Source organism: Isoptericola cucumis, assembly GCF_014635665.1.
In the GTDB taxonomy this organism is placed as follows: Bacteria; Actinomycetota; Actinomycetes; order Actinomycetales; family Cellulomonadaceae; genus Isoptericola; species Isoptericola cucumis.
This window is the reverse complement of the sequence record NZ_BMDG01000005.1, coordinates 284,226-340,827: the sequence shown is the minus strand read 5'-3', so window position 1 is coordinate 340,827 and position 56,602 is coordinate 284,226. Positions and strand designations below refer to the sequence as shown.

The following is a 56,602-nucleotide window of genomic DNA, read 5'->3' as shown; positions in this document are numbered from 1 at the left end:
CCTGAGCCAGGATCAAACTCTCCGTAAAAGAGAGAAAACACCACGAACCCCCAAAGAGCCCGCAGCATTCAACAATACCTGGCCAGACCAAAACAAACTAGCTAGTTCATTCAGTCCGATCCAAAGGAACCAAAAGGTTCAAAAATACTTGGCATTGACTATCAAGCACACTGTTGAGTTCTCAAACAACCGACACACACCATCAGCACCAGAACCTCAGTCCCAGCCCTCCGGGGCAACCCCTCAACCTTACCAGCGTCAGTCGCGGTGTCAACTCGCCGGTTTCCCGAACTTGTTGGCCTCGTGGCCGACCCGTGGTCCCGAACCGGAGGCGCACTCGTCGCACCCGGTGAAGAGGATTCGGTGGACCGCCCGTGGGACCGACCACCGGTACCCGGCCTGCTGGCCGTCTCCTCGGTGTCCGTTCCTCCCTGCCGGGCGAACGACGAGAACATTACACACACGTTCGCGGCACCGACAAATCCGCAGGTCAGCCGGCATTTCTTGCCGATCGGCGGGGACGGCCGGCGCGGTTCCCCCGGGGACGCCGAGGGGCGACAGGCTCTGCTGCCTGCCGCCCCTCGACCCGGACCGTCACGGGCCGGCCCTGCGCTCCGTCCGCTCAGTCCACGGTCGCGACGGCGAGGGTCTTCTTCCCCCGCCGCAGCACGGCGAACCGGCCGTGCAGGAGATCGGTCGCGTCGAGCGCCGCGTCGTCGGACGTCACCTTGGTGTTGTTGACGTAGGCACCGCCCTCGGCGATCGCGCGGCGAGCGGCCGCCTTGGAGGCCACCAGCCCGGAGCCCACGAAGGCGTCGACCACCAGGGCACCCGCCGACGTCGTGGTCGACGGCAGCTCCGCCACCGCGGCGCCCAGGGTGCGGGCGTCCAGGGCGGCGAGGTCCCCGCGCCCGAAGAGCGCCTGGCTCGCCGCGATCACCGCGTCGGTCGCGCCCTGGCCGTGCACGAGCGTGGTCAGGTCGCCGGCGAGGGCGCGCTGGGCCTCCCTCGCGAACGGACGCTCGGCCACCTGCACCTCCAGCTCCGCGATCTCCTCCCGCGTGCGGAAGGTGAACACCTTGAGGTACTTCACCACGTCCGCGTCGGCCTGGTTCAGCCAGAACTGGTAGAAGGCGTACGGGCTCGTCAGCTCCGGGTCGAGCCATACCGCGCCGCCCTCCGACTTGCCCATCTTCGAGCCGTCGGCCCTGGTGATCAGCGGCGAGGTCATCGCGTGCACCGCGGCGCCCTCGGTCTTGCGGATGAGCTCGACCCCGGACAGCAGGTTCCCCCACTGGTCGTTGCCGCCCAGCTGCAGGGTGCACCCGTGCCGCTGGTAGAGCTCGCGGAAGTCCATGCCCTGCAGGACCTGGTAGCTGAACTCGGTGAAGCTCAGGCCCTCGTCCGACCTCAGCCGGCGCGCCACGATGTCCTTGGCGAGCATCGTGCCCACGCGGAAGTGCCGGCCGACGTCCCGCAGGAGGTCGATCGCCGACATCTCGCCGGTCCAGTCCAGGTTGTTGACCATGCGGGCCGCCGCCGGTCCCTCGAAGTCGAGGAACGGCTCGATCTGGCTCCGGATCCGGTCCACCCAGCCGGCGACGACGTCGCGGGACTGCATGGACCGCTCCGTCGTCGGGCGCGGGTCACCGATGAGGCCGGTGGCGCCGCCCACGAGCGCGAGGGGCCGGTGGCCCGCCAGCTGGAGCCGTCGCATGTTGAGCAGCTGCACCATGTGGCCGACGTGCAGGCTCTGCGCCGTCGGGTCGAAGCCCGCGTAATAGGTGACGGGTCCCTCGGCCAGCGCAGAACGCAGCGCGGCCTCGTCGGTGGACTGCGCCACCAGGCCTCGCCAGTGCAGCTCGTCGAGGATGTCGGTCACCGTGTCGCTCCTAGGTCCGGGAATCAGGGTCGGGTCGGGCGCCCGCGGGCGCCCGCCCCCTAGTCTGCCCGACCGGACGCGATCCCCCGCGTCGTTTCTCGCCCCGGGCTCCGGCGCCTGCGGGGCGTGGCCGGGCGATAGTCCGACACCGTGGCGTCGTCCGCGAGCCAGAACCGCCACGGGAAGAGGTCCGCGCGCCCGCCGTCGCCGCTCACCCCTACCCGCGGTCCGGTGCGCACGTCGCGCGGGTGCGGCGGCGCGACGGCGAGCACCACGTCGCCGTCCGGGTCGGTGACGTCGGCGCCGTCGTCGGCCCGGTCGATCGCCAGCGCGACCGTGAGCCGCGCCGGCCCGCGGGCCAGGTCGCGGTCGGCGCGCAGCACGCCCGCGGCCCGGCGGCGCGCGCGGGCGAGCTCGACGCCGGGCCCGCCGGACGCCGCGTCCAGGACGGCGCCCGCACGCAGGAGCACGGCCGAGGCGCGGCCGGCCGGGCCGCACACCACGTTCACGCAGTGGTGCAGGCCGAGGTGCCGGTACACGTACAGGCGGCCGGGCTCCCCGAACATCGTGGCGTTGCGTGCGGTGCGGCCACGGAAGGCGTGGGAGCCGGGGTCGCGCTCGCCGTCGTAGGCCTCGACCTCGGTGAGGCGCAGCGCCACCGCCCCCTCGGGCGTGCGGCGGGTGAGGGTGGCGCCCAGCAGGTCGCGGGCGACCTCGAGGACGGGGCGGTCGAACCAGGCGCGGTCGGGGACGGTCGCGGGCATCCCCTGATCATGACGGCCGGCGGCGGCGGGGCGCACCCCGGCCCGCCGGCCAGGGCGCCGCCCCCACGCCGGTCAGGCGAAGCCGAACAGCGGCGGGAAGACCACCACCACGACCGCCGCCCAGATCCCGTACGCGGGCAGGTAGCGGGTCTGCCACCGCTCCACGGACGCGAACCCGCGCCGCCCGCGCAGGAACCCGAGGGCGCGCCACGCCGCCCCCACGAGGTGCGCCAGGAGCACGAGGTTCAGCCCCAGCGCCGCGACCTTGTTGGGGCTCAGCCCGAACTCGGCGATCCGGGTCAGCATGGCCGTGAGCATCACGCCGTCGACCGCGAGCGCCGCGACGACGAGCACGAGCTGCAGCACGTCGAAGAACCCGGGCGGGGCGAGCGAGTCCCGGGCGGAGATCGAGTACAGCAGCAGGCACAGGACGAGCACGAGGATCGCGTCCATGAGGATGAGCAGGCCGCGGTCGACGGCGACGAGGTCGCCCCCGCCCAGCAGCACGGGCAGCACGCTCAGCAGCATGACGACGGTCAGCGGCGTGAAGACCTTCGTCAGCACGGGCGCGATGTTCTCGACGACGCTCTTCTTGGCCTCGACCAGCCATGCCGCCACGACGAGGGCACCAGGGACGCAGACGGGCAGGATCCAGTCCTCGAGGACGGGCTCCAGGTCGATGCCCACGATCCCGAAGATCCCCGCCGTGAGGCCCACGAGCACGCCGCCGCCCAGGGCGAGGAGCGTCACGTACACGACGAGCTCGCCGGTGAAGCGGACGAAGTCCATGCGCCCGGCGTCCGACCGCCATCGCCCGGCGACGTAGACGACGCCGACGAGCGTCCACCCGACCACCGGCGCGTGGAGGACCGCGAGCACCTCCGTCGAGCCGGCGGGGACGAACGGGTAGGCGTTGAGCACCACCGCCAGCACCGCGGCGGGCGCGACGACGGCGGCCACGACCCGGAGGGTCGCCCGCCGCTTCCACGCGAAGTAGCCGGCCAGGAAGGGCAGGACGAGCAGGCTGGCGTTGCGCGCCAGCACCATCTCGTCGCCGGGGCCGTCGACGAACCCGAGCGCGACCTTCACGGCCAGCCCGGCGCCGACGGCGAGCGCGAGGACGACGGCGAGCTCGCGCCACCGGGACGCACCGACCCCGTCCCCGCCGGCGTCCGGGTGCTCCGGGACGAGGACGAGCTGCTTCCAGAGCCGGTCGGAGTGCTCGCGGGCGAACTCGCGGGAGACGGCGTCGAGGTTGCCCATGCGCTTGACCGCCACCAGGAACGCCTCGTCCTCGTCGAGGCCGGTCACCGCGAGGTCGTCGACCTGCGCCCGCAGGTGGTCCTCCATCTCCTCGACGTCGGCCGCCGAGATGGCCTGCCGGCGCCGTACGTAGGCACGCCACTGGTCGATCTGCGCCTCGAGGCGCGGGCCGGGCATCACGCCCACCGCTCGGTGACGGCGGCCGGGCGCTCCTGCACGTCCTGCCAGACCCGGCGCAGGGCGTCGGCGACCACGGCCCACTGCTCCCGGCGCTCGGCGAGCGCGTCGCGGCCCGCGGCGGTGATCGCGTAGTGCTTGCGGCGCCGCCCGGCGTCGGACGTCCCCCACGAGGAGGACACGAGCTCCAGCCGCTCGAGCCGGTGCAGCAACGGGTAGAGCATGCCGTCCGTCCACTGCATGCGGCCGCCCGAGAGCTCGCCCACCCGTTTGGCGATGGCGTAACCGTACGACTCGCCCTCGGCCAGGATGCCGAGGACGAGCGGCGTGGCCGAGGCCGCGACGAGGTCCTTGTCGATGTGCACGACGTCTCCATACCTAGAGCTGCAAGGGATGCTTACCCTAGCGCACCTAGGTATGGAGGCGAGGGACGACCGTCAGCGCCCCACGACGTCGCCGCGCCCGTCGAGCCGGACGTCGGCCCGTTCCCGGGTGCGCTCGCGGGCGTAGTGCCCCGCCTCGTCGGCCATCCAGCGCAGCAGGTGGTCGCGGGCGTCCTCGCCGTCGCGCTCCAGGGTGCGCCGCAGGCGCTCGTCGTCGTCCGCCTCGACCCAGACGCGCAGCACCGCCCACGGGTCCACCTGACGCGCGGCCGCGCCGCACCCCTCGACGACGAGGAACGGCCACGGCTCGACGTCGCGCCACTCGGCGTATCGCCCGGCGTACCAGTCGTAGCGCCGGTAGCGCCCGGGCCGGCCCTCGACCAGCGGCTCCAGCACCCACCCGGCCAGCCGCCGCGCGCCGCCGTCGGGCCCCGCCTCCCAGCCCTCGTAGAGGTCGTCCAGGTGCACGACCTGGCAGGCGAGCCGTGTCGCGAGCTGCGTGGCGAGCGTCGTCTTGCCCGAGCCGGCAGGCCCGTCGACGCAGACCAGCCGCGTGGTGCGCCAGGGAGCGGGGGCGCCCGGCCCCGGGAGGCGGGGCTCGGAGCCGTGCACCCGCTCCACCAGCGAGGTCAGCACGCCGTCGGGCACCGTCATCGAGCACGCTCCGTCACGACGACGACCGTGCGGCCCCGCCCCGGGCGAGACCTCGGGAGTCCGAGGCCCGCCCTGGAGGGACCGCACGGTCGGCGGGGCGAGGTGATCAGCCCTCTGCCCAGAACCGGAACTCGGCCGCCTTCTCGCGGGCGGCCTCCAGCTGCTCCGCGACGCGCGCCGGCGCCGTGCCGCCGACGCCGTCCCGCGACGCCACCGAGCCGTCGACGGTGAGCACCTCGCGCACCGCGGGCGTCAGGTGCTCCGAGATGGCGGCCAGGTCGGCGTCCGACAGGTCCCACAGCTCGATGCCGCGGGACTCGCACACCCGCACGCACTCCCCCGCGACCTCGTGCGCGACGCGGAAGGGCACGCCCTGGCGCACCAGCCACTCGGCGACGTCGGTGGCCAGCGAGAAGCCCTGGGGCGCGAGCTCGGCCATCCGGCCGGTGTCGAAGGTCAGGGTGCGCACCATGCCGGCGAAGGCCGGCAGCAGCACCGTGAGGGTGGAGACCTGGTCGAAGACCGGCTCCTTGTCCTCCTGCAGGTCGCGGTTGTACGCGAGCGGCAGGCCCTTGAGCGTGGTCAGCAGGCCGGTGAGGTCCCCGACCAGCCGCCCCGACTTGCCGCGCGCAAGCTCCGCGATGTCGGGGTTCTTCTTCTGCGGCATGATGCTCGACCCGGTCGACCAGGAGTCGTCGAGACGGACGAAGCCGAACTCCTTGGTGTTCCAGAGGATGATCTCCTCGGACAGCCGGGACAGGTCGATGCCGACCATCGCCGCGACGAACGCGAACTCGGCCGCCACGTCGCGCGACGCGGTGCCGTCGATCGAGTTCTCCACCGTGCCGTCGAACCCGAGCTCGGCGGCCACGGCCTCCGGGTCGAGGCCCAGCGACGACCCGGCCAGCGCGCCCGAGCCGTACGGCGAGCGCCCGGCCCGCACGTCCCAGTCCACGAGCCGGTCGACGTCGCGCAGCAGCGGCCACGCGTGCGCCAGCAGGTGGTGGGCCAGCAGCACCGGCTGCGCGTGCTGCAGGTGGGTGCGCCCGGGCATGACGGCGTCGCCCGCGGCGCCCGCCTGGCCGACCAGCGCGTCCACGACGTCCAGGACCTGCCCCGCGACGGTGCGCGCGTTGTCCCGCAGGTACAGCCGCACCAGCGTGGCGATCTGGTCGTTGCGGGAACGGCCGGCGCGCAGCTTGCCGCCCAGGTCCGCGCCCGCCCGCTCGATGAGCCCGCGCTCGAGCGCCGTGTGCACGTCCTCGTCGCCGAGGACGGGCAGGAACTCGCCCGACTCGACGTCGGCGCGCAGGCGCTCCAGCGCCTCCAGCATGCCCGTCAGCTCGTCGTCCGTGAGCAGCCCGGCGGCGTGCAGCACCCGGGCGTGGGCCTTCGAGCCGCGGATGTCGTAGCCCGCGAGCACCCAGTCGAAGTGCGTCGACTGGCTCAGCGCCTGCAGCTCGGGCGAGGGCCCGCCGGCGAACCGGCCGCCCCACAGCGAGACGTGGTCGGTCGAGGAGCCGTCGGACGACGACAGGGCGCCGTCGCCGGCGCCCGTCGGCGTGACCTCGGAGCCCACGTCAGAGCTCCCCGGTGCCCAGGTCGACGCCGTTGCCGAACTTCTCGTCGCGGGCCGCGGCCTGCTTGGCGGCCAGGCCGTAGATCTCGATGAAGCCCTTGGCGTGCGACTGGTCGAACGAGTCGCCCTCGTCGTAGGTGGCGAGGTTGAAGTCGTAGAGGCTGGACTCCGACCGGCGGCCGGTGACGGTGGCACGACCGCCGTGCAGCACCATGCGGATGTCGCCGGAGACGTACTTCTGCGTGTCGTCGACGAAGGTGTCGAGGTTCTTCTTCAGCGGCGAGAACCACATGCCGTCGTAGACCAGCTCGGTCCAGCGCTGCTCGACGCCCCGCTTGAAGCGCGCCTGCTCGCGCTCCAGCGTGACGTTCTCCAGCTCCTGGTGCGCGGCGATCAGCGCGACGGCGCCCGGCGCCTCGTAGACCTCGCGGGACTTGATGCCCACGAGACGGTCCTCGACGATGTCGATGCGGCCCACGCCCTGCGCGCCGGCGCGACGGTTCATCTCCTGGATCGCCTGCAGCGGGGTGACGGCCACGCCGTCGAGCGCGACCGGGACACCCTGGTCGAAGGTGATGACGACCTCGTCGGCCACCGGCGGGAACGTCGGGTCGTCCGTGTAGGAGTAGACGTCCTTGGTGGGCTCGTTCCAGATGTCCTCGAGGAAGCCGGTCTCCACGGCGCGGCCCCAGACGTTCTGGTCGATCGAGAACGGGTTCTTCTTCGTCGTCGCGATCGGGAGGTCGTTGCGCTCCGCGTACTCGATCGCCTTCTCGCGGGTCAGGGCGAGGTCGCGCACCGGGGCGATCGTCTTCAGGTCGGGGGCGAGCGACGTCGTCGCGACCTCGAAGCGGACCTGGTCGTTGCCCTTGCCCGTGCAGCCGTGCGCCACGGTCGTGGCGCCGAACTGGCGGGCCGCCCGCACCATGTGCTTGACGATGACGGGGCGGGAGATCGCGGACACGAGCGGGTAGCGGTCGAGGTACATCCCGTTGGCCTTGAGGGCCGGCATGCAGTACTCGGCCGCGAACTCGTCGCGGGCGTCCGCGATGTAGGCCTCGACGGCGCCGCAGTCGAGGGCGCGCTTGCGGACGACGTTCATGTCCTCGCCGCCCTGGCCGACGTCGACGGCGACGGCGACGACCTCGGCCCCGGTGGCCTCGGCGATCCAGCCGATGGCCACGGAGGTGTCCAGGCCGCCCGAGTAGGCGAGCACGACGCGATCAGTCATGGGTCTTCTCTTCCTTGCGTGGGTGTGGTTCAAGTCTGGCAGGCCGGCGGCCGCCGGCCCGGTGAGAGCGGAGGGTGGGGAGCGGAGGGTCAGGGTGCGGTCAGCTCGAGGAACCGCCGGGCGAGCTCGTCGCCGCCCAGCGGGTCGCGGGCGATGACCAGGATCGTGTCGTCCCCGGCGATGGAGCCCAGGACGCCCGGGAAGACGGAGTGGTCGATGGCGGAGGCGAGGTAGTTCGCCGCCCCCGGCGGGGTGCGCAGCACCACGAGGTTGGCGGACGCCTCGGCGGAGACCAGCAGGTCGTTGCACAGCCGCGCGAGCCGCGCCGCGACGTACTCGGTGTCGTGCTCCCCGACGCCCGCCGCCTGCACGCTGCGGTCGCCGCCCTCCCCGGGCACCGCGTACACCAGCGCGCCGGACGAGCTGCGCACCTTCTCCGCCCGCAGCTCGATGAGGTCGCGCGAGAGCGTGCCCTGCGTGACGGAGACGCCCGCCTCGGCGAGCTCCCGGGCCAGCTCTGCCTGGGAGTGGATCGAGATGCGGCGCACGATGTCGATGATGCGGGCGTGCCGAGCGGCCTTGGTCGTCGGCGCGGTGCTCGCCGCGGACGTCGTCTCGTCGCTCATCGCTGCTCCAGGAGCCAGGTCAGCAGCGCCTTCTGCGCGTGCAGGCGGTTCTCCGCCTCGTCCCACACGACCGAGCGCGGGCCGTCGATCACCTCGGCGGTGACCTCCTTGCCGCGGTAGGCCGGCAGGCAGTGCAGGAAGATCGCGTCGTCGGCCGCGGCCGACATCAGCGCCTCGTCGACGCGGTAGCCGTCCAGCGCGGCCAGGCGCTCGGCGGCCTCGTCCTCGTCGCCCATCGACACCCAGGTGTCGGCGGCGACGACGTCGGCCCCCGCGACGGCTGCCCGCACGTCGGTGGTCACGGACACGGAGCCCCCGGTCGCGGCCGCGATCTGCTCGGCCCGCGCCACGACGTCGGCCGGCGGCAGGTAACCCTGCGGCCCCGCCACGGAGACGTGCAGCCCGGCGGTCACGCCGCCGAGCAGGTAGGACGCGGCCATGTTGTTGGCCGCGTCCCCGACGTAGGCGAGGCGGCGCCCGGCGAGCGCGGCGACGCCCCCGCGGTGCTGGGCCACGGTGAGCAGGTCCGCGAGGATCTGGCACGGGTGGAAGCCGTCGGTCAGCGCGTTGACGACGGGCACGCGCGAGACGGCCGCCATCTCCTCGATCCGCTCCTGGCCGAAGGTCCGCCACACGATCGCGGAGACCTGGCGGTCGAGCACCCGGGTGACGTCGGCCACCGACTCCCGCACGCCCACCTGGGCGAGCCGGCCGTCGACGACCACGGGGAAGCCGCCGAGCTCGGCCACGCCCGTGGAGAACGACACCTGCGTGCGCAGGGTCGGCTTGTCGAACAGGATCGCGACGCCCTGCGGGCCCGCGAGCGGGGTGCGGGCGAAGCGGTCCTCGCGCAAGGCCATGCCCAGCTCGAGCACCTCGCGCTGCTCGTCGGGGGTGAGGTCGTCGTCGCGCAGGAAGTGTCGGGGCATCAGGGCTCCTCGGGAACGGTGACGGAGGCGAAGAACCGGGCGGCGTCGCGCGCCTGGTCCGCCGTGAGGATCAGGGGCGGCGCCAGCCGGATCGCGTCCGGGGCGACCGCGTTGACGATGAGGCCGGCGTCGAGCGCCGCCGTCGCGACCTGCGCCGCGACCGGGCGGGTGAGCTGGACGGCGAGCAGCAGCCCGCGTCCGCGCACGGCGGCGACGAGCGGGTTGCCCGCCGCCTCGATCTCGCGTCGCAGCAGGTCGCCGGTCTCCCGGACGGACCCGAGCAGGCCGTCGCGCTCGATGACCCCGAGCGTGGCGAGCGCGGCGGCCGACGCGATCGGGTTGCCGCCGAAGGTCGTGCCGTGCTGACCGCGGCCCAGCAGCGTCGCCGCGCGCTCGCCGAACGCGATCGCGGCGCCCACCGGGAAGCCGCCGCCGAGGCCCTTGGCCACGGTGACGACGTCGGGCACCACGCCGCCGCCGATCTCTGGCTGCTGGAAGGCGAACCACGACCCGGTGCGGCCGATGCCGGTCTGCACCTCGTCGAGCACCAGCAGGGCGCCCGCCCTGGACGTCAGCCGCCGGGCGTGCGCGAGGTACCCCTCGGGCAGCGGCCGGACGCCCGCCTCGCCCTGCACGGGCTCGACGACGAGGGCGGCGACGCCGCCGCGCGCGGCGACCGCCGCCGGGGAGAACGCCTCGTCGAGGGCGGCGGTGTCCCCGAACGGCAGGTGCTCGACCCCGCCGGGCAGCGGCTCGAACGGCTCCCGGTAGGCGGCCTTGGCAGTGAGCGCCAGGGCGCCCATGGACCGGCCGTGGAAGCCGCCCTCCAGGGCGAGGACCCGCGTGCGCGGCGCGTCGCCGTCGGTCTCGGTGCCACGGTTGCGGCGCGCCATCTTGAACGCCGCCTCGACCGCCTCGGTCCCTGAGTTGGTGAGGAACACCCGCGAGCCGTCCGGGGCGCTGGCGATCGCGAGCAGCCGCTCCGCGAGGGCGATCTGGGCGGGGGTGCCGAAGAAGTTGGAGACGTGCCCGAGGGTGCCGAGCTGGGCGCTGATCGCGGCGGTCAGGGTGGGGTGGGCGTGGCCGAGCGCGTTGACGGCGATGCCCGCGAGCAGGTCGAGGTACCGGCGGCCGTCGGCGTCCCACACGTAGGCGCCCTCGCCGCGCACGAGCACGCGCTGGGGCGGGCCGAACGTGTCCATCACGGCGTGGGAGTAGCGGTCCGTCCAGGCCGCGCCGGAGGCCTCGCCCACGGCGCCACCGCCCGTCCAGCCGGACACGGGCTCCAGGGCGTCGTTCATGCGGGGACCTCCTTCGGGGGCGCGGGGTCGGGCACGACCATGGTCCCGTTGCCGCGCGTGGTGAAGACCTCCAGCAGCACGGAGTGCGGCTGCCGGCCGTCGATGACCGTGGCGCGCGGCACCCCGCCCTGCACGGCCCGCAGGCAGGCCTCCATCTTGGGGACCATGCCCGCCGACAGGCTCGGCAGGAGGGCGGCGAGGTCCGCCGCCGCGATCTCCTCGACGAGCGAGTCCTTGTCCGGCCAGGACGTGTACAGCCCCTCGACGTCGGTGAGGACGATGAGCTTGGTCGCGCCGAGCGCCACCGCGAGCGCCGCCGCGGCCGTGTCGGCGTTGACGTTGAGCACCTGGGTCGGGTCGTCGACGTCGGGGGCGACCGTGGAGACCACGGGGATGCGGCCCGCGTCGAGCAGGTCCTGCACCGCCGCGGGGTGCACCTCGACGACGTCGCCCACGAGGCCGACGTCGACGGGCTCGCCGTCGACGACGGCGTGCCGGCGCGACGCGCCGAAGAGCCCGCCGTCCTCGCCCGAGAGGCCGACGGCCCGCGGGCCGTGCGCGTTGATCAGCCCGACCAGCTCCCGGGAGACCTGGCCGGTGAGGACCATCCGCACCACATCCATCGCCTCGGGCGTCGTGACGCGCAGGCCGCCGCGGAACTCGCTGGCGATGTCCAGCCGCTCGAGCATCGCGTTGATCTGCGGGCCGCCGCCGTGCACGACGACGGGGCGCAGCCCCACCTGGCGCAGGAAGACCATGTCCTGGGCGAAGGCGGCCTTGAGCTCGTCGTCGATCATCGCGTTGCCGCCGTACTTGACGACGACGAGCGCACCCGCGAACTCCTGCAGCCACGGCAGTGCCTCGAGGAGCACCTCGGCCTTCTGACCGGGCCGCAGCCCGTTCACGACGTCGCTGCTCATGAGCTGTACGCGCTGTTCTCGTGGACGTACGCGTGGGTGAGGTCGTTCGTCCAGAGAGTGACCTCGGCGTCCCCTGCGTGCAGGTCGACCGTGATGTCCACGCCGCGCGACGCGCCGAGATCGACCTTGTCGGGCGACTCGTGCGCCCCGCCCGCCTTGCAGACCATGACCCCGTTCACGCTGACGTCGAGCTCCAGCGGGTCGAACGGCGCGACCTCCTCCGAGACCGTACCGACCTGCGAGAGGATGCGGCCCCAGTTGGGGTCGTTGCCGAAGATCGCGGCCTTGACGAGGTTGGACCGGCTGACGGCACGCGCGACGGCGAGGGCCGCGTCCTCGGTGGTGGCGTTCGTGACCGTGATGGCGATCTCGTGGGACGCGCCCTCGGCGTCGGCGACCAGCTGCCGAGCCAGGTCCGCGCACACGGCGGTGACGGCGGCGGTGAGCGCGGCCGGTTCCGGCGTCGCCCCGGAGGCGCCCGAGGCCATGAGCACCACGGTGTCCGAGGTGGACATGGCACCGTCGGAGTCGACGCGGTCGAAGGTCTCCCGGGTCGCGCTGCGCAGCGCGGCGTCGGCCGCCGCGGGGTCCACGTCGGCGTCCGTCGTGATCACGCAGAGCATCGTGGCCAGCGCGGGCGCGAGCATGCCGGCGCCCTTGGCCATCCCGCCCACCGTGACCGTGCCGTCGGGCGTCTCGATCGTCCGCACCGCCGTCTTCGGCACCGTGTCGGTCGTCATGATGGCCGTCGCGGCCGCGGTCCCGGCGGCGTCGTCGTCCGCGAGCGAGCCTGCCGCGACGGGCACGCCCGCCACGAGCTTCTCGGCGGCCAGACGCACGCCGATGAGGCCGGTCGAGGCCACGAGCACGTCGATCGCACCGATCCCGAGGGCCTCGGCCACCGCTTCCGCGGTCGCGTGCGCGTCCTGGAAGCCCCCAGGGCCCGTGCACACGTTGGCGCCGCCCGAGTTGAGCACGACGGCGCGCGCGGCGCCGTCCTTGACCGCCTGTCGCGACCACATCACGGGCGCGCCGACCACACGGTTGGTCGTGAAGACGGCCGCGGCGGTGTGCCGAGGTCCGTCGTTGACGACGAGCGCGAGGTCCGGGGTGCCGGAGGCCTTGAGGCCCGCGGTGACGCCGGCAGCCCGGAACCCCTGGGCGGCGGTGACGCTCATGGTGCGACTCCTTCGGTGACGAGGCCGGCCGTCTCCGGCAGGCCGAGAGCGAGGTTCATGGCCTGGACCGCCTGCCCGGCGGTGCCCTTGACCAGGTTGTCGATCGCGACGACGGCGACGACCCGCCCGGCCGCGCGGTCGAGCGTCACCTGGACGAGCGCGGTGTTGGCGCCAAGGGTCGCGGCGGTCGAGGGCCACTGGCCGGCGGGCAGCAGGTCGACGAACGGCTCGCCCGCGTAGGCGTCGTGCCAGACGGCGCGCACGTCGTCGGCCGTCGCGTCCTCGTGGCCGGGCGCGAGGCGCGCGGTGACGGTGGCGAGGATGCCGCGGGACATCGGCACGAGGGTCGGGGTGAAGCTGATCGACACGTCGTCGGCCCCGGCGCTGCGCAGGTTCTGCGTGATCTCCGGGATGTGCCGGTGCGTGCCGCCCACGGCGTACGGGGCCGCGGAGCCGAGGCCCTCGGCGGCCAGCAGGTGCGGCTTGAGCGCCTTGCCCGCGCCGGAGTAGCCGTTGGCGAGGACGGCGACGACGTCGGCGGGGCGCACCAGGCCCGCCGCCACCCCGGGCTGCAGGGCGAGCGTCACCGCGGTGACGTTGCAGCCGGGCACGGCGACCCGGCGGGCGCCGGCGAGGTGGTCGCGCTGGTGGCCGGTGACGGCACCCGCGCCGTCGGCGTGGATCAGCTCGGGCAGCCCGTACGGCCAGGTGCCGGCGTGCGGCGAGCCGTAGAAGCTCTCCCAGTCGGCGGCGGAGGCGAGTCGGTGGTCGGCCCCGAGGTCGAGCACCAGGACGTCGTCGGGCAGCTGCGCGGCGACCTCGCCGGACGCCCCGTGGGGCAGGCCGAGCACGACCACGTCGTGGCCCGCGAGCGCCTCGGGGGTCGTGGGCGCGAGGACGCGGCCGGCGAGCGAGCGCAGGTGCGGCTGCAGCTCGCCGAGGCGCGAGCCGGCGTTCGAGTGCGCCGTGACGGTGCCGACCTCGAGATGCGGGTGCCCGGCGGCGAGCCGGAGGAACTCTCCCCCGGCGTACCCGGACGCGCCCGCCACCGCGACGCGGAGCTGCGGCTGAGTGCTGACCATATGCAGCACTATACATACCTATGCACTCCGGATGACGCCCGTCCGCGAAGTGGTCGGCTCCGCCGGGGCTCAGCGCAGCGCGAGATACATCACGTGCAGCCCCACGTAGCCGTGCGCCGGGCTGCGGAAGGCGCCCGGCACGGTGCCGACGATCTCGAACCCCAGCGACCGCCACAGCCGCACGGCCGACGTGTTCGACTCCACGACCGCGTTGAACTGGATGCCGCGGTAGCCCTGCTCCCGGTGCCAGGCGACCACGTGCTCCCCGAGCGCGCGCCCCACGCCCTTCCCGCGGGCTGCGGGCGAGACCATGAACGACGCCGTCCCCACGTGGTCCCCGTGCCCGGGCCTGTTCGGCCCCATCTTGGCGGTCCCGAGCAGCGTGCCGTCGCCTGCCTCGGCGACCACGGTCCGCCCGGGCGGCCGCTCCATCCAGACCTCGCGCGCCTGGTCGCTCGTGAGGTCCAGCGGGTACACGTACGTCTCGCCCTCGCGCACCACGGCCTCGACGATCGGCCACAGGTGCGGCCAGTCGGCGTCGGTCGCGGGGCGGACGGTGAGGGTCGGGTCGGGTTCTCGGGTCACAGCGGCAGCATAGGGTCGTCGTCGTGACCAGCACCTCCACCCCTTCGGTCGACGTCGCCGCTGCGGTCGCGGCGGCCTACGACGCGCGGTCTGCGACCTATGACGAGAGCCGGATGCACCGCGACCTGGCGGCCGCGGTCGCCGCGTTCGCGACGCTGGACGGCGTCGCCGACGTGCTCGACGTCGCGACCGGGACCGGCCTGGTGCTGCGTGCCCTCCACGCGTCGTCGGGCACGACCGTGCGGACGACCGGCGTCGACCTGTCGCCGGACATGCTCGCCGTCGCGCGCCGTGAGCTGCCGCAGGCGACGCTGCTGCGGGCCGACGCCGCCGCCCTGCCGCTCGCGGACGCCTCCGTGGACCTGGTCACCTGCGTGACGGCGCTGCACCTGCTGCCCGACCCGCACGCCGCGCTGGCCGAGTGGGCGCGCGTCCTGCGGCCCGGCGGCCGCGCCGTCACCGCGACGTTCACCGCCTTCGCCCGGCCGGCCCGGGCGCGCCCCCCGTTCCCGGTCCACCACGAGCGGTTCGCGACGCCCGAGCGGCTCGCCGCATCCGCGGCGGGCACCGGGCTCCGGCTGCGGCGGCACGCGGCATGGCGCCACGTCGACGGCGACGCGTTCCTGCTCGGCGAGCTCGGCACGGACGGCACGCCCGTTCTCGCGACCGCCCACGAGCCGTAGTCTCGGGGCATGCGTGCAGTGGTGGCCCGCGCGGCGGGCGGTCCCGAGGTCCTGCAGTCCGTCGAGCTCCCCGACCCCGACCCGGGTCCCGGCGAGCTCCTGGTCCGTGTCGCCGCGGCGGGGGTCAACTTCATCGACACGTACCGGCGCGCGGGCGTCTACGCGATGGAGTACCCGCACGTGGTGGGCGTCGAGGGCTCGGGCACGGTCGCGGCCCTCGGCCCGGACGTCACGGGCTTCGCGGTCGGCGACGAGGTCGCGTGGAACGAGGCGCCCGGATCGTACGCCGAGCTCGCCGTCGTCCCGGCCGCGAACGCCGTCCCCGTGCCGGCCGGACTCGACCTCGCGACGGCCGCCGCCCTGCCCCTCCAGGGGATGACGGCCCACTACCTGGTGACGTCGACCTTCGAGGTCGGGCCGGGCCACGACGTCCTGCTCACCGCCGGTGCCGGCGGCGTCGGCCTGCTCGCGACGCAGCTCGCCGTGGCGCGCGGCGGCCGGGTCGTCACCACGGTCTCGACGTCCGAGAAGGCCGCGCTGTCGTCCGCGGCGGGCGCCGCCCACACGATCGACTACGCGGCCATGGACGACGTCGCCGCCGAGCTCCCCGTCGTCGTGCGGGACCTGACCGACGGCAAGGGCGCGCACGTGGTGTACGACGGAGTCGGACGGGCGACGTTCGACGCGTCGCTCGCATCGCTGCGGCCGCGCGGGACGCTCGTGCTGTTCGGCGGCGCGTCGGGACAGGTGCCACCGTTCGACCCGCAGCGCCTCAACTCGGGCGGGTCCCTCTACCTGACCCGGCCGACCCTGGCGCACTACACCCTCACGCGCGGCGAGCTCGAGTGGCGCGCCTCCGAGGTCCTGGGGTCGGCCGCGCGGGGCGACCTCGACGTGCGGGTCGGCGCACGGTTCCCCCTGGCGGAGGCGGCGCAGGCGCACCGGGCGCTCGAGGGCCGCGCCACCACGGGCAAGGTCCTGCTGGTGCCGTAGAGGCGGTATATCTTGACGCCAAGATACTTGACGTCAAAGGAGATCCCGTGGCCGACTGGTCCCCCACCGCCTACCTGAGCTACACCGACGAGCGGTCGCGCCCCTTCGGCGAGCTGGTCGCCCGGGTGCGCCGCGAGCCGGCGAGCGTCGTCGACCTCGGCTGCGGCCCGGGCCACCTCACCTCGGTGGTGCGCGAGCGGTGGCCCGCGGCCAGGTTCGTCGGGCTCGACGCGTCGCCCGCCATGATCGACCGGGCACGGGCCTCCGACCCCGACGGGCGGTACGAGCTCGCCGACGTGCGCGACCACGCCGCCGGCCGCGGCCCGGCCGGCGACGCCGACCTGGTCATCAGCAACGCCACCCTGCAGTGGGTGCCCGGCCACCTCGAGCTGTTGCCGGCGCTCGCCGCGACCGCCCGGCAGACGTTCGCCTTCTCCGTCCCGGGCAACCACGACGCGCCGAGCCACCGGCTGCTGCGCGAGGTGGCCGCCCGCGAGCCGTACGCCGCCGTCGTGGGGCCGGTGGAGCGCCGGGCCGTGGGCGACCCCGCCGACTACCTGACGGCGCTCGCCGCCCCCGGCTGGGAGGTCGACACCTGGGAGACCACGTACACCCACGTGCTCGACGGCGACGACCCGGTGCTGCGCTGGATCTCCGCGACCGGCGCGCAGCCGGTGCTGCACGCGCTCGACGCCCACGACATCGCGCACGGCACCGACCTGCGCGCCCGGTTCGACGCCGACTTCGGCGCGGCCCTCCGGGAGGCCTACCCGCGGCGCCCGTACGGCACGCCGCTGGCCTTCCGCCGCGTCTTCGCCGTCGCGACCCGCACGACGGGTCAGAACGACGAGGCGTCCATCGCGTAGACGTACCGGCGTCCCGGGTACTCGCTGAGGCTCCACAGCGCGTCGCGGGTCGGGTCGTAGGACAGGTCCTCCGGACCGGCAGGGAACGCGTTCCCGTGACGGGTGGTCTCGGCCGCGCCCGGCTTCCAGGTGTGCAGGTCACCGCGGGAGTTCGGGTCCGCGAAGTCGTCGCCGTCGCTCTGCGAGAAGAAGAACTCCCCGTCGATCGCCGTCGACCCCTGCACCGACTCGAGGTCGGTCCGGTACGCCTCCGTGGCCCGCGCGAGGCCGTCGGACGACTCCACCAGCAGCCGGTCGGTGTAGTCGATCCCGACCCGGACGGTCCGCGTGATGTGCCCGGCCGCGATGTCCTTCTTGCTCCGGTACTCGCTGACGACCAGCGAGTCGGGCGAGCTGGTGCGGTCGAGCGAGACCGACGAGTGCTGCAGCTCGGGGTAGCCGCCGGCCGTGGAGTCGGAGTACTTCGCCACCTGCGGCAGCACGTACTTGTAGTCGAACGCGTGGTACGAGCCGTCGGGCTGCCGGCCGACCTTGGTCGAGCTGCCCGTGGAGACCTTCCACAGGTGGTCCAGGTCGAAGACCCGCAGGCCGCCGGTGGTGTCGACGACGTACAGCAGGTTGCCGTACCAGGCGAGGCCCCCGGCATGCACGTTCACCGGCTTGAAGGATGCCTGGCCACCGGACGACACCGGCTCGGCCAGCAGGACGTGGCGGTACTTCGGGGCCGTCGTCGAGGACGTCAGGTCGACGACGCTGACCCGGCTTCCCTTGGCGACGCCGTCGTCGGCGTGGTCGTACCAGCTGGCCATCAGCACCCGGCGACCCTCGTAGGTCCCGGCCCCCAGCGCGTCGTTGCTCGTGGTGACGCCCTGGGGGTACCAGGCGCTCGTGTCCCGGTCGCCGGCGTTCCAGCAGAACGACGCGACCCGGTGCTCCACGCTCGGCGCGCACGCCGTGCCGGCGCGGTTCCCGTCGTCGACGACGGTCTGCATGCTCACGTTCGGCAGGGCGGAGTCGAGGTCCGAGACGAGCGACGCCGGCGTCCGGGAGAGCGACCAGCGGAAGTTGCCGGGGGTCAGCTTCTGGACGGCGGCGTCGGCCGGGCCCGCGCCCGCCACGAGGGCGATCGGCACGAGGAGACCCAGGACGGCGACCAGGACGGCGAGCGGTGCGCGGACGGTGTGCAGTCGTGCGGCGGACATGAGACCTCCGTATCGTCTCGGCAGCCGTGACGTCACGGTTGCCTCCGTACATCTTGACCAGGAGAGACCGGCTCGCGATTCGTGACATGACCCGCGAGGTCCGCGCCGTCACCTGCAGGTCGCCCAGCGCGATCGCCTCGGCGCGCGCACCGGGTACGGACGTGGCCGGAGACGGGGTCGGGGCCGCCCGTCGACGACGCCACCACGCTGCTCTCGGCGGCCGCTCCAGCCGGGCAGCGGCCGAGACGAGCGACCTCGACCGCTCGCGCCGTTCTAGGCTCCCCCCTATGACCGATCTCACCAGCCCGCGCCCGATCCGCATCGGGGTCCAGCTCCAGCCGCAGCACGCCGACTACCGCCAGATGCGCGACGCCGTGCGCCGCACGGAGGACGCCGGGGTCGACGTGATCTTCAACTGGGACCACTTCTTCCCGCTCACCGGCGACCCCGACGGCGAGCACTACGAGTGCTGGACGATGCTCGGCGCCTGGGCCGAGCAGACCGAGCGGGTGCAGATCGGCGCGCTCGTCACGTGCAACTCGTACCGCAACCCCGACCTGCTCGCGGACATGGCCCGCACGGTCGACCACATCTCGGACGGGCGGCTGATCCTCGGCATCGGCGCCGGCTGGTTCGCCAGGGACTACGAGCAGTTCGGCTACGAGTTCGGCACGGCCGGCTCGCGCATCGCCGAGCTGGGCGAGGCGCTGCCCCGCATCAAGGCACGGCTCGCGGCGGGCAACCCGGCCCCCACCCGGGAGATCCCGGTCCTGGTCGGCGGCGGGGGCGAGAAGAAGACGCTGCGGCTCGTGGCCGAGCACGCCGACGTCTGGCACTCGTTCGGCGACGTCGACACGCTGACCCGCAAGTCCGCGATCCTCGACGAGCACGGCGAGGCCGTCGGGCGGGACACCGGGCGCCTCGTGGAGCGGTCCGTCGGCGTGGGCGCGCCGCCTGAGGAGGTCGGGCAGAAGCTGCTCGACGCCGGGGCCACGCTGTTCACGATCGGCACGAGCGGGCCCGACTACGACCTGTCCCTCGTGGAGCAGTGGGTGCGCTGGCGCGACGAGCGGCGCTGACGCCTGACGCCCCGACGCCCCGACGCCCCGACGCCCCGACGCCCCGAGGATCAGCGCCCGGTGAGCACCTCGGCCAGCGGGTCGTCGCCCGCCGCCGGCTGCACGCGCAGCCGGCGCGCGGCGGGCGCCTCCGCCCGGGCGGCGAGGGCGGCCAACGACTCCGGCGTGTCGTGCGAGGCACGCACGAACCACCCGGAGCAGCCGTCCAGCTCGCCCGCCGCGAACGCCGTCACGAGGTCCACGGTCCGCTCGACCGGGGTCCAGTCCGTGCGTCCCTCGTGCGCCCGCATCGCCCCGGTCATGTCGGTGCGCACGACGCCGGGCGCGAGCTCCAGCACCCGCAGCCCGCGGTCGTGCCCCGCGAGGTGCAGGCCGGCGCCGAGGCGCATCAGCGCCGTCTTGCTGAGGTTGTAGGCGCTCGCGTCGGCGTTGTCGTGCGAGCCCGAGCCGCTGTTGAGGTCGACCACGCGACCGCCGCCGCGCGCCAGCATGCCCGGCACCACGTTCCGCGCCAGCAGGAACGGGCCGCGCACGTTGGTCTCCAGCACCGACCACCACTCGTCCGGGTCGGCCGCCCACAGCGGCACCTCGGCGTCGATGCGCCCGGCGTTGTTGACCAGCAGGTCCACCGAACCGAGGCCACCCTCCGCCACCGGCGCCTCCGCGCGCCGGACGGCGGATGCGACGGCCCGGGCGTCGGTCACGTCGCACGGCAGCGCGACGGCGGCCCGGCCGAGGGCGCGCACCTCGGCGGCGACCTCGGCCAGCCGGCCCGCGTCCCGGGCCAGCAGCGCGACGTCGAGCCCGGCGCGCGCGAGGCCGAGCGCGACCGCGCGGCCGATGCCGCGGGTCGCGCCCGTCACGAGCGCCGTCCGGGCCGGCGGGACCACGCCCGCCGGCCCCGGCGCCGGCTGCTGCTCAGCCACGCAGCACCGCCCCCACCCGCTCGGCGGCGGCCGCTACCACGCCGTCGCGCACCGCGCGCACGTCGTCCGCGGTCAGCGTGCGGTCGGCGGCCCGGAGGCGCAGCGAGTAGGCGAGCGACTTCTTGCCCTCGCCCACCTGGTCGCCGGTGAAGACGTCGAAGAGCCGGGCGTCCTCCAGCAACGACCCGGCGCCCGCGACGACGGCGGCCTGCACGTCGGCGGCCGGGACGTCGGCGTCCACGACGAACGCGAAGTCCTCCTTGGCCGCCGGGAACGCCGAGACGGGTTCCGCCGTGACCGGCGCGTCGCCGGCCGCCGCGACCAGGGCGTCCAGGTCGACCTCGAACGCCGCCGCCCGGGCGGGCAGGTCCAGGGCCTCGAGCACCTTCGGGTGCAGCTCGCCCGCGTGCCCCACGACCGTCCCGTCCGCGAGCGCCAGCGCGGCGCACCGTCCCGGGTGCCACGGCATCGTGGAGGTGTCGGCGGAGACGACGACCCGGGCTCCCGCCCGCTCGGCCACGAGCCGTGCGGCGGCGAGGGCGTCCGCCCAGTCGGCGACCCGCCCGGGACCCCACCAGCCGGCCGGCTCCACCGTGCCGGTCAGCACGCCGGCCACGTGGCGCGGCTGGGCCGGCACCGACGTGACGAGGGCGGTGAGGTCGTCGTCGGACGGCCGGACGCCCACGGGCAGCTGCGGCGGCGCCGGGGTCCCCGGCACGGGCCGCGCGACCAGCCCGACCTCGAAGACCGCGACGTCGCCCAGCCCGCGCGCGACGTTACGACGCGCCGTGTCGAGCAGCGTCGTGAGCAGGTCGGCGCGCAGCAGCGGCTTGTCGTCCGCCAGCGGGTTGGCGAGGCGCAGGGTGGTGCGGCGCACGTCGTCGGCGGGCAGCCCCAGGGCGTCGAGGTCCGCCTCGCCCACGAACGGGTACGACAGCACCTCGACCAGGCCGGCCTCGGCCAGCGCCCGGGCCACCGAGCGGCGGGCGCGCTGGGACGTCGTGAGGCCGCGGCCGCCGGGCGCGGCGGGCAGCACGGACGGGATCCGGTCGTAGCCGGCGATCCGCACGACCTCCTCGACCAGCGCGGCCGGCTCGGTGAGATCGGGGCGCCACGACGGCGGCACGACGCGCACCGCGTCGACGGCGTCGGACGACACCGCGTCGGTCACGGTGCAGCCGATCTGCTCCAGGATGCCGACGACCGTCCCGCGGTCGTAGGCGACGCCCGACAGCCGCGTGGGCAGCGTGACGTCGAGCCGGACGGGCCGGGGGCTCGTCGTGGTGTCGAGGTCGCTGACGGCCGGGTCGGCCGTGCCGCCGCCGAGCTCCACGAGCAGGTCGACCACCCGCTGCGCCGCGACCGCCGGCAGGCGGGGGTCGACGCCGCGCTCGAACCGCTTGGCCGCCTCCGACGGCAGGCGGTGACGGCGGGCCGTGCGGGCCACCGAGACGGGGTCGAAGTGCGCGGCCTCGACGAGCACGTCCGTCGTCGCGTCGCTCACCTCGGACGACGCGCCGCCCATGACGCCGGCGAGCCCCAGCACGCGCTCCCCGCGCGCACCGTCCGGGGAGTCGGTGATGAGCAGGTCCTCGCCGTCCAGGGCCCGGTCGGCGTCGTCGAGCGTGGTGAGGCGCTCGCCGGGCGCGGCGCGGCGGACGACGATCGGCGCCGCGACCTGCGCCAGGTCGTAGGCGTGCAGCGGCTGGCCGAGGTCGAGCATCACGTAGTTCGTGACGTCGACGGCCAGCGAGATCGCGCGCATGCCGGAGCCCTCGAGCCGGCGCTTCATCCACGGCGGCGTCGGGGCCGACGGGTCGATGCCGCGCACGACGCGGGTGACGAACCGGTCGCACCCGACGTTGCCGCCGATCGGCGCGGCGTCGTCGACCTCGACGACGAACCCGTCCGGGGTGGCGGCCGGCGGCGGCGTGGTGAGGTTCTCGGCCAGCCCGCGGTCGGTGAAGGGTGCCCCGGTCGAGTGGGAGTACTCGCGCCCGACCCCGCGGTAGCTGAACGCGTAGCCGCGGTCGGGCGTGACGTTGATCTCGAGGACCTCGTCGCCCAGCCCGAGCAGGGAGATCGCGTCCTGGCCCGGGGTCAGGTCCGCGGCGTCGAACCCGGCGCGGGTGAGCACGAGGATGCCGTCGTGGTCGTCGCCGATGCCGAGCTCGCGCACCGAGCAGATCATCCCGTCCGACACGTGGCCGTACGTCTTGCGCGAGGCGATCGCGAACCCGCCCGGCAGCACCGTGCCGGGCAGCGAGACGACGACCAGGTCGCCGACGCCGAAGTTGTGCGCGCCGCACACGATGCCGCGCGCACCGCCGGCGGGGACGTCGGCGTCGTCGACGCCCTTGATCTGGGTGGCGTTGTGCTCGGGGCCGACGTCGACCAGGCACCAGTTGATGGTCTTGCCGTTCTTCTGCGGCTCGGGCGTGAGCTCGAGGACGCGCCCCACGACGAGCGGGCCGGTGACGGCGGCGGGGTGGACCTCCTCCTCCTCGAGGCCGACCTTCACCAGCGCGGCCGCGAGCTGCTCCGCCGTGAGGTCGGCCGGCAGCTCGACATGCTCGCCGAGCCAGTCAGTGACGATGCGGGGCATCAGATCTCCGTCCCGAACTGGGTGGAGAAGCGCACGTCGCCCTCCACGATGTCGTGCATGTCCGCGATCGAGTGCCGCAGCATGAGCGTGCGCTCGATCCCCATCCCGAAGGCGAAGCCCGAGTACTCCTCGGGGTCGACGCCGGCGGCGCGCAGGACGTTCGGGTTGACCATCCCGCAGCCGCCCCACTCGATCCAGCCCGCGCCGCCCTTCTTCTGCGGGAACCACAGGTCCATCTCGGCGCTGGGCTCGGTGAAAGGGAAGAAGCTGGGGCGCAGGCGCGTCTTGGCCTCGGGCCCGAACATGGCGCGCGCGAACGCGTCGAGCGTGCCCACCAGGTTCGCCATCGTCAGCCCCTTGTCGACCGCGAGCCCCTCCACCTGGTGGAAGACCGGCGTGTGCGTGGCGTCCAGGGCGTCGGTGCGGAACACCTTGCCCGGGCAGGCGATGTACAGCGGCACGCCGCGCTCGAGCAGGGAGCGCGCCTGCACCGGCGAGGTGTGGGTGCGCAGCACGAGGTTGGACAGCTTGCCGCCCTCCCCCTCGACGTAGAACGTGTCCTGCATCTGCCGGGCCGGGTGGTCCGGCTCGAAGTTCAGGGCGTCGAAGTTGAACCACTCCGCCTCGACCTCGGGGCCGTCGGCGATCTCCCACCCCATCCCGACGAAGAAGTCGGCGACACGCTCCTGCACCAGCTCGATGGGGTGCCGGGCGCCGAGCGGGCGGCGGTCGGTCGGCAGGGTGACGTCGACGGACTCCTCGACCAGCACGCGCTCGTCGCGCTCGGCCTCGAGCTCGACCTGCCGGGCGGCGAGGGCGGAGCTCACGCGGCCCCGGCGCGGGCCGACGTTCTTGCCGGCCGCGGCCTTGTCCGGGCCGGGCAGGCCGCCGATCGCGCGGTTGGCGAGCGCGAGGGGGCTCTTGTCACCGGTGTGGACGGTGCGGGCGGCCTTCAGCTCGTCGAGGTCGCTCGCGGCCGCGATCGCGGCGAGCGCGGCGTCGACGGCGGCGTCGAGCGCCGCGACGTCGAGCGGGTCGATGCTCTGCGGCTCGGTGCTCGGCCGGTCGTTGCCGTGGTCTGACGGGGGTGCGGGCGTGGACATGCGTGCCTTCCTGAGAGGGGCCCTGCGAGGGGTGGGGCGGCGGGGTCAGTTTATGTGCCCGCCCGGGCCTGTCAGGTCGGCGTCCGCGACGCCCGTGCCGCTCGTCGAGGGGAGCAGCTCAGCGCACGGCGTCAGCCGCGACCAGGCCCGTGGCGGGCCCGGTAAATCGGCGGTCGCGGCGTGTCATGCGTCCCATCATGGCACGAGACCGCTGACCCGCCGCGACCGCCGCACGATCAGGACGCGGCCTCGTACCCGCAGATCGCCTCGACCTTCGCCGCCGAGGCGCTGGCCGGGTCGAACTCGTACCCCAGCCACTCGCGCACCAGCCGGCGCGCGAGCTCCGGACCCACGACCCGCTGGCCGAGGCACAGCACCTGCGCGTCGTTGCTGAGCACCGAACGCTCGACGGAGTAGGAGTCGTGCGCCGTGACGGCGCGGATGCCGGGCACCTTGTTGGCGGCGATCGCCACGCCGAGGCCGGTGCCGCACACGAGCACCGCGCGGTCGGCCACGCCGTCGGCGACGAGGCGCGCCGCCTCCACGGCGACGTGCGGGTACGCCGTGTGCCCGTCGGCGTCCACGCCGACGTCCGTCACGCTCGCCACCCGCTCGTCGGCGGCGAGGTCCGCCGCGAGGAGCGTCTTCAGGTCGAGGCCGGCGTCGTCCGAGCCGACGACGACCCGCAGCGAGCCGCTGGTCGAGGTGCTGGTCGGGGTGCTGGTCATCAAGGTCTCCTCCCCTGCCGTGCAGGTGGTCGTGGATGGTGGGTCATCGGGCGCCCAGCAGCTCGCCGACGCGGGTGACGACGAGCGAGAGCGAGGTCGCGCCGGCGTCGGGGGTCCCGACGGACTTCTCCGCCAGCGGCCGCGCCCGCCCGACCTTCGGCCGCATCGCGGCGGTCGCGCGGGCGCCCTGGGTGGCGGCGTCGGCCGCGACCGTCCACGCCTCCGCGGTGCCCGCGCCGGTCGCGACCTGCTCGCGGAACGAGGCCGCGAACGGCAGCAGGGCGTCCAGCAGCGTCTTGTCGCCGGCCTGTGCCCGGCCGAGGTCCTGCACCGACTCGGCGAACGCGTCGATCGCGTCCGCGACCAGCGCCGGGCCGTACGCGTCCCGCTCGTCGCCGAGCGCGGCGCCGAACGCCTCCAGGGCGGCGCCCCACAGGACGCCGGACGTCCCCCCGGCCTGCTCGGCCCAGGCCCGCCCGGCGCGGCCGAGCACCCACGCCACGCCGGCCTCGGCCGGCGCGTCCTCGGCCCTCCGCAGGGCGGCGTTGGCCCCCTTGAGCATGCCCCGGCCGTGGTCGCCGTCCCCGGCGACCGCGTCGATCCGGCCCAGCTCGTCCTCGTGCTCGGCGACGACCGCCTGCAGGCCCCGCAGCGCGTCGACGACCGTGCGCGCGAGGGACCGCGCCGCCTCGGACGCCGGTCCGGCGACCTCCTGGGCGCCCGCCTCGCCCGCGCCGTCGGCCACGGCCGTGCGGTCCAGGCGCGCCACCGGGGCGGCGAGCTTGCGGTAGGCCGGCGTGTAGGCGTCCGCCGTCCAGAGCGCCTCGAGCTCGTCGTCCAGCCACTGCAGCGTGAGCGAGACGCCGCCCATGTCGAGGCTCGTGACGAGCTCGCCCACCTCGGGCTGCACCGGCGTGAGGCCGCGCTCGCGCAGCAGCGACGACACGTGCCGCCACAGCAGGAAGAGCTCCTCGTACTTCGTGGTGCCGAGCCCGTTGAGGATCGGCGCGACGCGCGTCGACGCGCCACCGTCCGGCGCGTCGGCGAGCAGCCGCTCCACCAGCAGGGCGGCGAGCTTCTCCGCCGGCAGCAGCGGGACGTCCTCGATGCCGGGCTCGCCGTGGATGCCCAGCCCGAGGCCGAGGTGCCCGGCCGGCACCTGGAACAGCGGGGCGCCGGCGCCGGGCATGGTGCACCCGGAGAACGCCACGCCGAGGGTGCGGGTCGCCGCGTTCGACGCGCGCCCCACCCGCTCGACCTCGTCCAGGTCGGCCCCGGCGGCGGCCGCCGCCCCCATCGCCTTGAAGACGGAGAAGTCGCCGGCGATGCCGCGCCGCTGCTCCGGGTCGTCCGCGGACGCGACGTCGTCCGTCACCACGACGACCCGGGTGTCGATCCCCTCCTTGCGCAGCCGCTCGGCGGCGATGCCGAAGTTCATGATGTCGCCGGCGTAGTTGCCGAAGCTGAAGACCACGCCCCGGCCCTGGTCGGCGGCCCGGCCGACCGAGTAGGCCTGCGCCGCGGAGGGGGAGGTGAAGATGTTCCCCACGACCGCACCGGTCGCCAGCCCGGGGCCGACGGTGCCGCAGAACGCCGGGTAGTGGCCCGACCCGCCGCCGATGACGACGGCGACCTTCGGCTCGCCGTCGGGCAGCGACACGACGCCGCCGGGCACCCCGCGCAGACGGTCGGAGTAGAGGTCGAGGAAGCCGGCGAGCTGGTCGTCCGCGAACTCCTCGGGGTCGTCGAAGATCTTGGTCATGGGTGTCCTCCGATCGGGGCGCGCCTCAGCGCGACGGTGCGGGTACGGCCGGGTGGCCGGGCTGGTCGACGGTGAGCCGGCCGACCATGACGAACGCGGCGGCGTACAGCACGACGAACATCCAGACGATGCCCTGGCCGCCGAACCCGACGGCGTAGCCGAGGGCGACGACGGCGGAGCCCAGGAAGGCGGCGCCGCCCGCGGCCGTCGTGTACATCGCCATCGCGGCGCCCTTCCGCTCCGGCGCGAGGGCCGGCATGATCGCGCCCATCGGCACGAACCCGGCCAGCAGGCAGCCGAAGACGCAGCCGGCGGCGGTCGCGACCCAGAAGCCCCAGTCGGAGCCGTACGGCACGAGCTGCGGCACGTACCACCAGGCGAGCAGGCCGAGCGACGAGCCGAAGACGCCGAACCACTTGACGGTCCGCTGCCAGCCGATCTTGTCGCCGATCCACCCGAACAGGGCGTTCACGCCGATGTTCGTGGCGTAGACGAGCACCGTCATCGTGAGCCACCGGGACTGCCCCCAGCCGCGGTCGTCGGCGATGATCGCGGGCAGGACGATGAACATGCCGTACTGGGGCGCGGTGTTGATGAGGCGCACCAGGAAGCCCATGAGCACCTTGGGGCTGCGCACGGTGAGCGCGAGGCCGGACAGCATGACGGCGGACGCCGAGTCGCCGGCCGGCGCGATGCGGCGCGACCCGCGGGGGTCGCGGACGCCGAGCATCGCGACGGTGAACCCGATCGCCACGGGCAGCAGCGAGGCCCACATCGCCCCGGTCTCCCCGGCGAACCCGCCGCCGAAGGTCGGGATCGCCCCGATCGCGAAGAGCGAGCCGAGGGTCGGCAGGCCGCCGGTGAACGCGACGTAGAACCAGCCCACCGCGGCGCCGTTGCGCTCCGGCCGGGTGGCGACGTTCACCCACACCAGGAAGCCGAACGCGAACAGCGGGTAGCCGAAGCCGCGCATCGCGTACGAGGCCGCCGTCAGCCAGAAGCTGCCGCTGTCGAGGGCGACCAGGAACACCGCGTGGAAGACGACCCAGACGGCGAAGCCGAGGATCATCACCTTGCGCGGCCCGATCAGGTCGGACAGCGCGCCGGACAGGTAGCTGCCCACCAGCACGGTGAGGCTGTACGCGGTGATGATCGTGGCGACCGTCGCCTCGGGGCTCCCGAGCGCCGCCACCAGGTGCGGGGTGATGAAGTTCGAGTCGACCCCGACGCCCGTCATGAACAGCAGGACGCCGAGGTAGCCCCACGCGACGGTGCGCGGGATGCCCATCCGCTCGAGGCGGGTCTCGCGGACGGTCGACAGCGCGTCGTCGCGCGTCGTGGTCGATGACATGGTTCTCCTTCGAACGGTCGTGGACGTCGTGGTGGCGGGCGGCTCAGGACAGCCCGGGGACGATCGAGACCTTGACGGAGCCGCCGGCCGAGTCGCCCACGAGGTCGAGCGCGTCCTGGAAGCGCTCGAGCGGGAACTGGTGGGTGCAGACCTCCTCCAGCGGGAGGGTGCCGGACTCGATGAGCTTGATCGCGGGGCGCCAGCAGTGCGGGCCGAGGTGCGCGCCCAGGACGTCGAGCTCCTTGTCGTCCGAGATGATCGACCAGTCGACGGTGACGTCGTCCTTGAAGACGGAGTACTCGACGAACGTGCTGAGCTTGCGCAGCATGTCGAGGCCCTGCGAGACCGCCGACGGGTGCCCGGTCGCCTCGATGTAGACGTCGGCGCCGTAGCCGCCGGTGAGCTCCTTGACGCGGGCGACCGCGTCCTCGGTGGTGATGTTGATCGTCAGGTCGGCGCCGACCTTGCTGGCCAGCTCGAGCTTGGCGTCGCTCATGTCCAGCGCGACCACGAGGTAGGGGTTCTTCTGCCGGGCGCCCGCGATGGCGCCGAGCCCGATCGGGCCCGCACCCGCCACCACGACGACGTCGTCGAGCTGGATGCCGCCGCGCTCGACGGCGTGCATCGAGCAGGACAGCGGCTCGGCGAACGCGGCGTGCTGCGGCGCGATGCCGGTGTCGACCTGGTGGGTGAGGGCCCGCTCGGGGACGAGCACGTACTCGGCCATCGCCCCGTCGAACCCCTTGAAGCCGAACATGTCGTGCGGTCCGCACATCCAGTACGCGCCGCGCAGGCAGTAGCGGCACTCCCAGCAGGGCACGATCTGCTCGCAGGCGAGCCGGTCGCCGAGGGCGGCCTCGCGCTTGTCGAGCGTGGCCTGGTCCCCGGCGGCGACGACGGTGCCGGCGAACTCGTGCCCGGGCGTCACGCCCTTCTGCGCCCAGGCGGGGCGGTGCTCGTCGCCCCAGAACTTCGCCGCGCCGTGGTAGCACTTCAGGTCGCTGGCGCAGACGCCCACGGCGTCCACCCGCAGGAGCAGCTCCCCGGGGCCGGGGACCGGGACGGGAAGGGTCTCGAGGCGGTAGTCCTCGGGGCCGTGGACCACCACGGCGCGCATCGTCGTGGGGATGGCGGTCTCGGCGTTCTTGACGAGGGGCACGGTTCTGACCTCCGTTGGCTGGTTCCGGACGCCGCCACCGTAAACGACCTCGTGCACATTTGTCACGCACAGTTGTTCACGGCGGGGAGCGCCGAGGGCTCGGAGGGGGAAGAATCGCGCCCGAGACCGCCGTCCCGAGACCGAGGGAGCACCGTGAGCGAGCGCGACGACGCGATGCCGCAAGAGCGCGACCAGGAGAGCCACCGGACGACGGCCGCGGACCTCGCCTACCAGGCGGCCCGGATGTACTACGTCGACAACGCGACCCAGGCCACCATCGCCGAGCGGCTCGACGTGTCCCGGCCCACGGTGAGCCGGCTCGTCACCGAGGCGCGACGGCTCGGGCTCGTCCGCATCGAGGTCGTGGACCCGCGCTCCGACGAGCGCGGCGTGCTCGCCGTCCGGCTGCAGGAGGCGCTCGGGCTCGACGGGGCGCGCGTCGTCCCCCCGGTCCACCCCTCGCGCCTGGGGCCGGACCTCGCCCCCGCCGTCGGGGCCGAGATCGAGGGCATGGGGCTCGAGCCGGGCGACGTGCTGCTGCTGTCGTCCGGGCGGACGGTCTACGAGGTCGTGCGCGAGCCCCTGCCCAAGATGACGGGAGTGCAGGTGGTGCCGACCGTGGGCGGCCTCAGCGAGCCCGTGGCCTGGTACCAGACCAACGAGATCGCCCGCCTGGCGGCGGAGAGCACGGGCGCCTTCCCCGCGTTCCTGTTCACCGAGGTGCTGCCGACGGTGCCGATGCGCCGCTCGCTCGACGAGGACCCCACCTTCCGGCACGTGCTCGCCCTGTGGCAGGGGGCCCGGGCGGCCGTCGTCGGCATCGGGGCGCCCACCGCCACGCGCCACTCGATCTCCCGGTCCATCCCCGCCGAGGCCTCGCACTTCCGCGACGCCGTCGGCGACGTCTGCATGAACTTCTTCGACGCGTCGGGGGCCGCCATCGAGTTCCCCGGCAGCGACCGGATGGTGCGCACGCCGCGCGAGCTCCTGCAGGGCCTCGACCGGTGCGTCGGCGTGGCCGTCGGCGTGGAGAAGGTCCCCAGCATCGTCGGCGCCGTCCGCGCGGGCATGGTGCGGTCGCTCGTCACCGACGCCCCCACCGCCCGCGCCCTGCTCGAGGCGCTCGACCGGCCGGCGGCCCGCCGGTCATGACGTCCGGGGCCGTCGTCGGGGTCGACATCGGGACCTCGAGCGCCAAGGCGGTGCTCGTCGACCTCGACGGCCGCGAGCTCGCGCACGCCGCCATCCCCCACGAGCCGTCCCGGCCGCGGCCCGGCCACGTCGAGATGGACGGGGAGGTCTGGTGGGACGAGCTCACCCGGCTCGTGGCCGACCTGCGCCGCCAGTGCGACGTCCCCGTGGTCGCCGTCGGCACCAGCGGCATCGGCCCGTGCGCCCTGCTGACGGACGCGGACGGCGCACCCCTGCGCCCGGCGATCCTCTACGGCGTCGACACGCGGGGGTGCGCGTCCATCGACGGGCTCGAGGCGGAGCTCGGCGCCGCGGAGATCCTGCGGGCCACGGGCTCACGACTGTCCAGCCAGTCCGTCGGCCCGAAGCTCGCGTGGGTGGCGGAGCACGAGCCGGCGACCTGGTCGCGGGCCCGCCGCCTGTTCATGCCGTCGTCGTGGCTGGTGTGGCGCCTGACCGGTGCGTACCGCCTCGACCACACGTCCGCGAGCCAGGCCACGCCGCTGTACGACCTGCGCACGGGCGGCTGGCACGAGCGGTGGGCCGACCGCCTGCGCGGCGACGTCGCCCTCCCCGAGCTCGGTCGCCCCGGTGACGTCGCCGGGCACGTCACCCGGGCCGCTGCCCGGCAGACCGGGCTCCCCGAGGGCATCCCTGTCGTGCTCGGCACGATCGACGCCTGGGCGGAGGGCGCGAGCGTCCCGACCGCGCCCGGCGACCTCGCCCTCATGTACGGCAGCACCCTCTTCATGATCTCCTCGGGTCCGCGCGTGCTGCGCCACCCGGACCTGTGGGCGTCCGCCGGCGTCCGGCCCGGCACCTACGACCTCACCGCCGGCACCGCGACGAGCGGCGCGGTGACGAGCTGGCTGCGCCGGCTCTTCGGGGGGCCCGACTTCGCCGAGCTCGTGGCCGAGGCGGAACGCTCCCCCGCCGGGAGCCGCGGGCTGCTGATGCTGCCGTACTTCGCCGGCGAGCGGACGCCGCTGCACGACCCCGACGCGCGCGGCGTCGTCGCCGGCCTGACGCTCGAGCACGGCAGGGGCGACCTCTACCGTGCCGCCCTGGAGGCCACCGCCTACGGGGTGCGGCAGAACCTCGACCTGCTGCGGCAGGCCGGGGCCGTGGTCGAGCGCGGCGTCGCCGTCGGGGGCGGCTCGCAGGGGACGCTCTGGCCGCAGATCGTCTCGGACGTCACCGGGCTCCCCCAGATGCTCGCCGCCGGTGCCGCGGGCGCGAGCCTGGGCGCGGCGCACCTCGCGGCGCAGGCCGTCGCGGACGTCGACATCGCGCGCTGGAACCCGCTCACGACCCGGGTCGAGCCCCACCCCGGCCGGGCGGGACGCTACGACGCGCTCTACGCGGACTACCTCGACCTGTACACCGCGACCCGCCGGACGGCGCACCACCTGGCCGAGGTCCAGCGCCGGTCGACGGACGCCGGGGCCCCCGCGCCGCGGTCCTAGGCCGCGGCGTCGCGACCGGCGAGCGGCAGCACCGCGACGTCCTCGTGCAGCGGGCCGCCCGACCTCCCCTCGCCGAGGCGCGACGCGACGACGTGCACCGTGTCCACCGGCCAGGCCGGCCCGCGGTACACGGCGAGCGCGTGCGCCCAGCCCGCCAGCGGGGAGAGGTCGCCCGTGCGGGCGACGCCGCGCACACCCCCGCGCACACCCCCGCGCACACCCCCGCGCGAGGCGTCGACCCGGCGCCGCCGCTCCGGCTGCGCGCGCAGGGTGGCGCGGGCGACCGTGAGGTGCGGCCGCCCGCCGGCGCGGTCGGCGGCCGGCAGCCCCGCGCTCGCCGCGGTGTCGTCGGCCGTCGCGGCGAGCGACCGCAGCGCGGGCACGGCGCCGGCGACGCCGACCCAGAGGGTCCGTCCGCCGAACGACCCGCTGCCGGTGAGCGCGAGCTCGAACGGCTCCACCTCGCGCACCGCGGCGCCGAGCGCGTCGACGTAGCCCGGGACCGCGCCGTCCGGCACCTCGCCGTGGAACAGGAGCGTGACGTGCCGCTGCTCGGCGGGCACCCAGCGCAGGCCGGCCCCGGGGTCGGTGACGGCGGCGCCGCCCACGCCGTGCAGCGCCAGCTCGAGGTGCGCGATCGCCTCCGCGGACGGGTACACGGCCGTGAACAGACGCATCCGGGCATCGTGCCACGGGACGGTCGGTGCGGGCCGGGGGCCGGCCTGGCGGGAGGCGCCTCGGAGGGCCTGGTCGGCGGCGGCTCAGCCGGCGCGCACCGCGCGCTGGGCGCGGCCGCTCGCGTACAGGCAGACGGTGGCGGCGGTGGCGAGGTTCAGCGACTCGGCACGGCCGCGGATGGGCACGCGCACGACGGCGTCGGCGAGCGCGCGGTCCTGCTCGGGGAGCCCCCAGGCCTCGTTGCCGAACACCCAGGCGGTGGACCCGGCGAGGTCGGGCGTCGCCACGTCGCGCGACGTGGCGCCGGCGACGTCGAGCAGGTCGTCGAGGTCGTGCTCGCCGCCGCCGTCGGCGGCGAGGACGACGCAGCCGGCGGCGCGCAGCACCGCCACGGCGTCGGGCAGCGACGTCCCGGTCACGACCGGCAGGTGGAAGAGCGAGCCGGCGGTCGAGCGCACGACCTTCGGGTTGTGCACGTCGACGCTCTCGCCCGCGAGGACGACGAGGTCGGCCCCGGCGGCGTCGGACGCGCGGATCACGGTGCCGGCGTTGCCGGGGTCGCGGACGTTGGCCAGCACCGCGACGAGCAGCGGGCGGGCCGGTGCGGCGGCGGCGCGCAGGGCGTCGACGAGGGTGACGACGGCGCCGGTGCGCACGACGGCGAGCACGCCCTGGGCGTCGCCGCTCATCGCCGCGAGGACCTCGGGGGTGGCGACGTGCACGAACAGCCCCGCGTCCCGCGCCGCGACGACGATCTCGTCGTAGCGTTCCGCCGCCGCGGCCGTGAGGTAGACGTCACGGACGTCCGCGGGCGCGTGCCGCACGGCCTCGCGCACACCCTGCGGCCCCTCGACGAGGAACTGGCCGTGCCGGGAACGCGCAGGACGCCCGGACAGCGCCCTCACCTGCTTGACCCGATCGGCTCGCGGGTTCACGAGCGTCACCTCGGGGATGCCGGGGATCATGCGGGGCATCAGCAGGTCGGGGGTGTCCGGGCGTCCGGGTGCGTCGCGGAGGCTCAGGCGGCCTTCGGCGCGTTGACGTCGGTCGGCAGCGCGTCCTTGGCGACCTGGACGAGCGCGTTGAACGCGGCCACGTCGTTGACCGCGAGCTCGGCGAGCATGCGGCGGTCGACCTCCACACCCGCGGCCTTGAGGCCCTGGATGAGGCGGTTGTAGGTGAGGCCCTGGGCGCGGGACGCAGCGTTGATGCGCTGGATCCACAGCTTGCGGAAGTCGCCCTTCTTGGCCTTGCGGTCGCGGTACGAGTAGACGAGGGAGTGGGTGACCTGCTCCTTCGCCTTCCGGTACAGGCGCGAACGCTGGCCGCGGTAGCCGCTGGCGCGCTCGAGGGTCGTACGGCGCTTCTTGTGGGCGTTGACCGCCCGCTTCACGCGTGCCACGTGATGCTCCTTGCAGTGTCGGGTCCGGAAGTGCTGCCGGCGGCCGCTGTCGACGAGATGCTCATCGAGCGGGCGGTCCGCCCGGGCGGGTCACTTGCCGAGCAGCTTCTTGATGGTCTTGGTGTCGGCGGCAGAGACCACCTGGTCCTGAGCCAGACGACGCGTGCGACGGCTGGACTTGTGCTCGAGGTAGTGGCGGGCGTTGGTCTGCTCGCGCATGAGCTTGCCGCTACCCGTGACCCGGAAACGCTTCTTGGCGCCGGAGTGCGTCTTGTTCTTCGGCATGACTGCCGTCTCTCCTCGTGTCGGTCACCCGCCCTGGTGGGCGGTGACGTGTGCGGACCGTGGTCGGCGAGCCGACCCGGTGCCAGTAGGTCTGTGCGTCAGCGGCTCGGTCGCGCGCTGGGCCGCGGGGGCCGCGGCGACGCCGGCCGAGGGGTCGGGGGCTTGGGGGCCGACGGGGTCGTGGTCTTCTTCACCGGCGCCTCCGCGGCCGGAGCCGTGTCGGCCGGAGCCGTGTCGGCCCGAGCGGTGTCGGACGGAGCGGTGTCGGTCGGGGTCGCGTCAGCCTCCCGGGCGGCCGGAGCCGTCTCGGACCCCTGCTGCGCGCGAGCCTCGGCCTTGACCTCGGACTTCGTCTTGCGCTGGGCGTTGACCTCGGCGGAGCGCTTGCGCTGCTCGCTCTTGGCGTCGGCCTTCTTCTTCACGGGCCCGAGCACCATGGTCATGTTGCGACCGTCCTGCTTCGGCATCGACTCCACGAAGCCGAGCTCGGACACGTCGTCCGCCAGCCGCTGCAGCAGGCGCACGCCCATCTCGGGGCGGGACTGCTCGCGGCCACGGAACATGATCATGACCTTGACCTTGTCGCCCGCGGACAGGAAGCGCTCGACGTGGCCCTTCTTGGTCCCGTAGTCGTGCGGGTCGATCTTGAGACGGAACCGGATCTCCTTGAGAGCCGTGTTCGCCTGGTTGCGCCGCGCCTCACGCGCCTTCATGTCCGACTCGTACTTGAACTTGCCGAAGTCCATGAGCTTGGCGACGGGCGGGCGGGCGTCCGGGGCGACCTCGACGAGGTCGAGGTCGGCGTCCTGGGCAAGCTTCAGGGCGACCGCCGTGGCAACCACGCCGACCTGCTCCCCGCCCGGGCCGATGAGCCGGACCTCAGGGACGCGGATCCGGTCGTTGATGCGAGGCTCGCTGATGGTGATGCTCCTAGGAAACTCGTCGGTAGACCGCCGAGAACGAAGGAAGGCCTCCGCCCTGAGCACAGGTGGAGGCCATCGATCACCGACGTCGCGGACGCGGACGTCCGGACGACCGGGGCAGGACGACCCACGACGGGCCGTCCGACCAGACCCGGCCCCTGTCGACGCCATGGGCGTTCGGTCGGTGCTCGGGTGGGATGGGATCCACTTGGTGCACCTGGCCCGGCGACGTGACACCCGTGCGGATGTCGGCGGCGATCGGTCCAGGTCGGTCAGCCATCAAGACTAGCACGGGATCGGCCCGGCCCCGACGGCCGCGGCGCCCCGTCGGCGGCGGCGAGACGTCGCCCTCGTCACACCTCGAGGAGGCGACACCCGCCCTCCTGTTTACTGGAATCATTCCAGAAAACGCTGCTAGGGTCGCCGGCATGACCACGACGAGCACGGACGACGTCATGCTGCTGCGTGACCGCGGCCTGCGCGTCACGGGCGCACGGCTCGCCGTCCTGCGCGCCCTCGACGGGCATCAGCACTCCACCGCGGACGACGTCGTGCGCAGCGTGCGCGACGACCTCGGTTCGGTGTCGGTGCAGGCGGTCTACGACTGCCTGCGCGCCCTGTCGGCCGCCGGGCTCCTGCGCCGCATGGAGCCTGCCGGGCACCCGGCGCGCTACGAACGGCGGGTCGGCGACAACCACCACCACGTGGTGTGCCGCGCGTGCGGCGTCGTCGCCGACGTCGACTGCACCGTGGGCGCCGCCCCGTGCCTGGTGCCGAACGACTCGCACGGCTTCGTCGTCGATCTCGCCGAGGTCACCTTCTGGGGCCTGTGCCCCGCCTGCGCTGCCGAGCCCGCCCCGGCCGCCGAACCCTCCAGCAACACCCCCTGAGAAAGGACGTCATATGACGACGCCGTTCACGACGACGCAGACCGGCACCCCGGTCGCGAGCGACGCGCACTCCCTCACCGTGGGTGCGGACGGGCCCACCGTCCTGCACGACCGCTACCTGGTCGAGAAGCTCGCCTCCTTCAACCGGGAGCGGGTGCCGGAGCGCAACCCGCACGCCAAGGGCGGCGGCGCGTTCGGCGAGTTCGTCGTCACCGAGGACGTCTCGCAGTACACGCGGGCGGCGGTCTTCGCCAAGGGCGCGAAGAGCGAGACGCTGCTGCGGTTCTCCTCCGTCGCCGGTGAGCAGGGCTCCCCCGACACCTGGCGCGACGTGCGCGGCTTCTCGCTGCGCTTCTACACCACCGAGGGCAACCTCGACATCGTCGGCAACAACACGCCCACCTTCTTCCTGCGCGACGCGATGAAGTTCCCGGACTTCATCCACTCGCAGAAGCGCCTCGGCGCGTCGGGCCTGCGCGACGCCGACATGCAGTGGGACTTCTGGACCCTGTCCCCGGAGTCGGCCCACCAGGTCACCTACGTCATGGGCGACCGCGGCCTGTCGAAGTCGTGGCGCCACCTCAACGGCTACGGCTCGCACACGTACCAGTGGATCAACGCCTCCGGCGAGCGCTTCTGGGTGCAGTACCACTTCCTGTCCCAGCAGGGCGTGGAGCACATGTCGGCCGAGGACGCCGAGCGCATCGCCGGCGAGGACGCCGACTACTACCGTCGCGACCTGTACGAGGCCATCGACCGCGGCGAGTTCCCCTCGTGGGACGTCTACGTGCAGGTCATGCCGTACGAGGACGCGAAGACGTACCGCTTCAACCCGTTCGACATGACGAAGACCTGGTCGAAGAAGGACTACCCGCGCATCAAGGTCGGCACGTTCACGCTGAACCGCAACCCGCGCAACTTCTTCGCCGAGATCGAGCAGGCGGCGTTCTCGCCGGGCAACCAGGTGCCGGGCACCGGCATCTCGCCGGACAAGATGCTCATGGCCCGCGTCTTCTCCTACCCGGACGCGCAGCGCCACCGCATCGGCACCAACTACAACCAGCTGCCGGTCAACCAGCCGCACGCCGCCCCGGTCGCGAACTACATGCACCAGGGCAACATGCAGTACCACTTCAACGGTCCGGAGCACCGCGTCTACACGCCGAACTCGTTCGGCGAGGCCGGCGGCCCCGTGGCCGACCCGCTGCTCGGCGTCGAGGCGGCGTGGGAGACGGACGGCGAGCTGATGCGCTCGGCGCAGACCCTGCACTCCGAGGACGACGACTTCGGCCAGGCAGGCACCCTGTACCGCGAGGTCTTCGACGACGCCGCCAAGGCGCGCTTCCTCGAGACCCTCACCGGTCAGGGCCGGTCGATCACCATCGACGAGATCCGCGAGCGGTTCTTCCAGTACTGGACGAACGTCGACGCGGAGCTGGGCGCCAAGCTCCGCTCCGAGGTCTCCGCCTGACGCGTCCTCCCGACGCCGACGGCGTCCGTGCCCCCGGCGCCGCACGGCGCCGGGGGCACCACGGGGGCCGGGCCCGCACGGGCCCGGCCCCCGTGCCGTCCCACCCCGCCACGGTGCGAAGATGGACCCCATGAGCAGCAGCACTCCCGACCACCTCCCGGCCACCGACGGCACCGACAGCGTCGGAGAGGCCACCCGCGACATCGCCGACGTGGCCGCCGTGGAGGTCATCACCACCGCCGCCGTCCACCTCATGAGCGCCGCCGCCGTGAAGTGCGGCCTCGCCGACGACGGGCGCGCGGCCGACGACCTCGACCTCGACGAGGCCCGCAAGCTCATCACCGCGCTCGCCGCGCTCGTGACCGCGAGCGCGCCCGACATCGGCAACCAGCACGCCCGGTCGCTGCGCGACGGGCTCAAGTCGCTCCAGCTCGCGTTCCGCGAGGCGTCGGTCGTCCCGGACGCGCCCGGCGAGGGCCCCGGGGAGAAGTACACCGGCTCCGTCGTCTGACCGGTCGCGCACCATGAGCACACCGCAGCAGCCACCCGGGTGGCCTCCGCCGCACACGGCGCGCTCCGCGTCCGAGGCACCGCCGACGGGCACCCGGCACGAGCCCGCGCCGGCGAGCCTGCTGCGGCGCCCCCGGCGGACGGCGCTCGTGCTCGCGGTGCTGCTCGCGGCGGCGCTCGGGCTCGGCGGCTACCTGTGGCTGACCACGGTGCGGTGGCAGGCCGACAGCGCCACCTGGGAGGCGGAGGCACGCGGGTACGCCGACCGGGTCGCGACGCTGCGGGCCGAGCTCGAGGCGACCGACGCCGAGCTGGTGTCCGCGCGCGAACAGCTCGCGACCGCCACCGAGCGCATCAGCGACCTCGCGAACGAGAAGGCGCAGCTGGGCGACGAGAACGTCGCGTCCCAGCAGTACCTGGACTACCAGACGCAGGTCAGCGAGGCGGCGGGCGCGGTCGCGACGGCGATGGACCAGTGCGTCGACGCCCAGACCCAGCTCATCGGGTACCTCCAGGACAGCGACGCCTACGACCAGAAGGACCTCGACCGCTTCTCGACCGAGGTGCGCAAGCTCTGCAAGCAGGCCGACGCCGCGCACGAGCAGCTGCAGCGTGAGCTGCAGCAGGACCAGTGACCGGTCGGCCCGCGGTGCTGCGCGGGGTCGCGGCCGGCGTGCTCGCCACGCTCCTCGCGGGGTGCGGGGTGCTGCCCGCCCTGCCCGACGCGATCCCGAGCGACGTCGTCCCGAGCAGACCCTCCGGGTTCAGCTCGCCGTCCGCAGACGGCGAGCTCTCCCCCGACGGCTTCGACGCCGTCCAGCGGATGGCGGTCCGGATCCGCAACGTGGGCTGCGGGAGCCTGTCCACGGGGTCGGGGTTCGCCATCGACGAGCACACGCTGATCACCAACCGGCACGTGGTCGCCGACTCGCAGTCGCTGGAGGTCAGCACGTACGACGGGCGCGACCTCGCCGTCTCGGCGGCGAGCACCGCCCGGCTGGCGGACCTCGCCGTCGTGCGCACGCAGGACCCCCTGCCGAGCCATCCGCGCATCGCGGAGGACGACCCCGAGCAGGGCGACGAGGTGAGCGTCGTCGGCTATCCCGAGGGCGGCGAGCTGACGATCACCGCCGGCTCGATCGTCGACTCCACGACCGACCCCCTGAACGAGAACCTCGGCGAGGTGCTGGTGACGGACGCGCCCGTGGAGCCCGGGTCGTCGGGGTCCGCGGCGCTGGACGCCGAGGGCCGCGTCATCGGGGTGGTGTACGCGAAGACGTCGGACGGCCACTCCCTGCTCGTGCCGCGCTCGACGCTGCAGGAGATGCTCGCGGACTCCGGCGCCTTCACGGCGCTCCCGCCCTGCTCGTGACCCTCGCCCCCGCTCGCGGCGGCGGGCCGTGCCTCAGCGCGCCACGCCCACCCGCAGCTCGAGGGAGTCGACGCGCTCGGAGATCACCGACGACGCGCCGAGGCGTGCGTTGACCTGACCCAGCACCCGGTCGAGGCCCGCCCGGTCGAGACCGGGGTCGAGCGCCAGCACCACCGCCACCTCCGCACGCCGGCCCGGCTCGGCGTGCGCGCGCACGACGTGCTGCACCGGGGCGGCCGCGTCGGCGATCGCGGCGGCGACCTCGGCGTCCACGACGACGTCACCGACCCCGGGCGCGCCCGCTCCGGCGGGGACCAGCGCCGGCCGCCACTCGAGGCCCTGCGCGAGCGCCCAGACCGCCGGGCGCGGCACGTGCACCGTCACCGGCCCCGCGGGGTCGACCACGAGCAGCGACCAGTCCTCGCTCACCGCGGAGAGCGCCGCCCGCGGCGCCTCGACCGGCACCGGCCGCGCCTCCGCGCGCCAGGCCCGCATCGCCTCCACGGACGTGAAGACCGGCAGGCCGCGCCGGCCGTCCGGGGTCTCGACGGCGACCACGCCGGCCGACGCCTCCTTGTCGACGTGCAGGTCCGTGCTGCCCTGCGGCCCGTCGTGCTGCACGACCTCGGCCACCTCGACCTCCGCGAGCACCGGGACCAGCACCCTCGTCGCCGCCAGCCGGCGCACGACGTCGGCGAGGGAACCGCGACCCGTCGCGTGGGCCTCGAGCAGGACGGCGAGCTCGGGGTCGACGGACCCGTCGTCCCCGGCGAACTGCGACGTGGGCTGGATGGAGCGCAGGTGACCGGGCAGCGCCCGGCCGGCGTCGCCGGCCGTCATGGCCGGCCCGCCACGTCGAGCGCCTCGGGCAGCGTGAACGCCCCCGCGTACAGCGCCTTGCCCACGACCGCGCTCTCGACCCCGTCCGGGACCAGCGCCCGCAGGGCCTCGAGGTCCGCGAGCGACGAGATGCCGCCGGACGCGACGACCTTCGCGGGGGTGCGCGCCGCGACCTCGCGCAGCAGTTCCACGTTCGGCCCGCGCAGCGTGCCGTCCTTCGTCACGTCCGTGACGACGTACCGCGCGCACCCGGCCTCGTCGAGGCGGGTGAGGACCTCCCACAGGTCGCCGCCCTCCTTCGTCCAGCCGCGGGCCGCGAGCGTCGTGCCGCGCACGTCGAGGCCGACCGCCACCTGGTCGCCGTACTCGGCGATCACGCGCGCCGTCCACTCCGGGTCCTCGAGCGCCGCCGTCCCGATGTTCACGCGCCGCGCGCCGGTGGCGAGCGCCCGCTCCAGCGAGGCGTCGTCGCGGATCCCGCCGGACAGCTCGACCTGCACCCCGACCTCCGCGACCACGCGGGCCAGCAGCTCCGCGTTGGAGCCGCGGCCGAACGCCGCGTCGAGGTCCACCAGGTGCACCCACTCGGCACCGCCGCGCTGCCAGTCGAGGGCGGCGGCGAGCGGGTCGCCGTACGAGGTCTCGGAGCCCGCCTCCCCCTGCACGAGGCGGACGGCCTGGCCGCCTGAGACGTCGACGGCGGGCAGCAGGACGAGGCGATCGGTCATGTGCGTCTCCATGGTTCGTGCGGTGGTCGGTCGGTACCGGAGCGGGTCAGAGCGAGCGGACCCAGTTCTCCAGCAGGGTCGCGCCGGCGTCACCGGACTTCTCGGGGTGGAACTGGGTCGCGGACAGCGGGCCGTTCTCGACGGCGGCGACGAACCGCGCCCCGCTCGTCGGGTCGGCGGCCGTGCCGCCGTGCCGCGCCCACGTGACGAGCGGCGGACGATAGCGGGGGTCGGCGGCCTCGTCGTGCCCCTGCGTGAACTCCTGGGCCGCGTACGAGTGCACGAAGTAGAACCGCTCGTGCTCGACGCCGTCGAACAGGCGCGAGCCCGCCGGCACCTCGACCTCGGACCAGCCCATGTGCGGCACGACCGGGGCCTCGAGCCGCTCGACGACGCCGCCCCACTCCCCCAGGCCCTCCGCCCGCTCGCCGTGCTCGACGCCCGCGTCGAACATGACCTGCATGCCCACGCAGATGCCGAGGACCGGGCGGTTCCCGGCGAGCCGTCGGTCGACGACCTGGTCGCCGCGGACGGCGCGCAGGCCCTCCATGCAGGCGGCGAACGCCCCCACGCCGGGCACGACCAGGCCGGTGGCCTCGCTCGCGGTGCGCACGTCCGCCGTCAGCTCGACCTCGGCGCCGACGCGCTCGAGCGCCCGGACCGCCGACCGCACGTTGCCGAAGCCGTAGTCCAGCACCACCACGCGCGGGCGGCCCGAGGCGCGCGCGGGTGCGCCACGCGGGTTCAGCTCGGCCGCCGCGCCGCCCGTGGGCAGCAGCGGCGGGGCCGTCGGGGCGGCGGCCTCGGTCATCGCGTCCTCCGTCGGGGTCACTTGCTCTTGCGGGCCTTGCGCGCGGCCCCGGAGAGCATCCGCATCGCCTTGAAGCGCCCGATGCCGGACGACGCCACGACGCCGGGCAGCTCGGTCACGCGCAGCTGGCCCGTGAGCACGTCCTCGAGCGCCTCGGGGGCACCGCCGAGCACCAGGCCCGGCGGGAGCTCGCCCTCGGCGGCGCCGTCGGCGTACCGCACGCACGTGAGCTGCTCGCCCCACCGCGTGACGAGGACCAGCGGGACGCCTGCCACAAGCCGGGAGATCGCCGTGGCGGCCTTGTCCGGCGCGTCGTCGCTCGTGTCCCGCAGGACGGCGAGCGCGCCCACGGGGGTGGGCGCGACGTCGACGTCGAGCTCCGCCAGGGCGCAGGCCGCGGCGAGGGGCTCGGCGCCCGCGATCTGCGTGATGAGCACGGCGAGCTCGGGGTCCTTGCGCGCGCCGGTCAGCTCCGACAGGTCGTCGGGGATCTCGAGGCCCTCGGGCAGCGGGCCGTCGTGCCCGGCAGCGGCGTCCGGCGTCTCGTCGGGAGCGGGGCCGGACGTGGGGCCGGTCGGCTCGGGACGGTCGGGGTCGGTGGTCATGCGGCTACAGCGCACCCTTCGTGGACGGGACGCCCTCGACACGGGGGTCGCGGGCGACGGCGGCGCGCAGCGCACGCGCGAGCGCCTTGAACTGGGCCTCGACGATGTGGTGCGGGTCGCGGCCCGCGAGGACCCGCACGTGCAGGCAGATGCCGGCGTGGTGGGCGACCGACTCCAGCACGTGCCGCGTGAGGGAGCCGGTGAAGTGCCCCCCGATGAGGTGGTACTCCTGCCCCGCGGGCTCGCCGGAGTGCACCAGGTACGGGCGCCCGGAGACGTCGACGACGGCGAGCGCCAGCGCCTCGTCGAGAGGGACGGTCGCGTCGCCGAAGCGCGAGATGCCCTGCTTGTCGCCGAGGGCGACCCGCAGCGCCTCCCCGAGCACGATCGCGACGTCCTCGACCGTGTGGTGGGCGTCGATGTGCGTGTCGCCCGTGGCCTTGACGGTGAGGTCGACCAGCGAGTGCTTGCCGAGCGCCGTGAGCATGTGGTCGTAGAACGGCACGGTGGTCGAGACGTCGGTACGCCCGGTGCCGTCCAGGTCGAGCTCGACGACCACGCTCGACTCGCTCGTGGTCCGCTCGATCCGCGCGGTGCGGTGCTGGGCCGTCTGCTGCTCCATCAGTCCTCCTGCTCGGAAAGCACGTCGGTCAGGGCGTCCCGGAAGGCCGCCGTCTCGGCGGGCGTCCCGACCGAGACGCGCAGCCACCCGTCGGGCCCGGTCTCGCGGATCAGCACGCCGCGGTCGAGCAGGCCCTGCCAGACGGCGTGCCGGTCGGCGAAGGTGCCGAACAGCACGAAGTTGGCGTCGGAGTCGGCCACCTGCAGGCCCGCGCCCCGGTGCTGCTGGGCGCGCAGCCACTCCACCAGGTCGTCGCGCTCGCCGCGCAGCTGCTGCACCTGCGCGAGGAGCTCGTCGTGGTGGGCGAGCGCGCCGCGGGCGGCCGCCTGGGTGACCGCCGACAGGTGGTACGGCAGGCGCACGACTCGCAGGGCGTCGACCAGCGCGGACGAGGCCGCGAGGTAGCCGAGCCGGAGCCCGGCCGCGGCGAACGCCTTCGACATCGTCCGCGTGACCGCCAGGTTCGGGTGGTCGGCGAGCAGCTCGAGCGCCGACGGCGTCCCGGGCCGGCGGAACTCGGCGTAGGCCTCGTCGACGACGACGACCGCGCCGGCACGGCGCCCGGCCACCTCGGGGGCGTCGGGCACCTCGACCCGTGCGGCCGCGTCGAGGACCGCCTCGACGGTCGCGAGGGGCAGCGCCGTCCCCGTCGGGTTGTTCGGGCTGGCCAGCAGGACGACGGCGGGCCGCTCGCGCTCGATCGTCGCCACCGCCTGCTCGACGTCGACCGTGAAGTCCGACGCCCGGCGGCCGGTGACCCACCGGGTGTGCGTGTCGCGGGCGTACTCGGGGTACATCGAGTAGGTCGGCGCGAACGACACGGCGGTACGGCCCGGCCCGCCGAACGCCTGGAGCAGGTGGAGCATGACCTCGTTCGACCCGTTGGCGGCCCACACCTGCTCGGGGCGCAGGGCGACGCCGGACTCGCGCGCGAGGTAGGCGGCCAGGTCCGCGCGGAGCGCGGAGAAGTCGCGGTCGGGGTACCGGTGCAGCCCGCGCGCCGCCGCCGCCACCTCGCGGGCGATGGTGGCGACGACCTCCTCGGAGGGCGCGTAGGGGTTCTCGTTGACGTTCAGCAGGACCGGGACGTCGAGCTGCGGGGCGCCGTAAGGCACCTCGTCGGCGAGCTCGGGTCGCAGCGGCAGGCGGACGTCGCCGAGATCCCGCGCGGGGGCGGGGACGGGAGGCGGGAAGGACACGCCACCAGTCTACGGAAGGCGGGCCGGTGGTCCGGGGTGTCGTCCGTCGCACGGACACCGCCCGCCGTCCCGGACCTTGTGAAAAACGTCACGAGCAAGATGGGCGGATTGTCCCGACGGATCGACGAGGTGACGTCTAGCGTGGTTCGTGTCAGCACGGAGACCATGTGGGCCGGCAGGACGCCCGGCCCGAGAGGAGCCAGGGATGACCGCGACCACACCGGCGACCATGAAGGCGGCCGTCGTCCACTCGTTCACGCAGCCCCTGTCGGTCGAGGACCGGCCGATGCCCGCCCCCGGGCCGCACGAGGCCCTCGTCAAGGTCGACTACACCGGCGTCTGCCACACCGACCTGCACGCGGCGCACGGCGACTGGCCGGTCAAGCCGGCGCCGCCGTTCGTGCCCGGGCACGAGGGCGTCGGGCACGTCGTCGCCGTCGGCGACCAGGTGACGCGCCTGAAGGTCGGCGACACGGTCGGCAACGCCTGGCTGTGGAGCGCCTGCGGCGAGTGCGAGTACTGCGAGACCGGCTGGGAGACCCTGTGCCCGGAGCAGAAGAACGGCGGGTACTCGGTCGACGGGTCCTTCGGGCAGTACATGCTCGTGGACGCGCGCTACGCGCCGATCGTCCCCGAGGGCGTCGAGGCGTCCGCGGTCGGGCCGATCCTGTGCGCCGGGGTCACCGTCTACAAGGGCCTCAAGATGACCGACACCCAGCCCGGCGAGTGGGTGCTGGTCTCCGGCGTCGGCGGCCTGGGGCACATCGCGGTCCAGTACGCGGTCGCGATGGGACGCCGCGTGGCCGCGGTCGACGTCGACGACGCGAAGCTCGAGCTCGCCCGCCGGCACGGCGCCGAGGTGACGGTCAACGCGGCGACCTCGGCCGACCCGGCCGCGGAGCTGCAGGAGGCCACCGGCGGCGGCGTGCACGGCGCCCTGGTGACCGCCGTCAACGCGCACGCGTTCCCGCAGGCCGTGGGGGCGCTGCGCCGCGGAGGCACGGTCTCGCTCGTGGGGCTGCCCCCGGAGCAGTTCCCGCTGGACATCTTCACGACCGTGCTGTTCGGGCTCACCGTCCGCGGCTCGATCGTCGGCACGCGCAAGGACATGGCCGAGGCGCTGGACTTCTTCGCCCGCGGCAAGATCGACCCGACCTACACGGTGCGACCGCTCGGCGACATCAACGCGATCTTCGAGGAGATGGAGCGGGGCGCCATCGACGGCCGGGTCGTGATGGACATGAACGCCTGAGCCGCTGGCCCGGCGCGACCGGCCGCGACCTGACCGGGCCGGCCGGTCACGCCAGCACGACGTCGGTCCCCGAGACCTCGACCTCGATCGAGGGCAGCGGCTCGGGGGCCGGGCCGCCGAGCACCTCGGCGTCGGTGAGCGCGTAGCGCGACTGGTGGCACGGGCACAGCAGCTCGCCGTCGCCCGGGGTCACCGTGCACCCCTCGTGGGTGCAGACGGCGCTGAAGGCGTGCACCTCGCCTTCGGTGGGCTGCGTGACCAGGACGTCCTGGCCACCGACCTTGGCGGCCACCGACCCGCCCACCGGCACGTCGGCCAGGGCCACGACCACGGTGCCCGCGCCGGCCGCGCCGGCGGACTCCGCGGAGGCCCCGGGGTCGGGGCGTTCCTCCGTGCACGCGGCGAGGACGCCCGCCCCCGCGAGGCCACCCAGGCCGACACCCGTGCCGCGCAGGAGCTGGCGCCGGGTCGTGGAGCACGGCCCGGCGCACGGCGCGGCAGGAGCGGGGAGCTGGTCGGGCATCGGTTCCTCCGGTGGGTCGGGCCCAGGCCGCGCCGTCGCGACCGAGCGGTGGCAGCATGACCATCATGGGCACCACTTCGGGACCGGTGCCACCCGCACCGGGCGGCGCGCACCACCGACCGTCCGCGGCCCGGGGCTGGCGGTGGGTCGCGGCGATCGCCGTGCTCGTGTCCGCGGGCGTGCACGTGCTGCTGTACCTGGACGGCTACGACACCATCGACGTCGTCGGGCCGCTGTTCCTGCTCAACGCCGTCGCCGGCCTGGTGCTCGCCGTGCTGCTGGTCGTGTGGCACCACTGGCTCCCGCTGGTCGGCGGCATCGGGTTCGGAGCGCTGACCCTGCTGGCGTTCGTCCTGTCCACGACCGTGGGCTTCTACGGCGTCTCCGAGTCGTTCGCCGGCACCAACGAGCTGGTCGCGGCCGGGGCGGAGATCGTGGCCGTGGTCGCCGCGACGGTCGCGCTGCTGCGCGAGAGCCTGCGCTGACGGGCCCGCCGCGCCACGCCTGTGGACGACGGGTCCGGGCGGGTCGGGGGCGGCCCCTACGATCGCAGGTGTGAGCCACCCCGACGACCCGTACGCCGACCTCGTGTTCGCCCCGACCGACGACGACGCCCCGCCGCCGGAGGGCCACGAGCCCGCCTTCGACGACGACGGCCCAGGCGGCATCCCCCGGGAGACCCGCGCGGCCGCCGCCCAGGACACCGCGGCGACCGCGCCGCCGGGGCCGGCAGGGCCGGCAGCACCGGCAGCACCGGCCGCGGGCGCGGACGCCGCCAAGCGCGCCAAGCTCGCGATGCTCCGGGGCCTCCTCGACAGCGCGGGCGAGGGCGGCGGCACGCTGCGCGAGCAGGCGGAGGAGTCGCTGCGCGCGCTCGTCGGCCGCGACGACGCCGCGCTGCGCGAGGACCAGTGGCGGGCGATCGAGGCGCTGGTGGCGTTCCGGCGCCGGGCGCTCGTCGTGCAGCGCACGGGCTGGGGCAAGTCCGCGGTCTACTTCGTCGCCACCAGCCTGCTGCGGTCGCGCGGCGCGGGCCCCACCGTGATCGTCTCCCCCCTGCTCGCGCTCATGCGCGACCAGATCGCCGCGGCCGCGCGCGCCGGCATCCGCGCGGTCACGATCAACTCGGCCAACGTCACCGAGTGGGACGAGGTGCACGCGGCCATCGCCGCGGGCGAGGTGGACGTGCTCCTGTGCTCGCCCGAGCGGCTCAACAACCCCGGCTTCCGCGACCAGGTGCTCCCCCGCCTGGCGGCCGACGCCGGCCTCGTCGTGATCGACGAGGCGCACTGCATCTCCGACTGGGGGCACGACTTCCGCCCCGACTACCGCCGCATCCGCACCCTCCTGGCCGACCTGCCGCCGGGCATCCCCGTGCTGGCCACCACCGCCACCGCGAACGCCCGGGTGACGGCCGACGTCGCCGAGCAGATGGCGATCCGCGGCGAGGAGGCCGCGAGCGCCCCCGACGGCGCCGCCGCCGAGCTCGCCGGCGTCCCCACGGGAGAGGACGTGCTCGTGCTGCGCGGGGGGCTCGACCGCGAGTCGCTGCACCTCGCGGTGCTCGAGCTGGGCGACCAGCCCACCCGCGTGGCCTGGCTCGTCGAGGCGCTGCAGGACGTCGAAGGCTCCGGGATCGTCTACTGCCTCACCGTCTCGGCGGCCGAGCAGGTCGCCGAGCAGCTGCGCGCCGCCGGCCTCGCCGTCGCCGCCTACACGGGCCGCACCGACCCCACGGAACGGGAGCAGCTGGAGACCGACCTCAAGGACAACCGGGTCAAGCCGCTCGTCGCCACCTCCGCGCTCGGCATGGGCTTCGACAAGCCCGACCTGGCGTTCGTCGTGCACCTCGGGGCCCCGTCGTCACCCATCGCGTACTACCAGCAGGTGGGCCGCGCGGGACGCGGCGTCGACGACGCGGTGGTCGTCCTGCTGCCGGGCCACGAGGACCGGGCCATCTGGGACTGGTTCGGGGCGCAGGCCTTCCCCGCGGAGCCGCAGGTGCGCGCCACGCTCGCCGCCCTGACGGAGGCGGGCGCACCGATGTCGACCGCCGCCCTCGAGACCGTCGTCGACCTCAAGCGCTCCCGGCTCGAGACCATGCTCAAGGTGCTCGACGTCGACGGCGCGGTCCGGCGGGTGCAGGGCGGCTGGGTCGCCACCGGGCAGGAGTGGGTGTACGACGCCGAGCGCTACGAACGGGTGGCCGCCACCCGTGCCACGGAGCAGCAGGCGATGCTCGACTACGTGGCGACGACGGGCTGCCGGATGGCGTACCTGCGCGCACAGCTCGACGACCCCGAGATGCCCGCGGGCTGGGCGTGCGGCCGCTGCGACCGGTGCGACGGTGTGACGCTGCCTCCTCCGCCCGACGCGGAGACCGTGGCGTCCGCGCGTGCCGACATGGACCGCCCCGGTGTCGAGGTCGAGCCCCGCAAGATGTGGCCGTCGGGCCTCGCCACCCTCGGCCTGGACCTCAAGGGCCGCATCGCGCCGGCCGAGCAGGCGGGAGCCGGCCGCGCCGTCGCCCGGCTCGACGGGCTCGGCTGGTCGGCCCCGCTCCGCGAGCTGTTCTCCCCCCAGACGCCCGACGGCGAGGTCCCGGTGCCCCTGCGCCGCGCGGCCGCGCGGGTGCTGGACGACTGGGACGCGGTCCGCGCCGCGGCTCCCGCACCCGCCGACGGGCAGGAGGCCGCGGAGCCCGGGGCAGGCGACGGCCCGCCGCGCCCGCTGCTGATCGAGGGGGTCGTCGCCGTGCGCTCGGTGACGCGCCCGCAGCTGACGTACCACCTCGCGTCGGGGCTGGCCGCCTATCTCGGCGTCCCGCTGGTGGGCGCCGTCGGTCCGGCGCCCGAGGCCCAGGCGCCCGGGCGTCACGACGTGAACTCGGCGATGCGCCTGGCGGGAGTCGCGAAGCGGCTGCGCCTCGAGCTCGGCGAGCAGGCCATGGCGGGTCTGGCGGGGCGCACGGTGCTGCTCGTCGACGACTGGACGGAGTCGGGCTGGACCCTCACCGTCGCGTCCCGCCTCCTGCGGCAGGCGGGCGCGGCGGCGGTCCACCCGTTCGTGCTCGGCGTGCGCTGAGGGGCCTCGGGGGCGGTCTTTCCGCGACCCTGCCTGACGACGGGGCGGTGACCAGCACGTTTCCGAAATCGTTCGCCCGGGGCACGAATCGGTAACGATCGGCGCACCCGGCGTCGTTGTGGCGCAGGACACGGTTCGGGCGGCTATAGCCTCACGTCACCGCGACCGTCCACGAGAAAGTCCCCTCGACCTTGACCCGATATTTGCTTCGCCGCACCGCAGGCTGGTTGCTGATGGTCGTGGCGGTCACGAACCTGACGTACCTCCTCGCGTGGGCCTACCTCGATCCCCGCAGCAACTACGTCGGGCGGCGTCCCCCGCTGAGCGAGACGCAGATCACCAACCTGCTCGAGCCGCGCAACCTCGACGACGCCACCCCGCTCCTCGAGCGGTGGTGGACGTGGTTCAGCGGCATCCTCTTCCGCTGGGACTGGGGCGTGAGCCCCACCGGGCAGTCGGTGAACGAGCAGGTCGCCTACCGCATGTGGATCTCGGCCGAGCTCATGCTGGGCGCCACCATCCTGCTGACCGCGATCGGCATCGCGCTGGGCGTCTACAGCGCGTCGCGGCAGTACCGGCTCGGCGACCGGATCGCCCAGGGCACCTCGATCATCACGATGAACATCCCGATCGTGGTGGCGGGGCTCGGGCTCGTGCTGCTCGCCATCGCGTTCAACAACGCCGTCGGCTCGACCGTCTTCTACGTCACCGGGGCGTCGAGCCCCGACGTGAGCGGGTTCTTCCCCACGCTCGTGGACACCGCGCAGCACATCGCGCTGCCCACCGCCGCGCTGATCCTGGTCGGCTACGCGCAGTACCACTTCCTGCAGCGGTCCCTGCTGCTGGACACCATCAAGTCCGACTACGTGCGGATGGCCCGGGCCAAGGGGCTGACGAAGCAGCAGGCGATCCGCAAGCACGCCCTGCGCACGTCGCTGATCCCCGTGACCACCCAGGTCGCCTTCTCGATCCCCGGCATCTTCACGGGAGCCGTGCTGACCGAGTCGATCTTCGCGTGGAAGGGCATGGGGCAGTACTTCATCGAGACGATCTCGAAGAACGACATCAACGGCGTCGTCGCGGTCGCGGCGTTCGGCGCGGTCATGACGGCCGTCGGCGCCATCCTCGCCGACATCGCGGTCGTCGCCCTCGACCCCCGAGTGCGGGTGAGCTGACATGACAACGGACTCCTCCATGCCCGACCCGACGGCCGGCCCGCTCACCGCAGGCGAGACCCCGCCCCCCGGCGACGCGGGGACCGCCGACCGCAAGCGGCTGTCGAAGTGGCGGCTGTACGGGCGCCGGTTCGCCCGGAACCGGCCCGCCGTCGCCGGCGTGGTCATCTTCGTGCTGCTCGTGGCCTTCGCCGTGTTCGGCTCGACGCTGGCCAAGTACGACCACGTCGAGCTCGACTTCCTCGCCCTGTCGGACCCGCCCAGCCCCGAGCACTGGTTCGGCACCAACAACGCCGGCAACGACCTGTACGCCATGGTCGTGATCGGGCTGCAGCGCTCTCTGCTGATCGCGGTCGTGGTGGCCACCGGGACGACCGTCCTGTCCGCCGTCATCGGCACCGCGGCCGCCTACTTCGGCGGTCGCGTCGAGCGGGTCTCGCTGTTCATCATCCACTTCCTCATGGTGGCGCCGACGTTCCTGTTGCTGGCGATGATGTCCAACGACTCGGGCGGCGACTGGCGCGTCATCGCCCTCGTCCTCATCCTCGTCAGCTGGTTCTTCCAGGCCCGCACCATCTGGACGCTGTCCCTGTCGCTGCGCGAGCGGGAGTTCGTGCACGCCGCGCGCTACATGGGCGTGCCCGGGCTGCGCATCGTGCTGCGCCACCTGATCCCCAACATCGGGTCGCTGCTCGTCGTCAACTTCACCCTCGGCGTCGTGGGTGCCGTCATGGCCGAGACGGGACTGTCGTTCCTCGGCTTCGGCGTCAAGCTGCCCGACGTCTCGCTCGGTTCCCTCATCGGCATCGGCGCGTCGAGCATCTCGAGCTCCCCGTGGATGTTCTTCTTCCCCGCCGCCGCGCTGACGCTCCTGACCGTCTCGATGGCGCTCGTCGCCGACGGGCTGCGCGACGCCCTCGATCCCACCTCCGCAGCGGGAGGCCGCGCATGACCACCCCCGTCCTTTCCGTCCGCGACCTCACCGTCAGCTTCCCGTCCGAGGCGGGGCGCGTCGACGCGGTGCGCGGCGTCTCGTTCGACCTCGACGAGGGCCGCACCCTCGGCATCGTGGGCGAGTCCGGCTCCGGCAAGTCCGTCACGTCCCTCGCCGTCATGGGCCTCCTCGACGACAACGCGCGCGTGGGCGGCTCGGTGATGTTCGAGGGGCAGGAGCTGCTCGGCAAGACCGACGCGGCGATGTCCAAGATCCGCGGCAACGGCATCGCGATGATCTTCCAGGACCCGCTGACGTCGCTGACGCCGGTGTTCTCCGTCGGCGACCAGATCGTCGAGGCCCTCACGATCCACGACCCGAAGATCTCGCGCCGCGCCGCGCGGGACCGCGCCGTGGAGCTGCTCCGGCTCGTCGGCATCCCCCGGCCGGCCGAGCGGATGCGCTCGTTCCCGCACGAGTTCTCGGGCGGGATGCGCCAACGGGTGGTCATCGCGATCGCGATGGCGAACAACCCGCGGCTCATCATCGCGGACGAGCCGACCACCGCCCTCGACGTCACCATCCAGGCGCAGATCCTGGACCTCGTCGCCACCGCCCAGCGCGAGACCGGCGCCGCGGTCATGATGATCACGCACGACATGGGCGTCGTCGCGCACACCGCCGACGACGTGATCGTCATGTACGCGGGTCGCCCGATCGAGCAGGCACCGGTCGACGAGCTGTTCGCCGACACCCGCATGCCGTACTCGATCGGTCTGCTCGGCGCGATCCCCCGCGTGGACAAGGCCGAGAAGCAGCCGCTGGTGCCGATCAAGGGCAGCCCGCCGCTCCTGGTGGACCTGCCGGACGCCTGCCCGTTCGCCGCCCGGTGCCCGATCGCGGTCGACGCCTGCCGCACCTCGGAACCCGAGCTGGTCGCCGTCGGCGGCCGGCCGGACCACCGCGCCGCATGCCTGCGGGCCGAGGAGATCCGCGCGGGCCGCATCGACGGCGGCCCCGTCTACCCGGTGCCTCCCGTCCCCACCTCGACGCTCGAGACGGTGCCCCGGGAGCTGCGCAGGCCCACCCTCGAGGTCGAGAACCTCACGAAGTCGTTCCCCCTGACGAAGGGCTCGTTCCGCAAGCGCAAGATCGGCGAGGTGCACGCCGTCAAGGGCGTCAGCTTCGACGTCCGCGAGGGCGAGACGATGGCGATCGTCGGCGAGTCGGGCTCCGGCAAGACCACGACGCTGCTGCAGATCATGGACTTCGCCCGGCAGGACGCCGGCGACATCCGGATCGTCGGCACCAGCGTCGCCGACATCAAGGGCGGCCGCGCCGAGCGCGACCTGCGCCGCGACGTCCAGATCGTCTTCCAGGACCCGGTCGGCTCGCTGGACCCGCGCATGACGGTCTTCGACGTCATCGCCGAACCGTTGCGCACGGTGGGCCTCGCCGCGGCCGAGGTCGGCCCGCGGGTCGACGAGCTGATGGACCTCGTCGGCCTCGACCCCGCCCACAGCGACCGCTTCCCCGCGGCGTTCTCCGGCGGCCAGCGGCAGCGGATCGGCATCGCCCGGGCCCTCGCGACCAACCCGAAGCTCGTCGTGCTGGACGAGCCCGTCTCCGCGCTCGACGTGTCGGTCCAGGCGGGCGTCATCAACCTGCTCGACGAGCTCAAGGTGCGCCTGGGCCTGTCGTACCTCTTCGTGGCCCACGACCTCTCCGTGGTGCGGCACATCGCCGACCGCGTGGCGGTGATGTACCTCGGCAGCTTCGTCGAGCACGGCGACGTCGACGCGGTGTTCGACGACCCGCAGCACCCCTACACCCGCGCCCTGCTGTCGGCGATCCCCGTGCCGGACCCGGTCACGGAGCGCGGCCGCGAGCACATCGTGCTCACCGGCGACCTCCCGAGCCCGACCGACACGATCACCGGCTGCGCCTTCGTCTCGCGGTGCCCGCTGTACCAGACGCTCGACGAGCCGGACCGGGCCCGCTGCGAGCAGACGGTCCCGACCCTCACCGGCCGCACCGACGACCACGTCAACGCCTGCCACTTCCGCTGACGAGCCGGCGCCACCCACGTACCCCATCCATCACCACAGCGCCCACCCGGCGCGAGAAGGAGCAGCAATGAGGTTGCAGAACCGACTGGGGAGCAGCATCGCCGTCGCCGGCGTGCTCGCCCTGGCGCTGACCGCGTGCGGCGGCAGCGGCGACGGCGGCACCGACGAGGCCCCGGCCGAGGCGCAGAGCATCGAAGGCGCGGACTACAACCCGCAGCCCCGCGAGAACCTCGAGCAGGGCGGGGAGGTGACTCTCGCCATCGACGAGATCACCCCCCAGATGAACGCGAACCACTCCGACGGCTCGGTCGACACGGCCAAGGTCTGGGCCTGGTACAACCCGCAGATGATCCTCATGTCCCCGGAGGGCGAGGCCGAGGCCAACCCCGCCTACCTCACGGACTGGACCACCGAGGTCGTCGACGGCAAGACGGTCGTCACCTACACGATCAACCCCGACGCGGTCTGGAACGACGGCACGCCGATCACCTGGAAGTCGTACGAGCAGGGCTGGATCGCGAACCGGTCGACCGAAGAGAAGTACGTGCCGAACACCACGGACGGCTACTCGCAGATCGAGTCGGTCACCCAGGGCGAGGACGAGCGCCAGGCGGTCGTCACGTTCAAGTCGGAGTTCCCCTGGACCGAGGGGCTGTTCTGGCACCTCATGCACCCGAAGGTCGACTCGCCGAAGGTCTTCAACGAGGGCTACGTCGAGGAGGCCCACCCCGAGTGGGGCGCCGGCCCGTACAAGATCGACGAGTTCGACATCAACGGCGGCGTCATCTCGTTCGTGCCGAACGAGAACTGGTGGGGCGACGAGCCCATGCTCGACAAGGTCACGTTCCGGGTGCTCGACCCGGCCGCCGCGGTCAACGCGTTCCAGAACGGCGAGATCGACATGGTCGAGAACCTCACCGCGGACAACCTCGAGCAGCTCGCCGACGTCGAGGGTGCCGCCACGTATCGCGCGCAGCGCGCATCGAGCAACCTGCTCCAGCTCAACGCCGAGCGCCCGCAGCTCGCGGACCTCGAGGTGCGCGAGGCGATCTTCCAGGCGATCGACCGCGAGCAGATCAAGGAGGTCGTCTGGAACGGCCTCGGCTACACCGAGACCGAGGCCGGCTCGTTCAACCTGTATCCGTTCCAGGAGGGCTACGTCGACGCGCTCGCCGAGTCGGGCTGGTCGCACGACGTCGAGGCCGCCAACGCCGCCCTCGACGAGGCCGGGTGGGCCCTGAACGGCGACGTCCGCGAGAAGGACGGCCAGAAGCTCGAGGGCCGGATGCCCATCTTCGGCGAGGACCCCATCGTCGAGGCGCGCGCCAAGGTGGTGCAGCAGCAGCTCGCCCAGATCGGTTTCGCGCTCGAGATCGACAAGCGCCCCACGAGCGACTTCTCCACCGTCCTGACCACCAAGGACTGGGACCTCGTCATCATGGGCTTCTCGTCGAGCGACCCGTACGGCGTGGCCTGGATGTGCCAGGTCTACTGCTCGGACAGCGGCCTGAACCTGTCGATGACCGGCACCAAGGAGATCGACAAGAAGATCGCCGACGTCATGACGCTGCCGACGGCCGAGGAGCAGACCGCGGCCGGCATGAAGCTCGAGTCCGAGATCATGGCCGAGACCTGGGGCATCCTGCCGCTGTACAACGGCCCGTGGATCGCGATGGCCAAGGACGGGCTCGCCAACCTCTCGCCCGAGACCTACACCGGGCTCGACCTCTTCGGGCTGCACCCCGTGGAGAACATGGGCTGGACCAAGGACGCCGCCGCCGAGTGACACCCGGCTGAGGGCGTCGCCCGAGCGGCTGCGGGGCCGGTGGTCGCGACCACCGGCCCCGCAGCCGTTCCGCCGTCAGGACTCCAGCAGTCCGCGGACGTCGTCGGCACCGAGCGTGCGCGCGAACGTGCCGGCGGCGTCGTCCATGACCGCGTCGAACAGGCGCGCCTTGCGTCGCGCGAGCGCCATGACCTTCTCCTCGATGGTGTCGGCGGCGACGAGGCGCGTGACGACGACCGACCGGGTCTGGCCGATGCGGTGGGTGCGGTCGATGGCCTGCGCCTCCGCGGCGGGGTTCCACCACGGGTCGAGCAGGTAGACGTAGTCGGCCTCCGTGAGGTTGAGCCCGACTCCCCCGGCCTTCAGGCTGACCAGGAAGACGGGCGCGTCGCCCTCCTTGAACGACCGGATCACGTCGGCCCGGCGTCGGGTCGATCCGTCGAGGTACACCGCCTCCAGGCCTTCGGCCGCACAGCGCGCACGGACGAGCGCGAGGAACGACGTGAACTGCGAGAAGACCAGGGCCCGGTGCCCCTCGGCGGCGATCTCGGTGAGCTGGCTCATCAGCACGTCGAGCTTGGCGGACCCCACGTCCGTGTACCCCTCGTCGACCAGCGACGCGTCCAGCGCGAGACGTCGCAGGACGGTCAGTGACCGGAAGACCGCGACGCGGTTGGCGTCGAAGTCCTCGAGCAGGCCGAGCAGGCGCTGGCGCTCCCGCTGCAGGTGCGTGTCGTAGACGCAGCGGTGGTCGGGGGTGAGCGGCACGTGCATCGTTCGCTCCTGGCGCTCGGGGAGCTCCGGGGCGACCTGTTCCTTGGTGCGGCGCAGCATGAGCGTGCGGATGCGTCGCCTCAGGCGCCCGAGCGCGCGGTTCCCCGCGGCGACCACCTGCGGGTCGTCGTCCTTGCCCGCGGCGTCCACCAGCCGTGCCGTCTCGGCGCGGAACCGGTGCATCGACGGGTACAGTCCCGGGGCCACGACCGCGAGCATCGCCCACAGCTCCATGAGGTTGTTCTCCAGCGGGGTCCCGGTGATCGCCAGCTTGAACGGGGCGTCCAGGGCCCGCGCCGTCTCGTTGGCGCGGGTGCGCGGGTTCTTCGCGGTCTGCGCCTCGTCGAGCACCAGCCCGCTCCACTCGAGGGCGTCGAACGCGTCGAAGTCGAGCCGGAAGACGGCGTACGACACGACGAGCACGTCCGCGTCGCCGGCCAGGTCGGCGACGCTCGTGCCGAGGGTGCGCGCGGTGGCCGGCATCGCCACGACCCGCAGCCCGGGCGTGAACCGGCGGGCCTCGTCCACCCAGCCCGCGACCACCGAGGCGGGCGCGACCACCACGAACGGCGCGGCGTCCGGCGCCGTGGCACGTGCGTGCGCGAGAAACGTCAGCGTCTCGAGCGTCTTGCCGAGCCCCATGTCGTCGGCGAGGATCCCCCCGAGCCCGTGCTGCCACAGGAAGGCGAGCCACTCGAACGCCCGCACCTGGTAGTCGCGCAGCGTCGCGCGCACCCCGGTCGGCACGGCCGGCGCGGCGGGCAGGTCCTCGCCGGACGCGAGCGACGTCAGCGCGGCCGCGGCGCGCCGCCAGTCGTCGGACACCTCGACGACGTCGGCGACGTCCTCGAGCTCGCTCCACAGCGGCGCGTCGTAGGTGCTCACCCGCGGCCGCCCGGGCCGGTCGCTCAGTGCGGTGGCCTCGGTGATGAGTTCCCGCAGACGGCCCAGCACCGGCTGGTCCAGCCGCAGCCAGGACCCGTCGACGAGCAGGAGACGCC

53 protein-coding genes and 1 rRNA gene (2 of these 54 only partly in view) are annotated in these 56,602 nt (G+C 73.9%); 18 read left to right on the top strand and 36 right to left on the bottom strand.

Going from position 1 to position 56,602, the window contains the following annotated elements; translation table 11 throughout:
- The 15 genes from IEW03_RS09755 to IEW03_RS09685 form a co-directional block, all read right to left on the bottom strand.
- Nucleotides 1-28, bottom strand: a 16S ribosomal RNA gene (locus IEW03_RS09755); its annotated part reaches 413 nt to the left of the window's first position; the annotation flags it as partial.
- Between the two features lie 594 nt (nt 29-622).
- Nucleotides 623-1,882, bottom strand: coding sequence for a tyrosine--tRNA ligase (gene tyrS / locus IEW03_RS09750; RefSeq protein WP_188523456.1), 1,260 nt, complete (start codon nt 1,880-1,882; stop codon nt 623-625).
- Between the two features lie 59 nt (nt 1,883-1,941).
- Complete coding sequence (locus IEW03_RS09745) at nt 1,942-2,646, bottom strand: DNA-3-methyladenine glycosylase (protein ID WP_188523455.1); 705 nt, start codon at nt 2,644-2,646, stop codon at nt 1,942-1,944.
- Nucleotides 2,647-2,718: 72 nt separating this feature from the next.
- The gene (locus tag IEW03_RS09740; RefSeq protein ID WP_188523454.1) at nt 2,719-4,086 is read right to left on the bottom strand and encodes a permease prefix domain 1-containing protein; all 1,368 of its coding nucleotides are present in this window, start codon (nt 4,084-4,086) and stop codon (nt 2,719-2,721) included.
- The gene (locus IEW03_RS09735) at nt 4,086-4,451 is read right to left on the bottom strand and encodes a PadR family transcriptional regulator (RefSeq protein ID WP_188523453.1); all 366 of its coding nucleotides are present in this window, start codon (nt 4,449-4,451) and stop codon (nt 4,086-4,088) included. The genes IEW03_RS09740 and IEW03_RS09735 overlap by 1 nt, the downstream gene beginning before the upstream one ends.
- Nucleotides 4,452-4,523: 72 nt before the next feature.
- A complete protein-coding gene (locus IEW03_RS09730; protein WP_188523452.1) occupies nt 4,524-5,123 on the bottom strand; it encodes a uridine kinase family protein in 600 nt (199 codons plus the stop codon).
- A gap of 106 nt (nt 5,124-5,229) precedes the next feature.
- Entirely contained in the window at nt 5,230-6,660 is a 1,431-nt protein-coding gene (gene argH, locus IEW03_RS09725; RefSeq protein ID WP_188523502.1) for an argininosuccinate lyase, read from the bottom strand.
- Nucleotides 6,661-6,703: 43 nt separating this feature from the next.
- On the bottom strand, nt 6,704-7,933 hold the full coding sequence (locus tag IEW03_RS09720; protein WP_188523451.1) for an argininosuccinate synthase: 1,230 nt from the start codon (nt 7,931-7,933) through the stop codon (nt 6,704-6,706).
- Between the two features lie 89 nt (nt 7,934-8,022).
- Nucleotides 8,023-8,559 (bottom strand): arginine repressor, encoded by a 537-nt coding sequence (locus IEW03_RS09715; RefSeq protein ID WP_188523450.1) that lies wholly within the window; start codon nt 8,557-8,559, stop codon nt 8,023-8,025.
- On the bottom strand, nt 8,556-9,488 hold the full coding sequence (gene argF, locus IEW03_RS09710; RefSeq protein ID WP_188523449.1) for an ornithine carbamoyltransferase: 933 nt from the start codon (nt 9,486-9,488) through the stop codon (nt 8,556-8,558). Before argF ends, IEW03_RS09715 begins: the two co-directional genes overlap by 4 nt.
- Entirely contained in the window at nt 9,488-10,789 is a 1,302-nt protein-coding gene (locus tag IEW03_RS09705) for an acetylornithine transaminase (protein ID WP_188523448.1), read from the bottom strand. Before IEW03_RS09705 ends, argF begins: the two co-directional genes overlap by 1 nt.
- On the bottom strand, nt 10,786-11,709 hold the full coding sequence (gene argB, locus IEW03_RS09700; RefSeq protein WP_188523447.1) for an acetylglutamate kinase: 924 nt from the start codon (nt 11,707-11,709) through the stop codon (nt 10,786-10,788). Before argB ends, IEW03_RS09705 begins: the two co-directional genes overlap by 4 nt.
- A complete protein-coding gene (gene argJ, locus IEW03_RS09695; RefSeq protein ID WP_188523446.1) occupies nt 11,706-12,887 on the bottom strand; it encodes a bifunctional glutamate N-acetyltransferase/amino-acid acetyltransferase ArgJ in 1,182 nt (393 codons plus the stop codon). Before argJ ends, argB begins: the two co-directional genes overlap by 4 nt.
- Nucleotides 12,884-13,969, bottom strand: coding sequence for an N-acetyl-gamma-glutamyl-phosphate reductase (gene argC / locus IEW03_RS09690; RefSeq protein WP_188523445.1), 1,086 nt, complete (start codon nt 13,967-13,969; stop codon nt 12,884-12,886). Before argC ends, argJ begins: the two co-directional genes overlap by 4 nt.
- A gap of 69 nt (nt 13,970-14,038) precedes the next feature.
- Nucleotides 14,039-14,554, bottom strand: a complete 516-nt coding sequence (locus IEW03_RS09685; protein WP_188523444.1) for a GNAT family N-acetyltransferase — start codon at nt 14,552-14,554, stop codon at nt 14,039-14,041.
- 23 nt (nt 14,555-14,577) lie between these two features.
- Here IEW03_RS09685 and IEW03_RS09680 point away from each other — a divergent pair, with 23 nt between their 5' ends.
- From IEW03_RS09680 to IEW03_RS09670, 3 genes are read left to right on the top strand one after another with little or no spacing between them, the layout of a single operon-like run.
- Nucleotides 14,578-15,237, top strand: a complete 660-nt coding sequence (locus IEW03_RS09680; protein ID WP_188523443.1) for a class I SAM-dependent methyltransferase — start codon at nt 14,578-14,580, stop codon at nt 15,235-15,237.
- Between the two features lie 9 nt (nt 15,238-15,246).
- Nucleotides 15,247-16,230, top strand: a complete 984-nt coding sequence (locus IEW03_RS09675; RefSeq protein WP_188523442.1) for a quinone oxidoreductase family protein — start codon at nt 15,247-15,249, stop codon at nt 16,228-16,230.
- A 47-nt stretch (nt 16,231-16,277) separates the two neighbouring features.
- Nucleotides 16,278-17,096, top strand: coding sequence for a methyltransferase domain-containing protein (locus IEW03_RS09670; protein ID WP_188523441.1), 819 nt, complete (start codon nt 16,278-16,280; stop codon nt 17,094-17,096).
- Here IEW03_RS09670 and IEW03_RS09665 read toward each other — a convergent pair.
- Nucleotides 17,069-18,298 (bottom strand): hypothetical protein, encoded by a 1,230-nt coding sequence (locus IEW03_RS09665; protein WP_229737878.1) that lies wholly within the window; start codon nt 18,296-18,298, stop codon nt 17,069-17,071. The genes IEW03_RS09670 and IEW03_RS09665 overlap by 28 nt on opposite strands.
- A gap of 287 nt (nt 18,299-18,585) precedes the next feature.
- Here IEW03_RS09665 and IEW03_RS09660 point away from each other — a divergent pair, with 287 nt between their 5' ends.
- Nucleotides 18,586-19,377 carry an LLM class F420-dependent oxidoreductase gene (locus IEW03_RS09660; protein ID WP_188523440.1) on the top strand — a complete coding sequence of 264 codons (792 nt, stop codon included), beginning with the start codon at nt 18,586-18,588 and terminating at the stop codon, nt 19,375-19,377.
- A 50-nt stretch (nt 19,378-19,427) separates the two neighbouring features.
- Here IEW03_RS09660 and IEW03_RS09655 read toward each other — a convergent pair whose 3' ends face one another.
- The 7 genes from IEW03_RS09655 to IEW03_RS09625 form a co-directional block, all read right to left on the bottom strand.
- Nucleotides 19,428-20,303, bottom strand: a complete 876-nt coding sequence (locus IEW03_RS09655) for an SDR family NAD(P)-dependent oxidoreductase (RefSeq protein WP_229737877.1) — start codon at nt 20,301-20,303, stop codon at nt 19,428-19,430.
- Entirely contained in the window at nt 20,296-22,908 is a 2,613-nt protein-coding gene (gene pheT / locus IEW03_RS09650) for a phenylalanine--tRNA ligase subunit beta (RefSeq protein ID WP_188523439.1), read from the bottom strand. The genes IEW03_RS09655 and pheT overlap by 8 nt, the downstream gene beginning before the upstream one ends.
- A complete protein-coding gene (gene pheS, locus IEW03_RS09645) occupies nt 22,908-24,011 on the bottom strand; it encodes a phenylalanine--tRNA ligase subunit alpha (protein ID WP_229737876.1) in 1,104 nt (367 codons plus the stop codon). Before pheS ends, pheT begins: the two co-directional genes overlap by 1 nt.
- Before the next feature lie 236 nt (nt 24,012-24,247).
- The gene (locus IEW03_RS09640) at nt 24,248-24,739 is read right to left on the bottom strand and encodes a ribose-5-phosphate isomerase (RefSeq protein WP_188523438.1); all 492 of its coding nucleotides are present in this window, start codon (nt 24,737-24,739) and stop codon (nt 24,248-24,250) included.
- A 43-nt stretch (nt 24,740-24,782) separates the two neighbouring features.
- Nucleotides 24,783-26,501: a dihydroxyacetone kinase family protein gene (locus IEW03_RS09635; RefSeq protein ID WP_188523437.1), complete on the bottom strand. Its 1,719-nt coding sequence runs from the start codon at nt 26,499-26,501 to the stop codon at nt 24,783-24,785.
- 25 nt (nt 26,502-26,526) lie between these two features.
- The gene (locus IEW03_RS09630) at nt 26,527-27,852 is read right to left on the bottom strand and encodes an RbtT/DalT/CsbX family MFS transporter (protein WP_188523436.1); all 1,326 of its coding nucleotides are present in this window, start codon (nt 27,850-27,852) and stop codon (nt 26,527-26,529) included.
- Between the two features lie 43 nt (nt 27,853-27,895).
- Nucleotides 27,896-29,011 carry a zinc-binding dehydrogenase gene (locus IEW03_RS09625; protein WP_308808205.1) on the bottom strand — a complete coding sequence of 372 codons (1,116 nt, stop codon included), beginning with the start codon at nt 29,009-29,011 and terminating at the stop codon, nt 27,896-27,898.
- 153 nt (nt 29,012-29,164) lie between these two features.
- Here IEW03_RS09625 and IEW03_RS09620 point away from each other — a divergent pair, with 153 nt between their 5' ends.
- Nucleotides 29,165-30,163: a sugar-binding transcriptional regulator gene (locus IEW03_RS09620; RefSeq protein ID WP_229737875.1), complete on the top strand. Its 999-nt coding sequence runs from the start codon at nt 29,165-29,167 to the stop codon at nt 30,161-30,163.
- Entirely contained in the window at nt 30,160-31,668 is a 1,509-nt protein-coding gene (locus IEW03_RS09615) for an FGGY-family carbohydrate kinase (protein WP_188523435.1), read from the top strand. Before IEW03_RS09620 ends, IEW03_RS09615 begins: the two co-directional genes overlap by 4 nt.
- Here IEW03_RS09615 and thpR read toward each other — a convergent pair.
- The 5 genes from thpR to infC all read right to left on the bottom strand — a co-directional run bounded on the left by thpR (nt 31,665) and on the right by infC (nt 35,019).
- Nucleotides 31,665-32,345: an RNA 2',3'-cyclic phosphodiesterase gene (gene thpR / locus IEW03_RS09610; protein WP_188523434.1), complete on the bottom strand. Its 681-nt coding sequence runs from the start codon at nt 32,343-32,345 to the stop codon at nt 31,665-31,667. The two genes, IEW03_RS09615 and thpR, sit on opposite strands and share 4 nt — an antisense overlap.
- 84 nt (nt 32,346-32,429) lie before the next feature.
- A complete protein-coding gene (locus IEW03_RS09605) occupies nt 32,430-33,311 on the bottom strand; it encodes a TrmH family RNA methyltransferase (protein ID WP_188523496.1) in 882 nt (293 codons plus the stop codon).
- 53 nt (nt 33,312-33,364) lie between these two features.
- Nucleotides 33,365-33,748 (bottom strand): 50S ribosomal protein L20, encoded by a 384-nt coding sequence (rplT, locus tag IEW03_RS09600; RefSeq protein ID WP_188523433.1) that lies wholly within the window; start codon nt 33,746-33,748, stop codon nt 33,365-33,367.
- Nucleotides 33,749-33,838: 90 nt separating this feature from the next.
- Complete coding sequence (rpmI, locus tag IEW03_RS09595) at nt 33,839-34,033, bottom strand: 50S ribosomal protein L35 (RefSeq protein ID WP_188523432.1); 195 nt, start codon at nt 34,031-34,033, stop codon at nt 33,839-33,841.
- A gap of 98 nt (nt 34,034-34,131) precedes the next feature.
- The gene (gene infC / locus IEW03_RS09590; protein ID WP_229737873.1) at nt 34,132-35,019 is read right to left on the bottom strand and encodes a translation initiation factor IF-3; all 888 of its coding nucleotides are present in this window, start codon (nt 35,017-35,019) and stop codon (nt 34,132-34,134) included.
- Nucleotides 35,020-35,384: 365 nt separating this feature from the next.
- Here infC and IEW03_RS09585 point away from each other — a divergent pair, with 365 nt between their 5' ends.
- The 5 genes from IEW03_RS09585 (at nt 35,385) to IEW03_RS09565 (ending at nt 39,199) form a co-directional block, all read left to right on the top strand.
- Nucleotides 35,385-35,846 (top strand): Fur family transcriptional regulator, encoded by a 462-nt coding sequence (locus IEW03_RS09585; protein ID WP_188523430.1) that lies wholly within the window; start codon nt 35,385-35,387, stop codon nt 35,844-35,846.
- Nucleotides 35,847-35,859: 13 nt separating this feature from the next.
- On the top strand, nt 35,860-37,317 hold the full coding sequence (locus tag IEW03_RS09580) for a catalase (protein ID WP_188523429.1): 1,458 nt from the start codon (nt 35,860-35,862) through the stop codon (nt 37,315-37,317).
- Between the two features lie 130 nt (nt 37,318-37,447).
- Nucleotides 37,448-37,828 carry a DUF1844 domain-containing protein gene (locus IEW03_RS09575; RefSeq protein WP_188523428.1) on the top strand — a complete coding sequence of 127 codons (381 nt, stop codon included), beginning with the start codon at nt 37,448-37,450 and terminating at the stop codon, nt 37,826-37,828.
- 13 nt (nt 37,829-37,841) lie between these two features.
- A complete protein-coding gene (locus IEW03_RS09570) occupies nt 37,842-38,462 on the top strand; it encodes a hypothetical protein (protein ID WP_188523427.1) in 621 nt (206 codons plus the stop codon).
- On the top strand, nt 38,459-39,199 hold the full coding sequence (locus IEW03_RS09565; RefSeq protein WP_229737872.1) for a S1C family serine protease: 741 nt from the start codon (nt 38,459-38,461) through the stop codon (nt 39,197-39,199). Before IEW03_RS09570 ends, IEW03_RS09565 begins: the two co-directional genes overlap by 4 nt.
- A gap of 33 nt (nt 39,200-39,232) precedes the next feature.
- Here the strand turns inward: IEW03_RS09565 and IEW03_RS09560 are convergent, their stop codons facing one another.
- The 6 genes from IEW03_RS09560 to IEW03_RS09535 are packed head-to-tail and all read right to left on the bottom strand — an operon-like array spanning nt 39,233 to nt 44,004.
- Entirely contained in the window at nt 39,233-40,039 is an 807-nt protein-coding gene (locus IEW03_RS09560) for an SseB family protein (RefSeq protein WP_188523426.1), read from the bottom strand.
- Nucleotides 40,036-40,767: a bifunctional 1-(5-phosphoribosyl)-5-((5-phosphoribosylamino)methylideneamino)imidazole-4-carboxamide isomerase/phosphoribosylanthranilate isomerase PriA gene (gene priA / locus IEW03_RS09555; protein ID WP_188523425.1), complete on the bottom strand. Its 732-nt coding sequence runs from the start codon at nt 40,765-40,767 to the stop codon at nt 40,036-40,038. The genes IEW03_RS09560 and priA overlap by 4 nt, the downstream gene beginning before the upstream one ends.
- Before the next feature lie 46 nt (nt 40,768-40,813).
- Nucleotides 40,814-41,578: an imidazole glycerol phosphate synthase subunit HisH gene (gene hisH, locus IEW03_RS09550; RefSeq protein WP_188523424.1), complete on the bottom strand. Its 765-nt coding sequence runs from the start codon at nt 41,576-41,578 to the stop codon at nt 40,814-40,816.
- A gap of 17 nt (nt 41,579-41,595) precedes the next feature.
- The gene (locus tag IEW03_RS09545) at nt 41,596-42,183 is read right to left on the bottom strand and encodes a hypothetical protein (protein WP_229737871.1); all 588 of its coding nucleotides are present in this window, start codon (nt 42,181-42,183) and stop codon (nt 41,596-41,598) included.
- 4 nt (nt 42,184-42,187) lie between these two features.
- Entirely contained in the window at nt 42,188-42,805 is a 618-nt protein-coding gene (hisB, locus tag IEW03_RS09540; protein WP_188523423.1) for an imidazoleglycerol-phosphate dehydratase HisB, read from the bottom strand.
- On the bottom strand, nt 42,805-44,004 hold the full coding sequence (locus IEW03_RS09535) for a histidinol-phosphate transaminase (RefSeq protein WP_188523422.1): 1,200 nt from the start codon (nt 44,002-44,004) through the stop codon (nt 42,805-42,807). Before IEW03_RS09535 ends, hisB begins: the two co-directional genes overlap by 1 nt.
- 205 nt (nt 44,005-44,209) lie before the next feature.
- Between IEW03_RS09535 and adhP the strand changes: the two genes are divergently transcribed.
- Nucleotides 44,210-45,256: an alcohol dehydrogenase AdhP gene (gene adhP / locus IEW03_RS09530; protein WP_188523421.1), complete on the top strand. Its 1,047-nt coding sequence runs from the start codon at nt 44,210-44,212 to the stop codon at nt 45,254-45,256.
- A gap of 46 nt (nt 45,257-45,302) precedes the next feature.
- On the opposite strand, the gene IEW03_RS09525 is transcribed toward adhP, so the two are convergent.
- Nucleotides 45,303-45,779: a Rieske (2Fe-2S) protein gene (locus IEW03_RS09525; protein WP_188523420.1), complete on the bottom strand. Its 477-nt coding sequence runs from the start codon at nt 45,777-45,779 to the stop codon at nt 45,303-45,305.
- A gap of 65 nt (nt 45,780-45,844) precedes the next feature.
- Here IEW03_RS09525 and IEW03_RS09520 point away from each other — a divergent pair, with 65 nt between their 5' ends.
- From IEW03_RS09520 to IEW03_RS09495, 6 genes are all read left to right on the top strand, one after another.
- A complete protein-coding gene (locus IEW03_RS09520) occupies nt 45,845-46,264 on the top strand; it encodes a hypothetical protein (protein ID WP_188523419.1) in 420 nt (139 codons plus the stop codon).
- Nucleotides 46,265-46,574: 310 nt separating this feature from the next.
- A complete protein-coding gene (locus IEW03_RS09515; RefSeq protein WP_188523493.1) occupies nt 46,575-48,863 on the top strand; it encodes a RecQ family ATP-dependent DNA helicase in 2,289 nt (762 codons plus the stop codon).
- 233 nt (nt 48,864-49,096) lie between these two features.
- Nucleotides 49,097-50,038 (top strand): ABC transporter permease, encoded by a 942-nt coding sequence (locus IEW03_RS09510; protein ID WP_229737870.1) that lies wholly within the window; start codon nt 49,097-49,099, stop codon nt 50,036-50,038.
- A gap of 19 nt (nt 50,039-50,057) precedes the next feature.
- A complete protein-coding gene (locus IEW03_RS09505) occupies nt 50,058-50,990 on the top strand; it encodes an ABC transporter permease (RefSeq protein ID WP_229737869.1) in 933 nt (310 codons plus the stop codon).
- Complete coding sequence (locus IEW03_RS09500) at nt 50,987-53,041, top strand: ABC transporter ATP-binding protein (protein WP_188523416.1); 2,055 nt, start codon at nt 50,987-50,989, stop codon at nt 53,039-53,041. Before IEW03_RS09505 ends, IEW03_RS09500 begins: the two co-directional genes overlap by 4 nt.
- A 67-nt stretch (nt 53,042-53,108) precedes the next feature.
- A complete protein-coding gene (locus IEW03_RS09495) occupies nt 53,109-54,827 on the top strand; it encodes an ABC transporter family substrate-binding protein (protein WP_188523415.1) in 1,719 nt (572 codons plus the stop codon).
- A 75-nt stretch (nt 54,828-54,902) separates the two neighbouring features.
- Here the strand turns inward: IEW03_RS09495 and IEW03_RS09490 are convergent, their stop codons facing one another.
- Nucleotides 54,903-56,602, bottom strand: partial view of a DEAD/DEAH box helicase gene (locus tag IEW03_RS09490; RefSeq protein ID WP_188523414.1) — the 3' portion only. 1,636 nt of this gene lie beyond the right edge of the window; the window shows 1,700 of its 3,336 coding nt (coding positions 1,637-3,336); the start codon falls outside the window, past its right edge; its stop codon occupies nt 54,903-54,905.

Coding starts and splice junctions, on each gene's coding strand:
- IEW03_RS09745 (WP_188523455.1), bottom strand. CDS start 2,646: ATGCCCGCGACCGTCCCCGACCGCGCCTGGTTCGACCGCCCCGTCCTC.
- IEW03_RS09740 (WP_188523454.1), bottom strand. CDS start 4,086: ATGCCCGGCCCGCGCCTCGAGGCGCAGATCGACCAGTGGCGTGCCTAC.
- IEW03_RS09730 (WP_188523452.1), bottom strand. CDS start 5,123: ATGACGGTGCCCGACGGCGTGCTGACCTCGCTGGTGGAGCGGGTGCAC.
- IEW03_RS09720 (WP_188523451.1), bottom strand. CDS start 7,933: ATGACTGATCGCGTCGTGCTCGCCTACTCGGGCGGCCTGGACACCTCC.
- IEW03_RS09715 (WP_188523450.1), bottom strand. CDS start 8,559: ATGAGCGACGAGACGACGTCCGCGGCGAGCACCGCGCCGACGACCAAG.
- argF (WP_188523449.1), bottom strand. CDS start 9,488: ATGCCCCGACACTTCCTGCGCGACGACGACCTCACCCCCGACGAGCAG.
- IEW03_RS09705 (WP_188523448.1), bottom strand. CDS start 10,789: ATGAACGACGCCCTGGAGCCCGTGTCCGGCTGGACGGGCGGTGGCGCC.
- argB (WP_188523447.1), bottom strand. CDS start 11,709: ATGAGCAGCGACGTCGTGAACGGGCTGCGGCCCGGTCAGAAGGCCGAG.
- argJ (WP_188523446.1), bottom strand. CDS start 12,887: ATGAGCGTCACCGCCGCCCAGGGGTTCCGGGCTGCCGGCGTCACCGCG.
- argC (WP_188523445.1), bottom strand. CDS start 13,969: ATGGTCAGCACTCAGCCGCAGCTCCGCGTCGCGGTGGCGGGCGCGTCC.
- IEW03_RS09675 (WP_188523442.1), top strand. CDS start 15,247: ATGCGTGCAGTGGTGGCCCGCGCGGCGGGCGGTCCCGAGGTCCTGCAG.
- IEW03_RS09665 (WP_229737878.1), bottom strand. CDS start 18,298: ATGTCCGCCGCACGACTGCACACCGTCCGCGCACCGCTCGCCGTCCTG.
- IEW03_RS09660 (WP_188523440.1), top strand. CDS start 18,586: ATGACCGATCTCACCAGCCCGCGCCCGATCCGCATCGGGGTCCAGCTC.
- pheT (WP_188523439.1), bottom strand. CDS start 22,908: ATGCCCCGCATCGTCACTGACTGGCTCGGCGAGCATGTCGAGCTGCCG.
- pheS (WP_229737876.1), bottom strand. CDS start 24,011: ATGTCCACGCCCGCACCCCCGTCAGACCACGGCAACGACCGGCCGAGC.
- IEW03_RS09640 (WP_188523438.1), bottom strand. CDS start 24,739: ATGACCAGCACCCCGACCAGCACCTCGACCAGCGGCTCGCTGCGGGTC.
- IEW03_RS09635 (WP_188523437.1), bottom strand. CDS start 26,501: ATGACCAAGATCTTCGACGACCCCGAGGAGTTCGCGGACGACCAGCTC.
- IEW03_RS09630 (WP_188523436.1), bottom strand. CDS start 27,852: ATGTCATCGACCACGACGCGCGACGACGCGCTGTCGACCGTCCGCGAG.
- IEW03_RS09615 (WP_188523435.1), top strand. CDS start 30,160: ATGACGTCCGGGGCCGTCGTCGGGGTCGACATCGGGACCTCGAGCGCC.
- thpR (WP_188523434.1), bottom strand. CDS start 32,345: ATGCGTCTGTTCACGGCCGTGTACCCGTCCGCGGAGGCGATCGCGCAC.
- IEW03_RS09605 (WP_188523496.1), bottom strand. CDS start 33,311: ATGATCCCCGGCATCCCCGAGGTGACGCTCGTGAACCCGCGAGCCGAT.
- rpmI (WP_188523432.1), bottom strand. CDS start 34,033: ATGCCGAAGAACAAGACGCACTCCGGCGCCAAGAAGCGTTTCCGGGTC.
- IEW03_RS09585 (WP_188523430.1), top strand. CDS start 35,385: ATGACCACGACGAGCACGGACGACGTCATGCTGCTGCGTGACCGCGGC.
- IEW03_RS09580 (WP_188523429.1), top strand. CDS start 35,860: ATGACGACGCCGTTCACGACGACGCAGACCGGCACCCCGGTCGCGAGC.
- IEW03_RS09575 (WP_188523428.1), top strand. CDS start 37,448: ATGAGCAGCAGCACTCCCGACCACCTCCCGGCCACCGACGGCACCGAC.
- IEW03_RS09570 (WP_188523427.1), top strand. CDS start 37,842: ATGAGCACACCGCAGCAGCCACCCGGGTGGCCTCCGCCGCACACGGCG.
- IEW03_RS09560 (WP_188523426.1), bottom strand. CDS start 40,039: ATGACGGCCGGCGACGCCGGCCGGGCGCTGCCCGGTCACCTGCGCTCC.
- priA (WP_188523425.1), bottom strand. CDS start 40,767: ATGACCGATCGCCTCGTCCTGCTGCCCGCCGTCGACGTCTCAGGCGGC.
- hisH (WP_188523424.1), bottom strand. CDS start 41,578: ATGACCGAGGCCGCCGCCCCGACGGCCCCGCCGCTGCTGCCCACGGGC.
- IEW03_RS09545 (WP_229737871.1), bottom strand. CDS start 42,183: ATGACCACCGACCCCGACCGTCCCGAGCCGACCGGCCCCACGTCCGGC.
- hisB (WP_188523423.1), bottom strand. CDS start 42,805: ATGGAGCAGCAGACGGCCCAGCACCGCACCGCGCGGATCGAGCGGACC.
- adhP (WP_188523421.1), top strand. CDS start 44,210: ATGACCGCGACCACACCGGCGACCATGAAGGCGGCCGTCGTCCACTCG.
- IEW03_RS09525 (WP_188523420.1), bottom strand. CDS start 45,779: ATGCCCGACCAGCTCCCCGCTCCTGCCGCGCCGTGCGCCGGGCCGTGC.
- IEW03_RS09520 (WP_188523419.1), top strand. CDS start 45,845: ATGGGCACCACTTCGGGACCGGTGCCACCCGCACCGGGCGGCGCGCAC.
- IEW03_RS09515 (WP_188523493.1), top strand. CDS start 46,575: ATGCTCCGGGGCCTCCTCGACAGCGCGGGCGAGGGCGGCGGCACGCTG.
- IEW03_RS09510 (WP_229737870.1), top strand. CDS start 49,097: ATGGTCGTGGCGGTCACGAACCTGACGTACCTCCTCGCGTGGGCCTAC.
- IEW03_RS09505 (WP_229737869.1), top strand. CDS start 50,058: ATGCCCGACCCGACGGCCGGCCCGCTCACCGCAGGCGAGACCCCGCCC.
- IEW03_RS09500 (WP_188523416.1), top strand. CDS start 50,987: ATGACCACCCCCGTCCTTTCCGTCCGCGACCTCACCGTCAGCTTCCCG.
- IEW03_RS09495 (WP_188523415.1), top strand. CDS start 53,109: ATGAGGTTGCAGAACCGACTGGGGAGCAGCATCGCCGTCGCCGGCGTG.